Source organism: Petroclostridium xylanilyticum (assembly GCF_002252565.1).
Classification (GTDB): domain Bacteria; phylum Bacillota; class Clostridia; order SK-Y3; family SK-Y3; genus Petroclostridium; species Petroclostridium xylanilyticum.
In genome coordinates, this window is record NZ_NPML01000031.1 from 1 (window position 1) to 57,671 (window position 57,671).

At 37.5% G+C, this 57,671-nt stretch carries 48 protein-coding genes and 1 other annotated feature (1 of these 49 running past the window's edge); of the genes, 44 read left to right on the top strand and 4 right to left on the bottom strand.

The window, feature by feature from the left end; genetic code table 11:
• The 25 genes from CIB29_RS18000 to CIB29_RS18125 form a co-directional block, all read left to right on the top strand.
• The coding region (locus CIB29_RS18000; protein WP_278335893.1) for a carboxyl transferase domain-containing protein at positions 1-238 on the top strand (238 nt) is incomplete at its 5' end.
• Positions 239-353: 115 nt separating this feature from the next.
• Positions 354-722, top strand: coding sequence for an OadG family protein (locus tag CIB29_RS18005; protein ID WP_094546641.1), 369 nt, complete (start codon positions 354-356; stop codon positions 720-722).
• Positions 723-759: 37 nt separating this feature from the next.
• Positions 760-1,158: a biotin/lipoyl-containing protein gene (locus tag CIB29_RS18010; protein WP_094546643.1), complete on the top strand. Its 399-nt coding sequence runs from the start codon at positions 760-762 to the stop codon at positions 1,156-1,158.
• A gap of 117 nt (positions 1,159-1,275) precedes the next feature.
• Positions 1,276-2,370 (top strand): sodium ion-translocating decarboxylase subunit beta, encoded by a 1,095-nt coding sequence (locus tag CIB29_RS18015; RefSeq protein WP_094546717.1) that lies wholly within the window; start codon positions 1,276-1,278, stop codon positions 2,368-2,370.
• Between the two features lie 408 nt (positions 2,371-2,778).
• Positions 2,779-4,104, top strand: coding sequence for an electron transport complex subunit RsxC (gene rsxC / locus CIB29_RS18025; RefSeq protein ID WP_198543979.1), 1,326 nt, complete (start codon positions 2,779-2,781; stop codon positions 4,102-4,104).
• A gap of 27 nt (positions 4,105-4,131) precedes the next feature.
• Positions 4,132-5,115 (top strand): RnfABCDGE type electron transport complex subunit D, encoded by a 984-nt coding sequence (locus tag CIB29_RS18030; RefSeq protein WP_094552140.1) that lies wholly within the window; start codon positions 4,132-4,134, stop codon positions 5,113-5,115.
• The gene (locus tag CIB29_RS18035; protein WP_094552143.1) at positions 5,108-5,686 is read left to right on the top strand and encodes an RnfABCDGE type electron transport complex subunit G; all 579 of its coding nucleotides are present in this window, start codon (positions 5,108-5,110) and stop codon (positions 5,684-5,686) included. The genes CIB29_RS18030 and CIB29_RS18035 overlap by 8 nt, the downstream gene beginning before the upstream one ends.
• 16 nt (positions 5,687-5,702) lie before the next feature.
• Positions 5,703-6,308 (top strand): electron transport complex subunit RsxE, encoded by a 606-nt coding sequence (gene rsxE, locus CIB29_RS18040; protein ID WP_094552145.1) that lies wholly within the window; start codon positions 5,703-5,705, stop codon positions 6,306-6,308.
• Positions 6,308-6,889, top strand: a complete 582-nt coding sequence (gene rsxA, locus CIB29_RS18045) for an electron transport complex subunit RsxA (protein ID WP_341444448.1) — start codon at positions 6,308-6,310, stop codon at positions 6,887-6,889. Before rsxE ends, rsxA begins: the two co-directional genes overlap by 1 nt.
• Positions 6,890-6,958: 69 nt before the next feature.
• A complete protein-coding gene (gene rnfB / locus CIB29_RS18050) occupies positions 6,959-7,933 on the top strand; it encodes an RnfABCDGE type electron transport complex subunit B (protein ID WP_094552148.1) in 975 nt (324 codons plus the stop codon).
• A 154-nt stretch (positions 7,934-8,087) separates the two neighbouring features.
• The gene (locus CIB29_RS18055; RefSeq protein WP_094552151.1) at positions 8,088-9,722 is read left to right on the top strand and encodes a putative manganese-dependent inorganic diphosphatase; all 1,635 of its coding nucleotides are present in this window, start codon (positions 8,088-8,090) and stop codon (positions 9,720-9,722) included.
• A 290-nt stretch (positions 9,723-10,012) separates the two neighbouring features.
• Positions 10,013-11,335: a putative glycoside hydrolase gene (locus CIB29_RS18060; protein WP_094552154.1), complete on the top strand. Its 1,323-nt coding sequence runs from the start codon at positions 10,013-10,015 to the stop codon at positions 11,333-11,335.
• Positions 11,336-11,592: 257 nt separating this feature from the next.
• Complete coding sequence (locus CIB29_RS18065) at positions 11,593-12,963, top strand: oxidoreductase (protein ID WP_242965338.1); 1,371 nt, start codon at positions 11,593-11,595, stop codon at positions 12,961-12,963.
• 112 nt (positions 12,964-13,075) lie between these two features.
• Positions 13,076-15,082 carry an FAD-dependent oxidoreductase gene (locus CIB29_RS18070; protein WP_094552159.1) on the top strand — a complete coding sequence of 669 codons (2,007 nt, stop codon included), beginning with the start codon at positions 13,076-13,078 and terminating at the stop codon, positions 15,080-15,082.
• 312 nt (positions 15,083-15,394) lie between these two features.
• Positions 15,395-16,393, top strand: coding sequence for a LacI family DNA-binding transcriptional regulator (locus CIB29_RS18075; RefSeq protein ID WP_242965340.1), 999 nt, complete (start codon positions 15,395-15,397; stop codon positions 16,391-16,393).
• A gap of 200 nt (positions 16,394-16,593) precedes the next feature.
• A complete protein-coding gene (locus tag CIB29_RS18080) occupies positions 16,594-17,682 on the top strand; it encodes a zinc-binding dehydrogenase (RefSeq protein WP_198543980.1) in 1,089 nt (362 codons plus the stop codon).
• Positions 17,683-17,957: 275 nt separating this feature from the next.
• Positions 17,958-18,803, top strand: coding sequence for a sulfide/dihydroorotate dehydrogenase-like FAD/NAD-binding protein (locus tag CIB29_RS18085; RefSeq protein ID WP_094552164.1), 846 nt, complete (start codon positions 17,958-17,960; stop codon positions 18,801-18,803).
• A complete protein-coding gene (gltA, locus tag CIB29_RS18090) occupies positions 18,796-20,190 on the top strand; it encodes an NADPH-dependent glutamate synthase (protein ID WP_094552166.1) in 1,395 nt (464 codons plus the stop codon). Before CIB29_RS18085 ends, gltA begins: the two co-directional genes overlap by 8 nt.
• Before the next feature lie 473 nt (positions 20,191-20,663).
• Complete coding sequence (gene gdhA / locus CIB29_RS18095; protein WP_094552168.1) at positions 20,664-22,013, top strand: NADP-specific glutamate dehydrogenase; 1,350 nt, start codon at positions 20,664-20,666, stop codon at positions 22,011-22,013.
• A gap of 243 nt (positions 22,014-22,256) precedes the next feature.
• A complete protein-coding gene (locus CIB29_RS18100) occupies positions 22,257-23,891 on the top strand; it encodes a response regulator transcription factor (protein WP_094552170.1) in 1,635 nt (544 codons plus the stop codon).
• The gene (locus CIB29_RS18105; RefSeq protein WP_094552172.1) at positions 23,888-25,744 is read left to right on the top strand and encodes a sensor histidine kinase; all 1,857 of its coding nucleotides are present in this window, start codon (positions 23,888-23,890) and stop codon (positions 25,742-25,744) included. The genes CIB29_RS18100 and CIB29_RS18105 overlap by 4 nt, the downstream gene beginning before the upstream one ends.
• Before the next feature lie 186 nt (positions 25,745-25,930).
• Complete coding sequence (locus CIB29_RS18110) at positions 25,931-27,274, top strand: ABC transporter substrate-binding protein (protein ID WP_094552174.1); 1,344 nt, start codon at positions 25,931-25,933, stop codon at positions 27,272-27,274.
• A 153-nt stretch (positions 27,275-27,427) separates the two neighbouring features.
• Positions 27,428-28,348, top strand: coding sequence for a carbohydrate ABC transporter permease (locus CIB29_RS18115; RefSeq protein WP_341444449.1), 921 nt, complete (start codon positions 27,428-27,430; stop codon positions 28,346-28,348).
• A gap of 24 nt (positions 28,349-28,372) precedes the next feature.
• Entirely contained in the window at positions 28,373-29,215 is an 843-nt protein-coding gene (locus CIB29_RS18120; protein WP_094552176.1) for a carbohydrate ABC transporter permease, read from the top strand.
• Positions 29,216-29,293: 78 nt separating this feature from the next.
• Positions 29,294-30,676 (top strand): glycoside hydrolase family 32 protein, encoded by a 1,383-nt coding sequence (locus CIB29_RS18125; RefSeq protein WP_094552178.1) that lies wholly within the window; start codon positions 29,294-29,296, stop codon positions 30,674-30,676.
• Between the two features lie 68 nt (positions 30,677-30,744).
• Here the strand turns inward: CIB29_RS18125 and CIB29_RS18130 are convergent, their stop codons facing one another.
• Positions 30,745-31,029, bottom strand: a complete 285-nt coding sequence (locus CIB29_RS18130) for a hypothetical protein (RefSeq protein WP_094552180.1) — start codon at positions 31,027-31,029, stop codon at positions 30,745-30,747.
• A 321-nt stretch (positions 31,030-31,350) separates the two neighbouring features.
• Here CIB29_RS18130 and CIB29_RS18135 point away from each other — a divergent pair, with 321 nt between their 5' ends.
• From CIB29_RS18135 to CIB29_RS18160, 6 genes are all read left to right on the top strand, one after another.
• A complete protein-coding gene (locus CIB29_RS18135; RefSeq protein ID WP_094552182.1) occupies positions 31,351-33,660 on the top strand; it encodes a vitamin B12-dependent ribonucleotide reductase in 2,310 nt (769 codons plus the stop codon).
• A 235-nt stretch (positions 33,661-33,895) separates the two neighbouring features.
• Complete coding sequence (locus CIB29_RS18140) at positions 33,896-34,231, top strand: antibiotic biosynthesis monooxygenase (protein ID WP_242965341.1); 336 nt, start codon at positions 33,896-33,898, stop codon at positions 34,229-34,231.
• A complete protein-coding gene (locus CIB29_RS18145) occupies positions 34,225-35,409 on the top strand; it encodes an iron-containing alcohol dehydrogenase (protein ID WP_094552186.1) in 1,185 nt (394 codons plus the stop codon). The genes CIB29_RS18140 and CIB29_RS18145 overlap by 7 nt, the downstream gene beginning before the upstream one ends.
• Positions 35,410-35,674: 265 nt before the next feature.
• Entirely contained in the window at positions 35,675-36,613 is a 939-nt protein-coding gene (locus CIB29_RS18150) for a M15 family metallopeptidase (RefSeq protein ID WP_094552188.1), read from the top strand.
• A gap of 108 nt (positions 36,614-36,721) precedes the next feature.
• Positions 36,722-36,964, top strand: a binding site (T-box leader).
• A 67-nt stretch (positions 36,965-37,031) separates the two neighbouring features.
• Positions 37,032-40,151: an isoleucine--tRNA ligase gene (gene ileS, locus CIB29_RS18155; protein ID WP_094552190.1), complete on the top strand. Its 3,120-nt coding sequence runs from the start codon at positions 37,032-37,034 to the stop codon at positions 40,149-40,151.
• 80 nt (positions 40,152-40,231) lie between these two features.
• A complete protein-coding gene (locus tag CIB29_RS18160; protein WP_094552192.1) occupies positions 40,232-41,152 on the top strand; it encodes an AEC family transporter in 921 nt (306 codons plus the stop codon).
• A gap of 12 nt (positions 41,153-41,164) precedes the next feature.
• Here the strand turns inward: CIB29_RS18160 and CIB29_RS18165 are convergent, their stop codons facing one another.
• Positions 41,165-41,392, bottom strand: coding sequence for a type II toxin-antitoxin system Phd/YefM family antitoxin (locus CIB29_RS18165; RefSeq protein WP_094552194.1), 228 nt, complete (start codon positions 41,390-41,392; stop codon positions 41,165-41,167).
• 822 nt (positions 41,393-42,214) lie between these two features.
• On the opposite strand from CIB29_RS18165, the gene CIB29_RS18170 reads away from it, so the two are divergent.
• The 5 genes from CIB29_RS18170 (at position 42,215) to CIB29_RS18190 (ending at position 47,315) form a co-directional block, all read left to right on the top strand.
• Positions 42,215-43,234 carry a glycoside hydrolase family 130 protein gene (locus tag CIB29_RS18170; RefSeq protein ID WP_094552196.1) on the top strand — a complete coding sequence of 340 codons (1,020 nt, stop codon included), beginning with the start codon at positions 42,215-42,217 and terminating at the stop codon, positions 43,232-43,234.
• 87 nt (positions 43,235-43,321) lie between these two features.
• Entirely contained in the window at positions 43,322-44,380 is a 1,059-nt protein-coding gene (locus tag CIB29_RS18175) for a nucleotidyltransferase family protein (RefSeq protein ID WP_094552198.1), read from the top strand.
• 36 nt (positions 44,381-44,416) lie between these two features.
• A complete protein-coding gene (locus tag CIB29_RS18180; RefSeq protein WP_094552200.1) occupies positions 44,417-45,595 on the top strand; it encodes a glycosyltransferase family 4 protein in 1,179 nt (392 codons plus the stop codon).
• Positions 45,595-46,758, top strand: a complete 1,164-nt coding sequence (locus tag CIB29_RS18185) for a glycosyltransferase (RefSeq protein WP_094552202.1) — start codon at positions 45,595-45,597, stop codon at positions 46,756-46,758. Before CIB29_RS18180 ends, CIB29_RS18185 begins: the two co-directional genes overlap by 1 nt.
• The gene (locus tag CIB29_RS18190) at positions 46,755-47,315 is read left to right on the top strand and encodes a 50S ribosomal protein L25 (RefSeq protein WP_094552204.1); all 561 of its coding nucleotides are present in this window, start codon (positions 46,755-46,757) and stop codon (positions 47,313-47,315) included. The genes CIB29_RS18185 and CIB29_RS18190 overlap by 4 nt, the downstream gene beginning before the upstream one ends.
• A gap of 246 nt (positions 47,316-47,561) precedes the next feature.
• Here CIB29_RS18190 and CIB29_RS18195 read toward each other — a convergent pair whose 3' ends face one another.
• Positions 47,562-47,828 (bottom strand): type II toxin-antitoxin system Phd/YefM family antitoxin, encoded by a 267-nt coding sequence (locus tag CIB29_RS18195; protein WP_094552206.1) that lies wholly within the window; start codon positions 47,826-47,828, stop codon positions 47,562-47,564.
• A 168-nt stretch (positions 47,829-47,996) separates the two neighbouring features.
• On the opposite strand from CIB29_RS18195, the gene CIB29_RS18200 reads away from it, so the two are divergent.
• The 6 genes from CIB29_RS18200 (at position 47,997) to CIB29_RS18225 (ending at position 54,694) form a co-directional block, all read left to right on the top strand.
• Positions 47,997-48,590 (top strand): HD domain-containing protein, encoded by a 594-nt coding sequence (locus CIB29_RS18200; protein ID WP_094552208.1) that lies wholly within the window; start codon positions 47,997-47,999, stop codon positions 48,588-48,590.
• Positions 48,591-48,770: 180 nt separating this feature from the next.
• Positions 48,771-49,484: a S24 family peptidase gene (locus CIB29_RS18205; protein ID WP_094552210.1), complete on the top strand. Its 714-nt coding sequence runs from the start codon at positions 48,771-48,773 to the stop codon at positions 49,482-49,484.
• Positions 49,485-49,600: 116 nt separating this feature from the next.
• Entirely contained in the window at positions 49,601-50,734 is a 1,134-nt protein-coding gene (locus CIB29_RS18210) for an amidase domain-containing protein (protein WP_094552212.1), read from the top strand.
• A 375-nt stretch (positions 50,735-51,109) separates the two neighbouring features.
• Positions 51,110-53,035: a peptidase U32 family protein gene (locus tag CIB29_RS18215; RefSeq protein ID WP_094552214.1), complete on the top strand. Its 1,926-nt coding sequence runs from the start codon at positions 51,110-51,112 to the stop codon at positions 53,033-53,035.
• Positions 53,036-53,118: 83 nt separating this feature from the next.
• Positions 53,119-54,414, top strand: a complete 1,296-nt coding sequence (locus CIB29_RS18220; RefSeq protein ID WP_094552216.1) for an aspartate aminotransferase family protein — start codon at positions 53,119-53,121, stop codon at positions 54,412-54,414.
• A gap of 124 nt (positions 54,415-54,538) precedes the next feature.
• On the top strand, positions 54,539-54,694 hold the full coding sequence (locus tag CIB29_RS18225; protein WP_117434620.1) for an aspartyl-phosphate phosphatase Spo0E family protein: 156 nt from the start codon (positions 54,539-54,541) through the stop codon (positions 54,692-54,694).
• Positions 54,695-55,129: 435 nt separating this feature from the next.
• Here CIB29_RS18225 and CIB29_RS18230 read toward each other — a convergent pair whose 3' ends face one another.
• Positions 55,130-55,786, bottom strand: coding sequence for a BON domain-containing protein (locus tag CIB29_RS18230; protein ID WP_094552220.1), 657 nt, complete (start codon positions 55,784-55,786; stop codon positions 55,130-55,132).
• 351 nt (positions 55,787-56,137) lie between these two features.
• Here CIB29_RS18230 and cdaA point away from each other — a divergent pair, with 351 nt between their 5' ends.
• Both cdaA and CIB29_RS18240 read left to right on the top strand, forming a co-directional pair.
• Positions 56,138-56,986 carry a diadenylate cyclase CdaA gene (cdaA, locus tag CIB29_RS18235; RefSeq protein WP_278335894.1) on the top strand — a complete coding sequence of 283 codons (849 nt, stop codon included), beginning with the start codon at positions 56,138-56,140 and terminating at the stop codon, positions 56,984-56,986.
• Positions 56,983-57,671 carry the 5' portion of a CdaR family protein gene (locus CIB29_RS18240; RefSeq protein ID WP_198543981.1) on the top strand. The gene runs 607 nt beyond the window's last position, so 689 of the gene's 1,296 nt are visible here — the first part of the coding sequence; it begins with the start codon at positions 56,983-56,985; its stop codon lies off the right edge, out of view. The genes cdaA and CIB29_RS18240 overlap by 4 nt, the downstream gene beginning before the upstream one ends.

Below are 57,671 nucleotides of genomic sequence, written 5' to 3' on the forward strand. Positions count from 1 at the left end.
CAACATCATCTTCAGAAAAGAGATTGCAAATGCAGCTGATCCTGTTGCTACCAGAAATGAAAAAATTGAGGAATATAGAAATAAATTCGCCAACCCATATGTAGCTGCTGCAAGAGGCTATATCGATGACGTCATTGAACCCGATTCCACAAGGCCAAGAATTATCAGTGCGTTGGAAATGCTGGCAAGCAAAAGGGAAAACAGGCCGGCTAAAAAGCATGGAAATATCCCTGTATAAAAGTAGGGAGTGGACAGTGGGGAGTAAAACCACTGCACAGGTTCTTTTGTCAATATCTACAGCCTTTTAAAGGCAGGTCAGGGTGGTTAAATAAAATCAGAGCGGGGTGATTTAGTTGGAACATTTAAACGAAGGCCTGGCGGTCACTGTAATTGGTATGGGTACGGTGTTTTCGGTGCTGATTCTCCTCTGGATACTATTAGAAGGTATGAGAATTGTCTTTTACAAGCCAGAGGTAAAAGCTCCGGTTACAGTGGAAAAGCCGGAAGTAAAACAAGAAGTCATACAGCAACCAGCTGTATCTACGGAAGAGCTTGATGAGTTAGATGAAGACGAATTAATTGCAGTCCTAACTGCTGCAGTAGCGTCAAGTCTTAATCAATCTACTTACAACCTAAATATTAAATCCTTCAGGAGAATAGAACAAACTTCTCCCATATGGAATACGGTAAGCAGAAAAGAACAATTAGAAAGCAGACTATAAATTTTAAAAAATTCAATAAGTCAGGAGGATGTTAAACATGAGGAAATTTATAATAAACGTAAATGGAAAATCTTACGAGGTAGAAGTTGAAGAAATAAGAGATGGTGCACCTGTTGCTGCACCGGTCAGCAGGCCTGCAGCTGTCCCGGCAACTGCTCCAAAGGCTGCTCCCGCTCCGGCTGCGCCGGCTCCTAAAGCTGCTCCGGCTGCCGTACCGGCATCTGCCACCAGCATCACCGCTCCAATGCCGGGGACCATTATGGCCGTAAATGTAAAAGAAGGGGATACTGTAAAAGAAGGCGATGTAGTATGTATCCTTGAAGCAATGAAGATGGAAAATGAAATTATGGCACCTAAATCTGGAAAAGTTTTAGCTGTAAACGTTGCTAAGGGGGCTTCAGTAAATAGCGGGGATGTTCTTGTTGCAATTGGTTAAAGCACAGGAATATTACCTGCTGAAATGGAGGGATAAGACTTGGATCTGTTTTCACAAGCAATTGTAAAATTTTTAGATAAAACTGCTCTAAATGAAGTAACTCTTCCTACTTTAATCATGCTCTGTATATCGGGAATATTGATATATCTGGCGATTGGCAAAAAATTCGAGCCGCTGCTGCTTTTACCAATTGCTTTCGGTATGCTGCTTGCAAACTTACCTAATGCAGGCCTCATCCATATGGAGCTTTTTCAGGGAAAGCAGCTGGATATACAAAGAATTGCAAATGAGGGCGGCTTGTTAGACCTGCTCTATTTGGGAGTTAAACTGGGAATTTATCCACCGTTGATATTTTTAGGTGTTGGAGCCATGACCGACTTCGGTCCGTTGATTGCAAATCCTAAGAGCTTGCTTTTAGGTGCAGCTGCCCAGCTAGGGATATTTACTACATTTATAGGTGCAATATTACTGGGATTCAACGTAGCAGAAGCTTCATCCATCGGAATCATCGGCGGTGCCGACGGCCCGACAGCTATCTTTGTAACAAAGACCCTAGCCCCTCATCTGCTTGGAGCAATTGCCGTAGCAGCCTATTCCTACATGGCGCTTGTGCCAATCATACAACCGCCAATCATGAAAGCGTTGACTACGAAAAAAGAACGAATGATTGTCATGGAACAATTACGTCCTGTTAGCAAAATCGAAAAGATAGTATTTCCAATCGTTGTAACAGTTGTTGTTTCACTCATATTGCCCGATGCGGCAGCACTTGTAGGAATGTTGATGCTGGGTAACTTATTTAAAGAATGCGGCGTAGTGGATAGACTCAATAAAACAGCACAAAATGAGTTAATCAACATCATTACCATTTTCCTCGGCACCACGGTAGGAGCCACTGCAAACGCAGAAACCTTTTTAAAGCCACAAACACTGGGAATAATAGTGTTAGGCCTGCTGGCGTTCTCGATGAGTACCGCGGGCGGAGTAATTTTGGGGAAAATCATGTGCAAAGTTACCGGAGGAAAAGTGAATCCTCTCATTGGTTCTGCCGGTGTATCAGCAGTGCCGATGGCTGCCAGGGTTTCACAGGTTGTCGGACAAAAGGAGAATCCTGCAAACTTCCTGCTGATGCATGCAATGGGCCCGAATGTTGCAGGGGTTATCGGTTCTGCTGTTGCAGCAGGCGTATTTTTGGCATTGTATGCAAAATAGCTTGGAGTTCGGAGCTCGGAGTATGCGAGACACAATAGGACCGATTCGGATGGGTATCATCCTATATGGAATGTTGCAGCCGGAAAATCGCCATGGAGGGTGATTTTAGGCTTATCCCGGCACGGACGCCGGTATAAGCCGACGGCAAAACATGGAATATATGATGGTACCCATCCGAGAGATGTATTTTCATCATTATTTGTGCCGGGTGCGCCCGGCGTGGCAGTTAATATGATATTTCCATTGAAATCGTACGTCCTTTTATATATAATAAAAAGAGTTGCTAAACTAGTTTAGCAACTTTCTTTCTATCATAAAACTTTGTTAATAATTTAATTAATTTGTATTTTGTATACATTCATTGTATAATAATTTTTGTCATACATTATGAAAGAGGTGAGGTTAATAGTGAAGGCTTTGACATTTAAAGGCGGTATTCACCCTCATGATAATAAACATCATACAGAGAGAATACCAATTATGGAATTAAAAGCACCTGGTAAACTGATTTTCCCTGTACAGCAGCACATTGGAGCGCCCTGCGAACCTCTGGTTGCCGTAGGGGATGAAGTGAAGGTAGGGCAGAAAATAGCCGATTCTAAAGCTTTTGTAAGTGCGCCTATTCACTCAAGTGTATCAGGAAAAGTAGTTGCAATTGAACCTGTGCTTCATCCGAACGGGTCAAAAGTGATGGCGATTGTCATTGAAAATGACGGTAAGGATATTGTACATGAAAGTGTAATTCCGAAGGGGGACCTTTCTACTCTTGAACCAAAGCAAATTATAGAAATTGTACGAGAAGCCGGTATCGTAGGTATGGGTGGCGCAGGATTTCCAACCCATGTAAAGTTATCACCGCCGCCGGATAAGAAAATTGACTATGTTATTGTTAACGGTGCCGAATGTGAGCCTTATTTGACTTCAGACCACAGGGTAATGCTTGAGACTCCGGAAGAAGTTATTTATGGGTTAAAAGCGATCATGAAGGTTTTTGGACTAAACAAAGGTTATATTGGCATTGAAGAAAACAAGATGGATGCAATCAAAGTCATGAAAGAACATGCAGCAAAAGAGAGCGGAATAGAAGTTGTAGTTCTTAAGACTAAATACCCTCAAGGGGCAGAAAAGCAGCTGATTAAGGTTATTACAGGCAGGGAAGTTCCTTCAGGGGGTCTTCCGGCTGATGTTGGAGCAATCGTAAATAATATCGATACATGTACTGCTATTGCCCGGGCAATAAAAACCGGTATGCCTCTGATCAGGCGCATTGTTACTGTATCAGGGTCTGCAGTTAAGGAACCTAGGAACTATGCTGTACGATTAGGTACAGCTTTCAAGGTATTATTTGAACAGTCTGGAGGCTTTGTAGAGGATCCTGCAAAGATTGTAATGGGTGGTCCAATGATGGGAATCGCCCAGTTTTCGATAGATGTTCCGGTAGTAAAAGGTACATCGGGACTGTTAGCATTTACCAAGAAAGATGTAGCCTTTAAACCTGAGAGCCCATGTATAAGATGTGGTAAATGTGTAGATGCATGTCCTATGAACCTGCTGCCTATCTATTTAAGTGCCTATGCAATTAAGAATAATTTGGAAAAAGCGGAAGAATATAATGCGCTGGACTGTATAGAATGTGGAAGTTGCTCTTATGTCTGTCCATCCAAGAGACATTTGGTACAGTCTATAAGAGGGGCAAAGCAGGCGATTATTGCACAAAAAAGAGCAAGCAAGTAAGAAAGTAAGAAATAAGGGGGTTTGTAAATGATAAACAATAGACTAATTGTTTCTTCATCTCCTCATGTGAGATCAGGAGAAACGGTAAGCAGCATCATGTTTGATGTGGTACTTGCGCTCTGTCCGGCTCTTATTGCAGGAGCGTACTATTTTGGATTTAGAGCACTATTGGTTACTGCAATAACCGTACTCAGTTGTATAGCTGCCGAATATTTATGGCAGAAGCTATGCAAAAAGCCTATTACAATCAATGACTGGAGTGCAGTAGTAACAGGGATATTACTGGCGTTTAACCTTCCTGTTACAGTACCGTTATGGATGCCTGTAGTAGGCGGATTTTTTGCAATTATTGTTGTAAAACAATTGTTTGGTGGCTTAGGGCAGAATTTTATGAATCCCGCGCTGGCAGCAAGAGCATTCCTTCTTGCTTCGTGGCCGGTATCAATGACCAAATGGGTCCAGCCTTTTACTCAGCTTCCCATTGCCGGTGCTGCGGATGTAGTGAGTTCAGCTACTCCTTTAGCGATTTTAAAAGGAACTGAAGCTGTAGGACAGGCAATGCCAGGTTATTTGGATTTATTCATGGGGAATGTAGGAGGAAGTATAGGAGAAACGTCCGTTCTTATGCTTCTTTTAGGCGGTGGATACCTAATCTATAAAAAAGTAATCAGTTGGAGAATACCGGTAAGCTTTATTGCCACAGTGGCAGTATTTACTTTCATTTTCGGCAAAGACGGCTTTTTTACAGGAAATGCTATCTACCATGTACTTTCCGGTGGTCTAATCCTAGGGGCGTTTTTTATGGCAACCGATTATGCATCTTCTCCGGTCACACCAAAAGGACAGATTATTATGGGGATCGGCTGTGGACTAATTACCTCTGTTATAAGGTTATACGGCGGATATCCTGAGGGGGTATCCTATTCCATACTGCTTATGAATGTGGTAACTCCTTTAATAGATAGGTATACAGCTCCTGTAAAATTCGGGGAGGTGAAGGCCCGTGCGTAATAATGAAATAGTAAGATTAGGCTTAATATTATTTTCTATTACATTTGTTGTAGCACTGGTACTGGCATTAGGTAATATGGCAACAGCCGGAAAGATAGAGGCGTTAAACCAGCAACTGCAGGATGAGGCAAGAAAATCTGTACTTCCTTCCGCTACGGAATTTGAAGAGGTAAAAGTTGAAGGCTTAGGTGAAGGCGATTATAAAATCGTTAAAAATATCTATGCAGGAAAAAGTGACGGAAAGGTTGTTGGTTATACTGTTGGTGTAGCACCAAATGGTTTTGGCGGACCTATTGACATGATCGTGGGCATCGATAGTTCTAAAAAGATTACCGGAATAAATATAGTGAACTTCCAGGAAACACCCGGACTTGGCACAAAAGCAACTGAGCCAAAGTTCAAGGACCAATACAACGGAAAGTCTGTTGCGAGTCCGCTGGCTGTAATTAAGAATGGAACACCAAAAGACAATGAAATTGTAGCGATTAGCGGTGCTACCATAACATCTAATGCTGTAACGCAAGGTGTTAATACTGCAACAAAAATAGTAAAAGAGAAATTAAATAAGTAACAGGGGGGAATGGATTGTGAGTTTAAATAAAGAGATTTTCAAGGGTATCGTTAAGGAAAATCCTACATTTGTACAACTGATCGGAATGTGTCCCACCCTTGCTGTTACTACTTCAGTGGTAAATGGTATTGGTATGGGACTCTCAGCCACAGCAGTATTGATAGGTTCTAACGTTGTAATTTCTTTGCTGAGAAAGTTTATACCGTCTAAAGTTAGAATCCCGGCGTTTATTGTCATTATAGCCGGCTTCGTGACATTAATTGATATGCTTATCAAAGCATACTTTCCTGCTCTGTCAAAGTCTCTTGGCATATTTATACCTTTGATAGTGGTTAACTGTATTATACTTGCCAGAGCAGAAGCATTTGCTTATAAGTTCGATGTTGGAAAATCGGCAGCCGATGGATTGGGAATGGGTTTGGGATTTACACTTGCTCTTATTATTTTAGCAAGTGTGAGAGAAATATTGGGTAATGGAACATTTCTGGGAATGAAATTGTTTGGAGAGACTTTCCAACCGGCCCTTATTATGATTCTTCCTCCTGGTGGTTTCTTAACACTTGGAATTGTTTTAGGAATCATGAATTGGTGGTCAGAAAGAAAAAAGAGAGGTGAAGCTTAATGATTAAAGAACTTATTGTAATAGCTTTAGGTGCGATCCTAATTGAAAACTTTGTACTAGTTAAGTTCTTGGGTATCTGTCCTTTCCTTGGGGTATCCAAGAAGGTAGAAACTGCCTTGGGAATGGGTATGGCAGTTACTTTCGTTATGGCATTGGCTTCACTGATTACCTGGCTCATACAGGCATTTATATTGGTTCCATTTAATATTCAATATTTGCAGACTATTGCATTTATATTAGTTATTGCCGCACTGGTACAGTTTGTAGAAATGGTAATACAGAAGATGAGTCCTACCCTTTACCAGGCATTGGGGATTTACCTTCCTCTGATTACAACCAACTGTGCAGTACTAGGGGTAGCACTGTTAAACATTCAAAAAGAATTTAATTTTATTAAGTCACTGGTATACGGAACAACAGCTGCGCTCGGATTTACACTTGCAATTGTCCTATTTGCAGGAGTAAGGGAAAGACTGGAGCTTTCGGATATTCCCAAGCCGTTGCAAGGATTTCCTATTGCATTAATTACAGCAGCACTGCTGTCAATAGCCTTCCTTGGATTCCAGGGACTGAAATTTTAATTGAGAGTGTAGAATTGGGAATAGAGAGATATCAATTCTCAATTATTTTAGAATGGGGTGAATTGATGTATGATAGATAAAATACTTGCTCCTGTGTTGAGCCTGGGCGGAATGGGTTTAGCTTTCGGTGCTCTGCTTGCTTATGCTTCACAGAAGTTTGCAGTAGAAGTTGATGAGAGGGTTCCAATGGTCCTTGAAGCTTTGCCTGGTGCAAACTGTGGAGGTTGTGGATACCCAGGATGCGGAGGATTAGCAGCTGCAATTGTAGAGGGTAAAGCACCTGTAAACGGCTGTCCTGTTGGAGGCGCGGCTTGTGCTGCTGCTATAGCCAAGATCATGGGTGTAACTGTTGAAGACACAGAGAGAATGGTTGCAAAAGTCCTCTGCCATGGTACTAAAGATAAAGCTAAAGAAAAATATGAATATTACGGGATTGATGATTGTGTAGCTGCTTCCAAGCTGGGTGGAGGTCCAAAAAGCTGTCCATACGGCTGTACCGGCTTGGGAACGTGCGTGAAGGTATGCCAGTTTGGGGCGATTAAGATAGAAAATGGTATCGCTGTAATAGATCCGGAAAAATGTACTGCCTGTGGAAAATGTGTAAAGGCATGTCCAAAGAATATAATAGAGCTTATACCTGCAAGTCAAGAGACTTGGGTAAGATGTAAATCAAAAGACAAAGGCGGCGAAGTGAAGAATTATTGTGACGTAGGCTGTATTGGATGTAAGATTTGCGAGAAGGCATGTAAGTTTGATGCAGTACACGTAGTAGACAATATTGCAATCATTGATTACAGCAAATGTGTAAACTGTTCACAGTGTGTTGTAAAATGTCCAAAGAAGATCATTCGGGGAAAAGCTGAAATTAAGAAAGCTTATATTAATGAGGACGCTTGTATAGGCTGTACAATATGCAAGAAGCAGTGTAAATTTGATGCGGTTGAAGGTGAACTCAAAAACAAGCATAGAATTATCGAAGATAAATGTGTAGGCTGTGAACAATGTGCAATCAAGTGTCCGAAGAAATGTATCGAAATGAGATGATTCGTTGCAGAAGAGTGTTAATTGAAGACACTCTTCTTTTTAATTTATAGTATAATGTTGGGGAATACTATTTTTATGATTAAAGATATAAGTAGAGAATAAATTAATTTAAATTCTTTATCTTTATCTCTATAAAAGAAAAAGAGGTGATAGCATGGATAAAGTATTCGTAATAGGCCATAAAAATCCGGACAGTGATTCGATATGTGCCGCTATTGGCTATGCAGCATTCAAAAAAAAGCTGGGGAAAGAAAATTATGTTCCCTGCAGAATCGGGGAAATAAATGATGAGACAAAATACATACTGGACTACTTTAAAGTAGACCCTCCACTATTTATTGAAAACGTCAAACCACAGGTATCGGATATGGACTATTATACTGTTGATATTATCCCCCAGGATATGACCATCAAGGGAGCATGGGAAATCATCAGGGATAAAGGGCATACACTGCTGCCGGTAAGGGATCAAAATAATCTATTTAAAGGTATTGTATCAGTAAGTGATATTACTCAGACCTATATCGCATTAAAGGATAATGACTTTCTGGAAAGATATAATGTAGAAATCAGTTCTATTATCGAAGTACTGGAGGCGCATGTTTTATGGGGGGAAGAATTAATAAAAAAAACGGCGGGAAGGCTGTTCATCTATCATAATATTACATGGAATGATGCTATTGCCATTAAGAATAATGATCTTATTCTGGTAGCAGGCAATATAAGTAATGTGATAGAGAGTATGGAATACGATTCCAATTATATATTTGTAGTAGGAAATCTCAAAGAAAAAGATGAGGAAGTGCTTGCCCAGTATGCCAGTATTAAGAATAAAGCGATTATAAAGGTAGAGCATGACTTGTTATCTGTAATCCGTCTGATAAGCCAGTGTATCTCTGTAAAAGAGATCATGAAGACAGAAAAAATTATATACTTTTATGATAATGAATACATTGACCAGATAAAAGATATTATGCTTGAATCGAGACATAGATATTTCCCTGTTATAGATTATAACAGGAATGTTGTTGGGGTTATTTCAAGAAAACAGCTTTTGACTTATAGGAAGAAAAAGGTGGTCTTAATAGACCACAATGAGACCAGTCAGACGGTTAAAGGGATTGACCAGGCAGAGATACTGGAGATTATAGATCACCATCGTCTGGGGGACATCCAGACAGGAAATCCTATTTTTGTCCGGAATGTACCTGTTGGAAGTTCATCCACTATTGTGGCAAACATGTATTTTGAGAACAATTTAAAGCCTGATAGAGAAATAGCAGGCTTATTATGTGCTGCAATTATTTCAGATACCCTGCTATTTAAATCTCCCACCTGTACAACGGTTGATATAGAAACCGCAAATCTGCTTGCTGAGATAGCAGATATTGACATTAATACTTTTGGTTATGAAATGCTTAAAGCAGGAGCTTCCATAGTAAAGAAAACCCCGGTGGAAATATTGATGAATGATATTAAGGAATATAATCTAGGAAAATATAGGTTTAGTGTATCTCAAATTAATACAATGGACCTGGGTGAACTGGACGATAAGAGAGAACAACTAAAAGAATTAATGAAAGAAAAAGCAGAAAATGGGAAATATGATGCAGTTTTGCTGATGGTTACCGACCTATTAAGACAGGGTTCTGAATTGATTTTTGAGGGACCGGAAGTTGACCGGATAAGAACGGCCTTTGGTATTGAAGATGAGAAAAAATCCGTCTTTTTAGAAGGTGTGGTATCGAGGAAAAAACAGATCATTCCACGTCTTGCGATGAATATTTAAAAGTTTTTTCCGGCTTCAATTGGAAGGATATTTATCAACCGCTGAGTAGTTACTATATTTAAAAAGAATAGTAAATAATTAGTAAATAAAAAATGGAGGAATTTAAGGTTTTATGTCGAATAATAATACAAGTAAGCAACAGGTGAAACTTTTAAATGCTTGACTCTTAAAGTTAGTTGGGAGTGGTGAGATAATATTAAGAAAATATTTGTAGTATTTAATATATGCCGGTATTGATCAAAGTTCAATTATCATTAAAAAGGATTTGAATGAGAAATGTAGGGTGAATTATGGGTGAATTTGTAAAAAGGTACAAAATTGTTTTTGTTTTAGTTGGGTTAGCAATTGCAATTATTTTATTGTCTTATTTGAGCATTGGAGGATTGAATAATAGACTCTTTGCAAAAGAACAGGCTCCTAAAAGTGAGACTGATATAAAAGAGCCGGAAAAGAATAATGAGAATGTTCCGGCGGAACCGAAACAGCAGACGGAACAGCCGCAGACCGATTCAAATACAAATCAGGAACCAGCAAAACAGGAACCTGTAAACCAAGAACCTGTTAAGCAGGAACCTGTAAAAAAAGAACCGGTAAAGGTCAAAGGGATATATGTTACAGGATGGATTGCAGGAACAAAAACTCGTTTTAACCAACTGGTAGATCTGGTTAATAGAACTGAACTTAATGCCATGGTAATAGACGTAAAAGAAGATAGGGGAAAAATGACTTATATATCCAACGTACTGTTAGCGAAAGAGCTTGGTGCAGCGGTAAATATGGTTGGGGATATACAGCAGTTAATGGCTACATTAAAAGAAAATAACATATATCCTATAGCAAGGGTTGTAAGTTTTAAGGACCCTATAGCAAGTGAAAAGCGTCCTGAATTGGCTATAAAGACAAAGGACGGAACCATATGGAGAGATAAAAAAGGAAATGCATGGTTGAATCCATATAACAAGGAAACATGGAAATATTTAATAGATATTTCCAAAGAAGCCGTTCAGTTAGGATTTAAAGAAATCCAGTATGATTATGTGCGCTTTCCTACTGATGGGAATGTAAAAATAATAGACTACGGTGAAATTGGAAAAACCAAGACTAAAGCCGAAGCAATATCCGAGTTTCTAGCTTATGCTAAAAAGGAACTGGAACCTTTAGGGATAGACGTATCTGCCGATATTTTCGGCATTGTTCCTGTAGTAGAAGGGGACTATGAACAAATAGGCCAAGACCTTGAGATGGTCTCAAAGGATATTGATTATATATGCCCGATGGTATATCCATCCCATTATGCAAATGTTGCTCAAAACGGGGTAGGACAAAAGGTTAACGGTGTGTTATTTAAGTATCCGGACCTGGAGCCTTATGGGGTTGTGTATAATACTTTAGTGCTTGCGAAAGAAAGGCTGGAAAAAAGTCAGGCCAAGGCAAAAATAAGGCCATGGCTGCAAGACTTTACCGCATCTTATCTTGGTAAAGGAAATTATCAAATTTACGGTGGACAACAGGTAAGACAGCAAATCAAAGCGACTTATGATGCGGGATTGGAAGAATGGATTTTATGGGATCCAGATACCAAGTATTCAGAAGATGGATTGTTAAAGGAATAATGCGTTTCAAAAAAGGCTTCACTATTTTAAAGTTTATTTGAAGCCTTTTTTATAATTAACCAACTTTAATACTAAAGATTTAAATATTAAAGTTGGTTAATTTCATCGATAACTATATTAATTTATTTTTAACTTTAATATTGGTTATCGATATTTTAAAAAATTTTTTTAAAAAAGAAGGATTTTTTGAATAGATGACGAATAAATATAATTATACACAAACGATTGCACAAACCATTGCATAGTTGGAGGGAAAAATGATGTCAGAACATAAGCGATTTCAATATGAAGCAATTGGAGATATGAAAGCTGATATAGCAGCTTTAGGCCTTGACATCCCTTTGGATAAAAACCTTGAACTGTTAAAAAGACCTGTTCAAGTTGGCAACAAGGTCATCCCAAATGCTCTTGCTATCCATCCAATGGAAGGCTGTGATGGGACACTGGATGGTAAGCCGGATGAACTTACCTTTAGGCGGTATGAGCGGTTTGCCAGGGGAGGAGCAGGCCTCCTGTGGGTAGAAGCAGCTGCCGTTGTCCATGAGGGCAGGGCTAATCCGCGGCAATTATACATCTGTGCTCAAAATAAGGAATCATTTCAAAAATTATTGGATGATATGATAAAATCAGCAAAAAAAGAATTCGGCTCGGGTTATAAACCCTATACCGTGTTGCAATTAACACACTCAGGAAGGTACAGCAAACCGGAAGGAAAACCGGAACCAGTTATTGCAGCAAAAAATCCTTATCTGGATGGCAATTTACCTAATGATTATCCTATTATTTCTGATGAAGAACTGGAGAAGCTGGAAGACCGTTTTGTAGAAGCCGCAGAACTTGCCAGGGAAATAGGATTTGATGCAGTAGATATTAAAAGCTGCCACCGCTATTTGAGTTCAGAGCTTTTATCAGCTTTTACGCGGGAAGGAAAATATGGGGGAAGCTTTGAAAACAGGACCAGATTTTTATTAAATATCGTTGATAAAATTAAAGCCAGATTAGGTAATTCTATTGATATTACACTCAGAATGAATGCCTATGATGCCATTCCCTATCCTTATGGCTGGGGGGTGAGCAAAGAGGATTCTCATAAACCTGACTTGTCTGAACCAATTCAATTAATAAAAATTCTTCATGATAAGGGAATTAAGTTGATTAATATAAGCTGTGGGAACCCTTATTATAATCCACATGTAGGCCGGCCCTATGATGTTGGTCCGTATACTCCTCCTCAACATCCATTAGAAGGAATCGCAAAGATGCTGAGGATTATAAGGGAGATTCAACAGAGTATACCGGATATGGCTGTGGTATCTACCGGTTTTAGCTGGCTCAGGGAATTTGCACCCTATGTTGCTGCTGGAGGAATCAAAGAAGGATGGTTCAAACTTGCAGGTTTTGGCCGCCAGGCCTTTGCCTACCCTGATTTTGCACGGGATATTATAGAAAAGGGTGCTATGGAAAGGGATAAATGCTGTATTGCTTGCAGCAATTGTACAGTAATTATGCGGGATGGCGGAAAAAGTGGTTGTGTACCTAAGGATGCAAAAGTGTATGGGCCTATTTATAAAGAAGGTAGGCAGGGAAAACCACCAATAAAGGGGGAACATGTTGCGGAACACATATAGGGAATTGAGCATTGAAAATTGAGAATTAAGAATTAGCAAGTTCATAGTTCACTGTTCACAGCAAAATATACATTTAATACTGGGAATTGTAAACTGAGAGAGGAGAATAACGTTGAAAAAAGATTGTATTGAGTTGCAAGGAATAAAAATTGACGTTTATTCTTTAAATACCGTTATTGTCGGTTCGGGGGCGGCGGGGTTGAATGCTGCAGATCGTTTGTATACTTTTGGACAAAAGGATATTGCGCTTGTGACCGAAGGGCTGAACATGGGTACGTCCAGGAATACCGGTTCGGATAAACAGACCTATTATAAGTTAACTCTAGCCGGAGAAACAAAGGATTCAGTCATGGATATGGCAAAAACCCTGTACGATGGAGGCAGCATGGATGGTGACATTGCCCTGGTTGAGGCAGCTTTATCGCCACAAGCTTTCTATCGTCTTGTAGATATTGGAGTTCCTTTTCCACATAATCGCTACGGTGAGTATGTAGGTTATAAAACAGACCATGATCCCCGTCAAAGAGCTACTTCCGCAGGACCTTTGACGTCAAAATACATGACTGAAAAGCTTCAGGAACAGGTTATGCAAAAGGGTATTACGATTTTTGACGGATACCAGGTTATCGGAATTCTGACAGATAGAGATAAAGATAGAGATTCAGATTCAGTTAAAGCGATTGGGCTTATAGCTTTAAACCTAAATGGATTAGAAGACCCGGATAGAAGGTATGTTCTTTTCAATTGTACGAACATTGTCTATGCAACCGGAGGGCCGGCGGGAATTTACGCTACTTCTGTATATCCCGAAAGTCAAACCGGGGCTAGTGGAATTGCCTTTGAGGCAGGGGTTAAAGGAAAGAATTTAACTGAATCCCAGTATGGAATTGCTTCTGTTAAATTCCGGTGGAATTTATCCGGGACCTTCCAGCAGGTACTTCCACGGTACATTTCAACAAACCGGGATGGTAGTGATGAAAGGGAATTTTTAGAAGAATATTTTGATAGTCCTGGCAGGATGCTTGATGCAATCTTTCTAAAAGGATATCAGTGGCCTTTTGATCCAAGAAAAGTAATGAATTATGGTTCATCATTGATTGATATTCTTGTATATCATGAATCAGTTGTTAAAGGAAGGCGTGTATTTTTAGACTATACCAAAAATCCTGCCTGGGGAAGTCAGGATGGTAAACTGGATTTCTCATTGCTGGGGAAGGAGAGTTATGAATATCTTAAAAATTCTAATGCACTATTTGGTACTCCCATTGAGCGGTTAGCGCATATGAATCAACCGGCAATCAACCTGTATAAAGATCATGGCATTGACTTGTATAAGGAATATTTGGAAATTGCGGTTTGTGCACAACACAACAATGGAGGTTTGTGCGGCAATATCTGGTGGGAGAGCAACATAAAACACTTTTTTCCGGTTGGAGAAGTAAATGGGAGCCATGGTGTATACCGGCCCGGGGGAAGTGCTTTGAACTCAGGGCAGGTAGGAAGTATTCGGGCAGCCCAGTTTATTGCAGCCCGTTACAAAGATGAACCCCTAAGTTTGTACGAGTTTTTAAAAGCCGCCCGGGATAAGATAGAGGAAAAACTTGATTTAGGCAGGAAATTTTTAACCTATTTAAGCAGTAAAAGCAATATCATTCAAATTCGTAAGGAAATCGGAGAACGGATGACGAAGATGGGGGCGCATATCCGTTCGCTTGACTCAGCACAAAGTGGAGCGGAACAAGCCAGGAAGACGCTGGCTGCGCTGCCGGACATGTCGACGCTTTCTAGTGTGCAGGATTTACCTTACGCTTACCAAAATTGGGATTTGCTTGTTGCCCAGTATGTGTATTTTTGTGCTATAGCTGACTATATCCAAAAGGGTGGCGGAAGCCGAGGCTCCTATTTAATACATAATAGTACCGGACAAATACCGGTAGAAGGCTTGGGTGATAATTTTCGTTTTGTATTGGACAGTGGGGTGCTGGGCAATGTAATTCAAGAAGTTGCATACGTTGGCGGACAATGCATATTTGAATGGAGACACGCCCGGCCTATACCGGATGAGGAACACTGGTTTGAAAATACCTGGAATGCTTTTATGAGGGATGAGATCATATAAAATTCACATTAAAAAATTTTTTAAAGATTTTATTATAATGAATCAACTTTAAAGCTAAATATTTAATTTTAAAGTTGATTCATTTCATCGATAACTACATTAATTTATTTATAATTTTGATATTGGTTATCGATATAATGTATAGGAAAGCATAAATTTTTCCTTATATATTACTTTCCGTCATGTGTTTCAAAAAAGGCTTCATTATTTTAAAATTTATTTTAAACCTTTTTTTATAAAAAGCAGGAATTTTTAAAGCCATATCGAATATATCATTTATAACACACAAACGATTGTATTAACCGAAAGGAAATGAATATGGTTACTATTAAAGATGTAGCTCAAAGGGCTGGCGTGTCACCCAGCACCGTTTCACGGGCTCTAAGCGGGAAAATCCCTGTAGATAAAGAAACAAAAGAAAAAGTAATGGAGGCAGTTCGGGCTCTTAATTACCAACCCAATGTACTGGCAAAGGGTTTAAAAGAGGGACGGACCAATACTATTGGACTAATAATCCCTAATATTCGCAATCCGGTATTTCCAGCAGTTGCAAGAGGTGTAGAGGATGTAGCAAGAAGAAATGGGTTTACCGTTATATTATGCAATACTGATGAGGACTTGCGGGTAGAACTGGATTATGTAGATAAATTACAAAAACGATGGGTAGACGGACTAATTTTTGCTACAGCTCAAAAAGATAGTCATCATATTCTGGAACTTAAGGAAAAGGACTTTCCGGTGGTGCTGCTGGTAAGGCACATGGAAGACAAAGTGGATGCAGTAATTAGCAATAATTTCAAGGGTGCGTATGAAGCTGTTTCTTACTTGATTAAAACCGGACATAAGAAGATTGCTATTGTTAACGGCAGCCTAGGGTTAACCCTATATCGTGAACGCTTTGAAGGATATAAAAAAGCGCTTCAGGATGCGGGGTTGCCGGTTATTGATGAATTTATTATTGACGGGGTTTCAGACAATGGAAACGGATACTATTCTATGCTTGGACTTTTAGAGCAGGGAAGTGTACCGGATGCCGTGTTTGCAACCAGTGACCCTAAGGCCATAGGTATTATCCGGGCAATAAAGGACTACGGCTTGAGGGTACCGGAAGACGTTTCGGTAATAGGTTTTGATAATTTGGAAATTAGTGCATTGCTTGATCCTCCGCTTACAACGGTAGCACAACCGCTGTATGAGATGGGGGCAAATGCAGCAAACAAACTTATTCGCTTAATTAATAGCAAACGGGCTAAAAAACCAACGGTAGATGTCATGGAAGTTGAGCTAATTATACGCAAATCAACTCGATAAGACGACAAAACAGAATTATATATTTACTGATAATGATTTTACATGGCAGATAAAGTCAATAAGTTCACGGTTCACAGTAAAAGCTATTAAATCGTTTGCTACTGTGAACTGAAAACTGTTAACTGTGAACTATATAGTATATATTTTTTAAGTTTACACAAACGATTGCATAAGTATCAATTTCAAAGAAGGTGAAAAAGTTGAAGAGCAGAGCAATGGTATTAACCGGTTTTAAAAAGCCTTTGGAAGTATCAGAAATAGAAATTCCTCTTCTGGATGAAGGACAAGTGCTTGTAAAAATAAATGCAGCCGGAGTTTGCGGCTCGGATGTGCATATGTGGAAAGGAGAAGACCCCCGCACACCGCTGCCAATCATATTGGGCCATGAGGGAATTGGGACCATAGCAGATATCAAAGGAAAACGTGAATGCGTCGGAGGGGGAAGTCTTAAAATTGGTGATCTGGTGTTGTGGAACCGTGGAATTACTTGCGGCAGGTGTTTTGCCTGTAAAGTTTTAAACGATCCATCATTGTGCCAGAACCGGAAGGTCTATGGGATAAATCGCTCTTGCAATATAGCTCCTTATTTAAATGGATGCTATGAAGAGTATGTAATTTTGACGGCTGATACAGATATTTTCAAAGTAAAGGAAAAAGTGGATCCTGCTATCCTGGTTTCAGCTTCTTGCTCGGGGGCTACCATTGCGCATGCCTTTGATATAGTTAAATCCTCAGTAGGAGACACTGTCCTGATACAGGGACCCGGACCGTTAGGAGTATATGCAGTAGCTTTTGCCAGGAGTTTGGGCGCTTCAGAAATAATTGTTATTGGTGGTTCAACAGGGCGGCTAGAACTTTGTAAAGAGTTTGGAGCAACTGTTACTTTAAATCGTAAGGAAACAACTGCTGAGGAAAGAAAAGAGCAGGTTATGAATCTAACTCATGGACGTGGAGTGGATTTGGTGATAGAAGCTGTGGGTTCCAAGGGTGTGGTTGAGGAAGGGATTAAACTTTTAAGGACCGGGGGGACATACTTATCTACCGGTTATGCTCAACCGGCAGGAGTAGAACAAGTTGACTTTTACCTGGACATAGTGCGTAAAAATGTTAAAATCCAGGGAGTTTGGGTAAGTGATACACGTCATACCTACCAGGCTATGCATTTAGTACTTAATAATAAAGAGTTATTCAGCAAAATGATTACCCATCGTTTTCCATTAGAACAGGCTAACGAGGCACTTGCTGTAATGGACAGTAGAGATGCTTTAAAAGCTGTATTATTGCCTTAAAAACTGTTAAAATCACCTTTTATACTAAAAACCATATCTAAAACAATATCTTATCAAAAATATACTTTTATAAACAAATATGTTAATTATTTCACAGATAACATCTATACTTGCAAAAGCATCAAATTTAATGTATATTATATATAATTGTAAAACACTGCATAAGTGGCTGTAATCATATAAATTTTAGAAACTGTTATGTAAAATTCATAGCAAATATTTTGCAGGAGCTTTGGGGGAGTCCTTGCAATTTTAAAGATTTAGGGAGGGTCAAGATGTATAAGATAGTAAGAAAGAAGGTGTTAAATCCTCAGGTAAAGCTGATGGAGATCGAAGCACCGGCTATAGCAAGAAAAGCAGAACCGGGGCAGTTCATCATCCTGAGGGTTTATGACGGTGGAGAAAGAATTCCACTTACCATAGCAGACTATGATAGGGAAAAAGGTACAGTAACCATCATCTTTCAAGAAGTTGGAAAGACTACCAAGCTTCTTGGGACTTTAAGTGAAGGTGATAGTATCCTGGATTTTGTCGGACCATTAGGGGTAGCATCCCACTTAGATGGTTTAAAAAAGGTGGCAGTCATCGGTGGAGGTCTGGGGACGGCCATTGCTTATCCGCAGGCTAAGAAACTTCACAGTATGGGTACAGAAGTTCATTCCATTATTGGATTTAGAAATAAAGACCTTATTATCCTGGAAGATGAAGTACGAGCAGTAAGTGACAAAGTATATATCACTACAGACGATGGTTCCAATGGAAATAAAGGTTTTGTTACCGACGTACTGAAACAGCTTATAGAAGAAGGAAATCAATATGATATGGTTATTGCCATCGGGCCATTAATCATGATGAAGGTTGTTTGTGAGCTTACTAAACAATATGGTATAAAAACAGTGGTAAGCATGAATCCTGTTATGATTGACGGGACAGGAATGTGCGGTGGCTGCCGTGTAACCGTTGGAGGACAAACAAAATTTGCTTGTGTAGACGGTCCTGATTTTGATGGACATCTAATAGATTTTGATGAGGCCATGAGAAGACAGAGAATGTACAAAGAGCACGAAAAACTATCCGATGATGCTCATGAATGCAAGATAGGGGGTATTGTAAATGGCTAATATGTCACTAAAAAAAGTAGCAATGCCTGAACAAGACCCTAATGTAAGAAATAAAAACTTCCTGGAAGTAGCTTTAGGATATACCGAAGAGATGGCAAAGGAAGAAGCACAAAGATGCCTGCAGTGTAAGCACAGACCCTGTGTAAACGGGTGTCCTGTAAATGTGCAGATACCCGACTTTATAAAACTGGTAGCAGAAGGGGACTTTGAAGGAGCCTACCAGAAGGTAAAGGAAACCAATGCCCTTCCGGCCGTATGCGGCAGGGTATGTCCGCAGGAAACCCAGTGTGAGCAATTATGTGTAAGGGCTAAAAAGGGAGAATCGGTAGGTATAGGAAGACTGGAAAGGTTCGTAGCCGACTGGCATATGAAAAACGGTAAAGAAGAAATCAAAAAGGCAGAACCAAACGGCAAGAAAGTAGCTGTCATCGGTGCCGGGCCAGCAGGACTTACCTGTGCAGGAGACCTGGCTAAACTGGGATATGACGTAACCATCTTTGAAGCTTTCCATACACCCGGTGGCGTATTGATGTATGGTATTCCTGAGTTCAGATTGCCAAAAGAAATTGTACAAAAAGAAATAGATACCCTAAAGGAAATGGGTGTAGATATAAAAACCAATATGGTAATAGGTAAGGTATACTCCATCGATGAACTGATGGAAGAGGGATTTGAAGCAGTATTTATAGGTTCAGGAGCTGGACTTCCAAGCTTTTTAAACATTCCTGGAGAAAACCTAAACGGTGTATACTCAGCCAATGAGTTTTTAACCAGAATAAACCTCATGAAAGCATACAAATTTCCTGAATGCGATACTCCGGTTAGGGTAGGAAAGAGAGTGGCGGTAGTAGGTGGAGGAAACGTTGCAATGGATGCTGCAAGAAGTGCAAAACGGCTGGGAGCGGAAGAAGTATACATCATCTACAGACGTTCTGAAGCAGAAATGCCTGCAAGGTTAGAAGAAGTACACCATGCAAAAGAAGAGGGCATTCAATTTAAGCTGCTTACCAATCCCACAAGAATCATAGGTACAGAAGACGGATGGGTAAAAGCTATAGAATGTATAGAAATGGAACTGGGAGAACCGGACGCGTCAGGAAGAAGAAGACCAGTTGCAAAAAAAGGGTCAGAACACGAGATAGCAGTTGAAACTGTAATCATTGCAATAGGGCAGACCCCTAATCCACTCATTAAGTCTACAACAGAAGGATTGGAAACCCATAAATGGGGTGGTATCATTGTAGATGAAGAAACCGGTGCAACCAGTAAGAAAGGTGTATATGCCGGAGGAGATACCGTAACAGGAGCGGCAACCGTAATCTTGGCTATGGGGGCAGGAAAAACAGCTGCTAAAGCTATTCATAAGTATATAATGTCTAAAGAATAAGTTTATAGTTCACAGTTAACAGTTCACAGAATTTTTGTAAAGTAAAAACAGGTGAATTGTTAACTGTGAATTTTTTATCGGCAAATAAGAAAAAATACATAAAGAAGAAGTAAGATTTGGAATATTTTATGTCACATGAATTTTGCAATTTTTATTGCATTTATTGCAAGTTTTTTATAAAAAAAAGCAAAAAACATGTGTATGTATACAATGAAATATATTTAAACACGTGATAGATAGCAAATGGAGACACAGAACACCTCTTGCATTGTTGTTTTTTGCTGGTCTTAATTTTGAAATTTTTATGAAAACCTATTGCAAAATTTGATCGAGTGCAATATAATTATACTAAGTTTTTGGCAAACTTGTGCTGTCGGCTATACAGCATGAGTTTTGATGAATTCGTTTGGGGAAGCGAAGGAAATCTGCAGCCAAAAAACTGAGTTCAATTAATTTACAAGGGGGTAAATTAAATGTCTTTTAAAAGTGCTTATTTAGCAGAAGTAATGGAAAAAGTTATTCAAAGAAACCCGGCCGAACCTGAATTTCATCAGGCTGTAAGAGAAGTACTGGAATCTTTGGAACCGGTAGTGGAAAAACATCCTGAGTTTGTTGCGGCTGGTATTATCGACAGAATTGTTGAGCCTGAAAGAGTAATCTATTTCCGAGTACCATGGGTAGATGACAATGGTAAGGTTCAGGTTAACAGAGGTTTCAGAGTTCAATTCAACAGTGCAATCGGACCATATAAAGGTGGTCTGAGATTCCATCCATCTGTTTATGCTGGTATTATTAAATTCTTAGGATTTGAACAAATTTTCAAAAACTCCTTAACCGGTTTGCCAATTGGTGGCGGTAAAGGTGGTTCCGATTTCGATCCCAAAGGCAAATCCGATATGGAAGTTATGAGATTCTGCCAGAGCTTTATGACTGAGCTTCAGAGGCATATTGGTGCTGACACTGACGTTCCAGCAGGAGACATTGGTGTGGGCGCTCGTGAAATCGGATATATGTATGGACAATATAAGAGAATTAGAAATGAATTTACAGGTGTTCTAACCGGTAAGGGCTTAACTTATGGCGGAAGCCTTGTAAGAACAGAAGCAACTGGTTATGGTCTTTGCTATTTTACCGAAGAAATGATGAATGCACAGGGTAAATCCTTCAATGGTTCGACTGTTGTAGTTTCCGGTTCCGGTAATGTTGCAATCTATGCCACTGAAAAAGTTCATCAATTAGGTGGTAAGGTTGTTGCTTTAAGTGACTCCAACGGTTACATATATGATCCGGACGGAATCAAACTGGATACAGTTAAGCAGATCAAAGAAGTAGAAAGAAAGAGAATTAAGGAATATGTAAATTATCATCCATCTGCAGAATATCATGAAGGATGCTCCGGTATTTGGAATATTAAGTGTGATATTGCTCTTCCATGTGCTACACAAAACGAGCTTGACGAACAAGCTGCCAAGACACTTGTTGCAAACGGCTGCTTTGCAGTTGCAGAAGGTGCTAACATGCCTTCAACTCCGGAAGCTGTTGAAGTATTCTTAAATAACGGGGTTCTTTTTGGCCCGGCTAAAGCTGCTAATGCCGGTGGTGTTGCAACTTCAGCCCTTGAAATGAGCCAGAACAGCATGAGATATTCCTGGACTTTCGAAGAAGTAGACGCAAAGCTTAAAGATATTATGGTGAATATTTATAGAAACGCTAGCGCTGCTGCAAAGGAATACGGTTATGAAGGCAACCTTGTTGTAGGTGCTAACATCGCAGGATTCATGAAAGTTGCAAAAGCTATGTATGCTCACGGAATCGCATACTAAAAATGGTTTCAAGTCAGTTATGAAAAGCGATAAGGATATATCCTTATCGCTTTTTTGGTAAAATACCATTAACTTCATAATAGTCCTTTACAATTAGTATATCTTGCATAAGTAAATTATGATATAATATATATACCAACTCCCTTATTTCATATAATCATACAGGTAACAACATTAGATTATAGTATCTTATAGTTATAATTACTAGGGATTTTCATTTTTGCTTGATGGGGGATATAGTCTATGTATAAACTGCTAGTTGTTGATGATGAATTGATGCACCGAAAAGGGTTGGCCAATATGATTAGAAAACTTAGACCCACTTATGAAGTATTTGAGGCTAAAAATGGTAAAGAAGCCTTAGAATTGATTACATCAAATACTATGGATATTGTTGTTACAGACGTAAAAATGCCTATTATGGATGGATTAGAACTAATTGAAAAACTTGGTGATAGGGCAAATAAAATGAAAGTTATTATACTAAGCGGTTACAGGTATTTTGAATATGCTCAAAAGGCTATTGGTTTAGGAGCATTTGATTATTTAATCAAACCGGTCCGTGAAGAGAAAATCGTCGAGATGTTAAAGAAAGTAGAGACAAGCATTGAACAAGACTTAATAAAAATTCGTGAGAGAGAAGACCTAATGAAACAGTTAAATAGCACCCTGCCAATTTATTTTGAGCATCAAATGAATAAATGGGTAAACGGACATCTAAGTGAAACTGAATTGAATGAAATAGGACAAATATTTCCGTACAGGGGAAGAGGAGCGGTTATTGCTGTATCCATCAGTAAATACGAGACTTTAATTAGAAATTATACCAGTGAAGCCCTAGATGAGATTAAACTGAATATGAAATATTATATGAAAGAAATTTTGGATGCTTTAGGACATTCAATTTCTTTTTTTCTAGAGGATAAGAAAAATATTATGATATCAATACTTACCACAGATAATCGATTAGATTTATTGTCCGGGGCAAGTATAGAAAAGCTTAATAAATATATAAATCACTTAAAAATCAAATATGGGTTTGATGCTACTATTGGAATTAGCTGTGAATGTGAAAATATATTTAGTGAAGTTAAGACTTCGTTTCAACAGGCGTTAACCGCTTTATCTTATAAATTCTTTTATGGAATTGGAAGTATTATTTCGTATTCCAATATTTACCGTAATATTAATAATCAATTTTTTGATATTTCCAAGGAAGAGGAGTCTTTAAAAGAAGCTATCCGGCAGATGAAAAGTAATATAGTGACCTCTACTATCAGCGGTATTTTTGAAAGGATTACGGAGAATAAATACTCTCTACCGCACCAATTTATTAAAAATATTATTCATATGACTTTAAATTTGGCAACAACTATCCGAAATTACGTAGATAACGAGTATTATAACCAGTTTATTGTAGATATTGAAAAACGGTTAAATGAGTGTGAAGAATACAACGAACTAAAAACAAAAGTGAATGATTTCTTATTGCGAATGATTAGTATACTTGAGAATACAAAAAACCATAAGCATGAGTTTATTGTGCAAAAATGCATGCAATATATTGAGCAGCATTTTATGGAAGAGATCTCACTGGAAACGGTTGCTGAAGCAATTTATTTTAGTCCATGTTATTTTAGCAGCATTTTTAAACACCATACAGGCATGACATTCAGCCAATATCTTTCACAGTTAAGGATTAAAAAAGCTCTGGAATTATTGGAGAATACAGATTATAAAGTATATGAAATCGCATCTAAAGTAGGTTACAAAGATGATAAATATTTTTATAGGGTGTTTAAGAAAGAATTTGGAGTTACGCCTGATGAATATCGACGACGTATTATAAATAACACTAATTTAGAGGGGATCTTATGAAGTTATTTAAGCGTATAATAGATCGCTATTTAAATTTACAGTTTAAAACAAAATTAACTATTTCTTATATTATATTAATCGTTGTACCGCTATCTATTTTAGGAATAGGATACTATAATAAAAGCTCTGATATCATTCTGCAGAATGCTAGGGAAAATATTTTAAATATTATAAAGAGAAGTAATGAAACTCTCAATGCAAGATTTATCTTAGCTGAAAATAGTGCTATATTTATGCATATTGATGAGGACCTTTTTGAAATTTTTAGTAATTTTGATGGACTCGACCTCAATAATCACAATAAATATATGGAAGCGGACAGGAGAATCACCAAGACTATATTAAAGTATTTTCCCTTCTCCGAAGATATTTACTCTGTTAACATTGTTACCAGGCAGTTTACCTTTGGACAAGACCTGCCCTTCTGGATCCCCAAAAATGGTTTTTCCAATTCAAATGTTTATTCTGTAGGATTGGAATCAAAGGACAGGCTTAAATGGATACCTACCTACGACCTTTTAGAAGAGTTTGATATACGAGAAAAAGAACAGTTGAGCCTGAAAAGGCATTCGCAATATGTTTTTTCTGCTGTACGACTGCTTAACAGTGCTATTATTAGAAACAATCTACTGGTAACTATGAATAAAGAGATAGAACGTCCCGTTCTAATTATTAATTTTAAAGAAGAAATGTTAAAGAAAACTTTTAAAGAAAGCACTTATATAGAAGGATCTTATTATTATGTTTTAACAAAAAACGGTGATGTTGTATCCCATTCTGATTCTGCTGAACCGGTTTCTTTCAATAATACACAGTGGTGGAACGATATAATTACCAAAGGAAGTGGGACAAATTTTATTTATATTAACGGCAAAAAAATGTTGGTATGTTTTGATACTATGAATATAACCGGCTGGATTTCTGTTGTATTCGTTCCATATGATAAATTATTAAAAACCTTACCTACCATGCACCTTTATACCTTTTATATGACTATGGTGATCATATTAATATCTGCTGTGCTTGCTTCTTTCATATCAGGAAGGGTTACACTGCCTATAAAAAAGTTACTCTTAGCTATTAAAAGTATGGGAGAAGGAAATTTTAATTCTAAAGTTGAAGAAATGGGAAATGGTGAATTGTCATATCTAATCTATAAATTTAATGAAATGAACGATAAAATTCAAAGGTTGATTGAAGAGAATTACCAGGTAAAAATTAAAGAAAAAGAAGCAGAGATAAAGGCTCTCAACTTTCAATTTAATCCCCATTTTATGTATAATACACTAAACATTATCAATTGGATGGCTATAGAAAATAATCAGGAAGAAATTAGCAAAATGCTTGTCAATTTATCGGAAATGCTTGAATATACAGCAAAAGATCATAAGGGTATGATTAATTTCATGGAAGATATGGAATATTTAAAGAGTTATGTTTATATTATGATGAAAAGGTTTGTAGGAAGATTTGCTGTACAATATGATATTGACCCTCAATTGTATAACTATGATGTGCCCAAATTTTTTCTCCAGCCGTTTATAGAAAATGCATTAATTCATGGATTTGAAGAGATAGAAGAGGGTGGATTGATAAAAATATCCGGATGGATTGAGGATAATAAAAGATATTTCTGTGTAGAAGATAATGGAAAGGGAATGAGTGCTGAAAAAATTAAGGAAATTATGGAAATAGAAGAGGAGTCAGCAGGATCAGATAAGTCCATTGGAATAGATAATGTAAATAAAAGAGTCCAATTATTATACGGTAAACAGTATGGTGTGCATATAGAGTCTGAACTCTATAAGGGCACAAAGATAACCATTATTATACCACTTGAATCTACAACTTAAAATAAAATTCCACTAATATAAAAATATTAGAGTGTAAATTTCACTTATTATTTATTATAATCAAAGTAAATAGAGAAAGACTCATGAGTCCATCGAACTATGTAAAAAGGGGTGAAAATAACAATTCCTATATAAATTCCTTATAAACCTGTAAAACTATTTTTAAATAAAGAAGGAGGATTTTTCGTGAAGCGTATTATTTCCATATTAATAGTTATGATAATGGTTATGGCATTATTTGCTGGATGCGGGTCAAATAACCAGAAAAAAGCTGAAGATAATGCTGCAAGTAGCAACAATACAGCTAACAATTCCAGTTCAACCAGTAATTCCGACAAAGGTAAAGTAGTAGAAATTACTTTTTGGCGTCCTCAAGCTAATGAAAATGAAGATAATTGGTATAAACAGAGAGTGGAAGATTTTAATAAAGCAAATGAAGGTAAAATACATCTTACTATGGAAACCATTACAAGAGGTAACTCCTTTGCTTATGAAGACAAGGTTAATGCAGCTATTGCATCTCACACATTGCCTGATTTGATTTCTTTGGATGGTCCTAATGTTTCTAACTATGCAGCGTCAAACATTATTATTCCTTTAGACGAATATTATACAAAAGAAGAAATGGAAGATTTCGTACCTTCACTTATCCAACAAGGTACATACAACGGTAAGTTCTATGCAGTAGGTTTATGTGAATCTTCAGTTGTATTATTTTACAACAAGAAGATGTTCAAGGAAGCAGGCATTGAACCTCCTACAAAGCTTGAAGATGCCTGGACCTGGGATCAATGGTATGATGTAATGAAAAAAGTTGCCAAAGATGGTATCTATGGTACAAACATGATCAATGACAAGGGCGAATGGATGACTTATGCTTTTGAGCAGCTCTGGATTTCTAATGGAACAGATATCATCAATAAAGAAGGAACACAGGCTGAAGGTTGGGTAAATAGTCCTCAAGGTATCGAAGCTGCAGAGTTTCTACAAAAGCTTGCAAAAGAAAAGCTCTTTAATATCGATCCTACTCCTACCGAATTTGAAGAAGGAAAAGCAGCAACAAAACTTGGGGGGCCCTGGAATATTCCTGGATTCAAGAACTTCCCAGACTTAGAATGGGGAATTACATATTTTCCTTACAAAGCAGGAGGCAAGAAAACATCACCGTCCGGAAGCTGGGCGCTTGGTGTAACTTCTGACAGCAAGAATGCTAAAGAAGCAGTTGAAGCACTGAAGTTTTTAACGAATAAGGAAAGTTCAGTTGGTTTGGCAAAGGCAATCAGTATGCCTGCCAGCAGGAAGTCTGCATACGACAGTTTGCCTGAATACAATGATTTACCAATGAGAGTTATAAAGGATCAAGTAACCCAAATCTCAAATGCAAGACCTCGAACACCTGTATATCCTGTATTGACTCAAAAGTTTGCAGAAGCACTTAATGATATTATGATGGGGGCAGATGTGAAGAAAGCACTTGATAATGTAGCCAAGACTGTTGATGAAGAATACAAGAAAAATTACGCAAAATAAATTGAAATTATTCTGAATTGGTGAATAAAATATGCTGCGGCATTACAATGTTATTTAAAATATGTGTACTGCCGCACATATTTTATTAAATTACCAACTATGACTTTAATATTAAAAGGGAGTAAGAAATTTTTGAATTAAGGGTGGACTTTTATGGCAATGGAAAATTTAAGTTTGGCAAAGAAGTCTAAAGTGTCGTCGGTGAGCCTTTACAGAAAACAGGAGACTGTAATGGGTTATGCTTTTATCATACCTGCAGTTGTACTAATAATAGTTTTTTTACTCTTACCGGCTGCTTTGGCATTTATATATAGTTTGACTGATTTCTATCTTTTGAAGCCTGATAAAATGAAATTTATAGGCATTGAAAACTATGCAAAACTGATAAAAGACGAGCTTTTTTATAAATCTTTATATAATACTTTTTATTTTACGTTGGTTGTAGTACCTTATCAATGCGGACTGGCGCTGTTTTTGGCAATATTAATCAATAAAAAACTTAAGTTTACAAATTTATTCAGAATAGCTTACTTCAGCCCGCTGATTACCTCCATGACGGTTGTAGCTATTCTATGGATATTCCTTTATAATCCTAATCAAGGTCTTATTAATTCTGCATTAAATCATTTAGGTATACCCAATCAGCCATTTTTAAGAAGTGCTAAACAGGCTATGAACTCTATCATCTTTATGTCGGCATGGCAGGCGGCAGGCTATCAAATGATGATATTTTTGGCAGGGTTACAAAATATACCAAAAGATTTATATGAAGCTGCTTCCATTGATGGTGCAAACGCATTCCAGCAGTTTAGGTATGTTACGTTACCTGGATTATACAATGTGACGGTATTTGTATTAATGATAACCACTATTCAGGCTATGAAGCTATTCACCCAACCTTATATAATGACGCAGGGCGGTCCAGAAAACACCACAAGAACTCTCGCCTACTACATCTATCAACATGGATTTCAGTTTAGAAGCGTAGGTTATGCTTCAGCATTGTCAGTTGTATTTTTCTTGGTGGTTGTATGCATTTCTATGTTTATGAGAAGATTTATTAAAGAAGATTAGTACGCAAAATGGAGGTGCTGTCTTATGTCATTTAAGTTAAACAAAACATTGGGTAAATCCTTATATTATTTATTTAATATTATCATGTCATTTTTATTTATAGCTCCCCTTTTATGGATGGTGGTGTCATCCTTAAAACCGGAAAACCGCATATTTGCAGATTTAAGTTCTTTTAATGCGTTTTTGCCCCTGGATTTTACATTTGAAAATTACTTCAAAGCGTTTAAGAGAATACCTATGATGAAATACTTATTTAACAGCATCTTTTATGTTACAGTAATTGTTATAAGCGGTCTGGTTGTAAACTCAATTTGCGGATATGCCTTGGCGAAGCTGCATTTTAAAGGAAGAGATTTTATTCTCACGGTTATTATCGTTTTAATAATCGTCCCTTTTGAAAGTATAATTTTACCTCTTTATTTAATTGTAAACAGCTTCAGATGGGTTAATACATGGTATGCACTTATTGTACCGTTTATTGCAAATTGCTTTAGTATTTTTATGTTTAGACAATTCTTTGTTGATATACCAAACGAATTATTAGAGGCTGCTGCGATTGACGGCGCATCACCTATGAAAACTTTTATTACAATTGTAATACCTGCGTCTTACCCCGTTTTCGCAACAGTGTTTATATTAGACTACGTTTCTCACTGGGGAGATTTTATGTGGCCTATATTGGTTTCTACAGGAGAATCAATGCGAAACATTCAGTTAGGTATTCAAACGTTTTTTACGTTGCCTCCAATTTATTATGGTCAGATCATGGCAACCTTAACGGTAACAACTTTACCAATGGCTTTATTATTCCTGTTCTTCCAAAAATACTATGTCCAGGGTATTACAAGTACAGGTATAAAAGGTTAAAGAAATGTATACTTATTATAGATGATTGATTATAGAACTGAGTATAAATAGAGCACGAAAAAGTAAGGAGAGTTTAAAATGGACCTTCATAGACCAATTTATCATTTTTTACCTGAAAAAAACTGGATGAATGACCCCAACGGTACTATTTTTTATAAAGGAGAACATCATTTGTTTTATCAATATAATCCGTACGGCTATAAATGGGATCATATGCATTGGGGGCATGCAAAAAGCAAGGATTTAATTCATTGGGAAAGGCTGCCTATCGCTTTGTATCCATCCAATGAGTTGGGAGAACTGCATTGTTTTTCGGGCTGCTGTGTTTTAAATGAGGGAGAGCCTACTATCTTTTATACAAGCATTGGAGAAAATGAAAGAAATCCTGCTATAGGAGCACAGCAATGGATGGCAACCAGTAATGATGACATGCTTACATGGCAAAAACATCCCGGTAATCCTATTTTGGACATTAAATGCCATGGTGATATGGAAATTAAGGAGTGGAGAGACCCTTTTATATGGAAAGAAAATAATACGTGGTTTATGGTACTGGCCGGCACACATGGAAAAGAAGGCTGTATACTCATTTATAGTTCAGAGGATTTGATGAACTGGAAATATCTGAATAAATTCTATAAGGAAGATGATGTTATTCTGGAATGTCCAAATGTAGTTGTTTTTGGAAAGAAATATCTATTAGTTTATTCAGTAATTGAAGAGCAGCAAGTAAAATACTGTTTAGGGACAATGCAGGATGATTACACATTGCATGTTGAGCAAAAAGGCTGTATAGATTATGGAAAGAAATGCTATTATGCCACAAATATTTCTTTCGACGATAAGGACAGGATACTCCTATGGGGTTGGCTCAATGAATCTGCGAGGGGTGAACTTCCATCTGCAGGGGAGTGGTCAGGTATCCAGAGCTTGCCGCGTATTTTGGAATTAAAAGGAGATAACGCACTGGGCATAAAACCTATCCCGGAAATCAAGGCTATTAGAGGTCAACATTTTAATATAAGCAATATCACATTACAAAAAGAAACAAGAGATATCAGCTTGAGTGGAAAAGCAATAGAGATTCAGGCTGAATTTGAAAACAGTGAAAACGTAAAGGATTTTGGAATAAAGCTGCTGTGTTCTCCCGATGGCCGGGAAGAGACGGTAATTAATTTTAATGTACCGGAAAAAGTTTTTAGTATAGATAGAAGTAAATCAAGTTTATCCCAGCAAGTAAGTAAAGACACCCAAAGGGGAAGTTATAAGGAGAAAAACGGTATTATAAAAGTACATATTTTGGTAGACTATTCTTGTATAGAGGTTTTTGTAAATGACGAGGCTTGCATGTCGGCAAGGGTCTATCCGCTGCTTGAAGAAAGTAATTTAGTTAAAATTTATTCGGATGGTAAAATAAAAGTAAATCAATTTGACATATGGGAACTGAAATCAATTTGGTAAGAATGGCTTGACTAACAGCCTGGGAGTTTAAACAATGACAGGAGTAACAAAAAGCGAAGAGAAAAAACTCATCGCTTTTTCTTTTTTTCTTCTTTAATCAACTCAATTTCAAAAGCGTCAAACTCTATCTCCTCAATAAAAGCATCGGCCCTGAAAGTAACTCTGCCATATCCGGCAAAATCTCTTTCATGCAAAGAAAACCACATAGGTTGTTGGATATCAAACTCTCTACAAATTTCTTCTATACATAATTCAAGCATTTCTTTTTGAGATAGGTTATTTCTGTCGCATTGAGCAATGTACTGTTTAATAATTCGATTATTCTTTATAATTTTCCCCCATAATCTAAACATAATATCATCCTATCTATTTAATAATATACTATTTTGCTTATAATGAGCGAAGTTTAAAATTCAATATTTCCTTAATACAAACTTCGCGAATTTCATCGATAACTACCTTAATTTATTTATAATTTTAAAGTGAGTTATCGATATAAAACAGTATAACAAAATTTAATTTCAATCTCAATCTTAAGCACCACCCACGCAATTCTAGGCACAAAGTCCTATAGAAAATATTGCTAAAAATATTGACAGGATTTTCTTGTGTGATACAATATATAGCGTAGCAACTTAGATTATATACCAAATATAGGAATGGGAGTGGTTGGATTGAATTTAACCGAAAATGCTGTCAAAGTACTGGAAAAAAGATATCTTGCAAAAGATGAGCACGGCAATCTTTTAGAAACCCCTGAAGGGATGTTTAGAAGGGTTGCTAAAGCGATAGCCCAGTCTGATAGATTATATGATAAAAATGCTGACATGGAAAAAACTGAACAAGAGTTTTTTGATATGATGTCCAATCTTGAGTTTTTGCCTAATTCTCCAACCCTTATGAATGCAGGGAGACCCTTAGGGCAATTAAGTGCCTGCTTTGTACTTCCTGTAGAAGATAGTATGGAAGGGATTTTTGAAGCGATTAAGCAAGCGGCGATGATACATAAAAGTGGAGGCGGAACCGGCTTCAGCTTTTCACGCTTAAGACCAAAAGGTTCCACAGTGAACTCTACCGGAGGAGTAGCCAGTGGCCCTATAAGTTTTATGAAGGTTTTTAATGCTGCTACTGAAGCCGTCAAACAGGGCGGTACCCGAAGGGGAGCCAACATGGGGATATTAAGGGTAGATCACCCTGATATATTAGAGTTTATTTCCTGTAAACAGGACAACGCTGAGATCAATAACTTTAATATAAGTGTGGGTATCACTGAAGAATTCATGCAGGCAGTTGAGGAAAATAGAACATATGACCTGATTGATCCGCATCTCAAAAGAATGGTAGGTAAACTTAATGCGCGGGAAGTATTCAACAAGATTGTAGATGCAGCCTGGCGAAACGGTGAACCAGGTATTATCTTTTTAGATCGTTTGAATAAAGATAATGTGGTTCCTGAGTTAGGGGAGATAGAAAGTACTAATCCCTGTGGGGAACAGCCTCTATTGCCTTTTGAATCGTGTAATCTAGGCTCTATTAATTTATCAATTATGACTAAGGAGTCTAATGGCAAAGTTGAGATAGACTTTGAAAAACTAGGAGATACAGTAAGGAAGGCTGTACATTTTCTCGATAATGTTATCGATGTAAATCAATACCCTCTGGATAAAATTGACCAGATGACCAAGTTCACAAGAAAAATAGGACTGGGAGTTATGGGTTTTGCAGACCTGTTGTTCAAGTTAGGAATACCTTATAATTCCTCCAGAGGAGTAGATCTTGCTGAAAAAATTATGCACTTTATAAGTGAGCGTGGCAGGAATGCAAGTATTGAACTGGCAGAGCAGAGAGGTGCTTTCCCTCTATATGAGAAAAGCATATATAAAGCGTCAGGAGTTAAGGTGAGGAATGCAACAGTAACAACTATAGCACCAACAGGGACACTAAGTATTATAGCCGGCGTTTCCAGTGGCGTTGAACCTATATTTGCATTATCATATATTAGAAATGTAATGGATAATGATGAATTAATAGAAGTAAATCCTATATTTAAAGAAGTAGCACAAAAAGAAGGGTTTTACTCTAATGAGTTAATGAGAAAAATTGCACAGGTGGGACATATTTATGATTTCAAAGAAATTCCTCAGCATGTTAAGGAAGTATTTGTTACTGCCCATGAAATTTCACCGGAGTGGCATATAAAGATGCAGGCAGCATTTCAAAAATACACGGATAATGCTGTGTCCAAAACAGTTAATTTTAAAAATGAGGCAACCCGAGAAGAAGTTGCCAGGGTATTTGAATTAGCCTATAAATTAGGATGTAAAGGTGTCACCATCTATCGTGATGGCAGCCGTGACTTGCAGGTACTTAATATAGGCAAAGTAAAGGGTAAGGAAAACAGTGGACAGACAAGCAAAGAAGTTGTACAGCATCATATTGTACCGCGTCCAAGACCGGATATTACAACAGGTTTTACCGAAAAGGTAAGGATAGGCTGCGGAAACCTGTACATAACAGTAAACTATGATGACCAGGGAATTTGTGAAGTATTTACCAATACCGGCAGGGCCGGAGGATGCCCATCTCAGTCAGAAGCAACAAGTAGGCTGGTATCTATAGCATTAAGAGCCGGAATGGATGTTAAAGCAATTATTGAACAACTAAAAGGAATAAGATGCCCATCTACTATCAGACAACGGGATTTAAAAGTAATGTCCTGTCCGGACGCGATTGCCAGGGTAATAGAAAAGGTAATAGCGTTGCAAAATGGAAGTGGCTATAAAGATATAAAATTGACAGAAGAAGAAAAAGAAAAGATCACCTGCGTATCCGATTGTGCAGTATGTACTATGAGAGATTTCTGTAATAATCCTGATAGGAAGGAAGTAGGGATAGGAAAGTACTGTCCCGATTGCGGTAAACTAGTTGAACATGAAGGTGGGTGTGTGGTTTGCAGGAATTGCGGGTATTCAAAATGTGGATGATTCCGCAATTCTGTGTTACCAAATCATAATATTCTATGCGACATTGCGACATGGGGACGGTTCCTCAGTCGCATGAAAAGCGCATTCGACAGACGAACCGTCCCCAAGTTGCAGCCCTTCTTTCTGCTAAACCGGACTTTTTCAGTGGTTTCGTACCTGTCCCCTTGTCTTTTTGTTTCTTGACACTGAGGGTAAGTTATAATAGAATAAACATTAATTAGAAAATTATTACATATTGGCTGGAGGAAAGGAAGGGGAAGCCATGATTGTTACAGTAGTAGAAGTTTATGTTCAGGAAGCCCATATTGAAGATTTTAAGAAGGCAACCATTGAAAACCATCAGGCATCAATACAGGAGCCGGGTAATCTACGTTTTGATATCCTGCAAAGTATAGATGATCCTACACGCTTTACCTTATATGAAGCCTATGAATCGGAAGAGGCAGCAGCAGAACATAAAAAAACAGCTCATTATTTAAAATGGCGTGAAATGGTAGAAGACTGGATGGCAAAACCAAGAAAAGGTATCCCACATAAAGTTATTGTGCCGGAGGAACGAAATAAATGGTAATCAAATCCTTTGCGTTTGCAAGCACGCCTAAAATTTTATTTGGAGCTGGGATGTTTGAAAAATTAGACGAAATCACTTTAAAATATGGGAATAAAGTCCTTATTGTTACCGGCGGCTCTTCACTTCGTAGGACAGGCAAATTTGACGAACTGCTTAATCGCTTAAAGGAGCGTTCAATCCAAACGTTTAGTATTTCGGTTAAAGGAGAACCTTCACCGGAGTTGGTAGATGAGGCAGTTGATAAATATAGAAAAGAGCATGTTGATGTGGTAGTAGCCATTGGTGGAGGAAGTGTGCTGGATGCTGGAAAAGCGATTTCCGCCATGTTGCCTCAAAGTGATTCAGTAATGGAATATCTTGAAGGTGTAGGAAGTGAAAAAAAACATAACGGCATAAAAGTGCCTTTTGTTGCTGTACCAACAACTGCGGGAACTGGCAGTGAAGCAACAAAAAATGCAGTACTCAGTAAAATTGGTGAAAACGGATTTAAAAGTTCGTTGCGGCACGACAATTTTGTACCTGATGTTGCAATGCTGGACCCGGCACTTGCAATATCCTGTCCGCCAAGTGTAACAGCTGCAAGTGGGTTAGATGCGTTTACTCAGTTGCTTGAAGCTTATGTATCTACGGAAGCGTCTCCAATGACTGATGCACTCGCTTTTAACGGGTTGGAATATGTGAAAGAAAACTTAGTTCCTGCATGTACAACGGATATGGAAAATGTCAGTGTGCGGGGCGGGATGGCGTATGCATCCCTGATGTCCGGTATTGTACTTGCAAATGCCGGCTTAGGTGTTGTGCATGGATTGGCAGGTCCAATAGGCGGTTATTTTGATATACCGCATGGAGTGGTTTGCGGCACATTAATAGGAGAGGCCGTTAAGATGAATATTCATCTTTTGCGTCAAGCAGGGGAAGTGGGAAACAAGTATCTGGAAAAATACGCAAAAGTAGGAGCTATGCTGTCGGACTTGGATGAAAAGGATGTTGACAGGTGCTGCAACCAACTGGTGCAAAAAATTGAAGAATGGATTAAATTACTTAAAATTCCACGATTAAGTGAGTATGGCATATCCAAGAATGATTTAGATAAAATTGTTGAAAAGTCAGGAAATAAAAATAATCCTGTTAAGTTGGGAAAAGAACATATCAAGCAATTGCTATTGAATAGATTGTAGATTTAGGAAATAATTAGGACCATCATTTTTAAATAAATACATGGAAAGAGATAGGTTACGGGACAACCTATCTCTTTTTCTTTTGTGGGTATTCCGCATACATCATCTCGTTTCAAGAGGCGACTCTGCTAACGATTGGTTTATTATGCCATAATATAAAATAAAAATTAAGGAAAATATGGAATTTTAATTTAATAAAATAGTAAGGGATAAAAGGATATTGTGAAGTTGGCGAATTAACATTATATGAAGGGGTGGAAAGGTTATGAAAAAGATAACTATTTTTGTAATGTTGCTGTGTTTGTTTGCTGTTGCAGGCTGTGAGGAAAAAGAAACGATGCAGAATATTGCTTCGATGGATTCTCGTACCGCGAGTTATGATGTGACCATGAAGCGGGACCTTTTGTGCTTGATGATGGCTTACCCCGAGTATATTACCGATGTGAAAAGAGAGATAAACGGCAGTGTATATGTGATAATGAAATCAGGAAAACGCATCCTTTACGACGATAAAAAGGAGAAGAACCATAATGAAAAACTGGCCAATGCGGATTTGCAAGACATGATGGAGCAGATTTATCCCCTCTCGGATATTACAAACCTGATGGCTGAAGATTTTGATCCCGGACGTGCCAGGGTATATGCCTTGTTGAAAGAGGTCTATGGTGGTTCCAAAGGACAGGTAGAGAAGAATCTTATACCTGTAAAGGTCGGTTATAAAAACTATTCCTTTAACCGTAACAATAAAGCAGCCGAAGCTTTGCAGTCAGTTATGAAAGAGCTTGTGCTGCTGACCGAAAAGCGGCAGGACATCCGTTCTTGTGTATTTCCGGCGAGCGGTACTTTTAACTACCGTGTTATTGCAGGAACCAATCAATTAAGTGCTCACTCCTTTGGGATTGCGATTGACCTTGCAAGTGATAAAAGGGATTACTGGAAGTGGACTTCACGGAAGGAAGGAGAAAGAAGGTTAAATTCCTATCCGCGGGAAATTGTGCAGATTTTTGAAAAGAACAATTTTATTTGGGGTGGCAAATGGGGGCATTTTGATATCCTGCATTTCGAATACCGGCCGGAGTTGACCCTGAAATCCCGGTACTTTGCGGATGAACCTGCCGCTGGGAAGCCATGGTATGACGGATTGCCTTCTGAAGATGCTGTCATAAAAAACTATATTTGGCTGATTGAAAAAGCGTTGGAATAAAAATGCCATAAAGAGTGCTTTTTTAAAAAATTTTTTACAAAAATCTTTACAAATGAAATATTTTGTCTTAAAATATATTACAATGAGTTTAAAATATAATATTGGTTTATAAATGCAAAGAAAGAGAAGAGTAGATATTTGTTGAAGGTTCAGCGAGTTGGGGATGGTGGAAGCCCAATCCGAGGTAGCAAATATTGAAGATCACTCTGGAGCAGCAGGCCGAACCATAGTAGGTTTTGTCGTAATCCCGACGTTATATGGGAAGCATATAGATTGAGGCTGTATGTGGTGAGATGGATACGCTATGTATCAAATCAGGTGGTACCGCGGAAATACCCTTTCGTCCTGTTATGGATGAAAGGTTTTTTTATTGCTTGAAAGTTAATGATTAGTTATGTAAAGGAATGGAGGTATTTACATGTATGAAAAAGTATCGACCAACCTTAATTTTGGCGATAGGGAATTAGAAGTATTAAAATACTGGAAAGAAAATAATATTTTTGAAAAAAGCATAAAAATGAGGGAGAATGCGCCTACTTTTACTTTCTATGACGGTCCGCCTACCGCTAATGGAAAGCCTCATATCGGCCACATTTTAACCCGTGTAATGAAAGATATTATCCCAAGATACAAAACCATGAAGGGATATAAGGTGCTCCGTAAAGCAGGATGGGATACCCATGGTCTCCCTGTAGAATTGGAAGTAGAAAAGCAGTTGGGGATTGACGGTAAACCCGAAATCGAAAAATACGGGGTAGAACCTTTTATCAAGGAATGTAAGAAAAGTGTATGGAAGTACCAAAAAGAATGGGAAAAGATGAGTGACCGTGTAGGGTTCTGGGTAGATATGGATAATCCCTATATCACCTATGACAATAACTATATTGAATCTGTGTGGTGGGCATTGAAACAAATATGGGATAAAGGTTTATTATATAAGGGACATAAAATTGTGCCCTATTGTCCTCGCTGTGGGACTGCTCTTTCCAGCCATGAAGTTGCACAGGGCTATAAAGATGTAAAAGACCCATCCATATATGTTAAATTCCAGGTAAAAGGACAAAAGCAGGTATACCTGATGGCGTGGACGACTACACCATGGACATTGCCTTCCAACGTTGCCCTTACAGTAAATCCGGGTGAGACTTATATAAAAGCAAAGTGTGCAGATGAAGTGTATATTCTGGCAGAGGCACTGGCACCAACAGTATTAAATGAGGAATTTGAAGTGCAGGAAAAAATGCTGGGTAAAGATTTGGTAGGTATGGAATATGAACCGCTGTTTGATTTTGTAAAGCCGGAGAAAAAAGCCTACTATGTGGTAGCAGACAATTTCGTAACATTGACTGACGGTACAGGGATTGTACACACTGCCCCGGCTTTTGGTGAAGACGACGCGAAAGTAGGAAGAGCATACGACCTTCCTTTTGTTCAGCTTGTTAATGAGCAGGGAGAATTTGTAGACAGCGTAGAACCATGGAAGGGTGTTTTCGTTAAAGACGCAGACCCGCTTATCATAAAAAATTTAGATGGAAGAAATCTTTTATATAAGGCGGTAGATTACGAACACGCCTATCCGTTCTGCTGGAGATGTGACACACCGTTATTGTATTATGCCCGCGATACATGGTTTATCAAAATGACCGCTGTAAAAGAAAATCTGTTAAAGAATAATAATAAGATTAACTGGCTGCCTGACAACATTAAAGATGGACGTTTTGGAAACTTCCTTGAAAATGTAATTGACTGGGGCTTAAGCCGTGAAAGATACTGGGGAACTCCGCTGCCTATCTGGGAGTGTGAATGCGGACACCGTCATGTTGTAGGAAGTATTGACGAGTTAAAGGAAATGGGCCAAAATGTTCCTGAAAACATTGAACTGCACAAGCCATATATTGACAATGTATATTTGAATTGCCCCGAGTGTAAAACCGGAACCATGAAAAGAGTAAGTGAGGTAATTGATTGCTGGTTTGATTCCGGATCTATGCCTTTTGCACAATGGCATTATCCCTTTGAGAATAAGGAAATCTTTGAACAGAATTTCCCGGCAGATTTTATCAGTGAAGCAGTAGACCAGACGAGGGGGTGGTTCTACACCTTGCTTGCCATTTCAACCCTCATATTTGACGAGCCGTCATATAAGAACGTTATCGTCTTAGGCCATGTGCAGGATAAGGATGGGCAGAAAATGAGCAAGCACAAGGGAAATGTGGTAGACCCATGGACAATACTTGACAAGCAGGGGGCGGATGCAGTCCGCTGGTATTTCTACACAAGCAGTGCACCATGGCTGCCCAGCCGTTTCTATGAAGAAGCGGTAAGCGAAGGACAAAGAAAATTTATGGGGACCTTGTGGAATACCTATGCCTTCTTTGTACTGTATGCAAATATTGATAAGTTTAATCCAAATAATTATAAATTAGAATATGACAAATTACAGGTAATTGATAAATGGATTTTATCCAGGCTGCATTCACTGGTTGCAATGGTAGAAAAAAATCTGGATAATTACCGCATTACAGAACCGGCAAGAGCCATCCAGGAATTTGTAGATGAATTGAGTAACTGGTATGTAAGAAGAAGCAGGGAACGTTTCTGGCAGGAAGAAATGACACAGGATAAAATTAATGCATATATGACACTTTATACTGTGCTTGAAACGCTGTCCAAGCTTATTGCACCCTTTGTGCCATTTATGGCAGAGGAAATTTACAAAAACCTGGTACTGAATGTGGACAGTTCTGCTCCGGAGAGTGTACATCTTTGCGACTATCCGCAGGCAGATGAGAAATTTATCGACAAGGAACTGGAAGAAAACATGGATTTTGTACTCAAGCTGGTAGTACAGGGCCGTGCTTGCAGAAATAAAGCAAGTATTAAGAATCGTCAGCCTATAGGAACAATGTATGTAAAAGCTAAAACAAAGCTTCCTGATATGTTCAGAGACCTGGTTGCTGACGAATTAAATGTAAAAGAAATTGTTTTCACCGATAATGTAAGTGCTTTTACAACTTATAAGTTCAAACCACAGCTTAGGACCCTTGGTCCGAAATATGGGAAACTGGTCCCTAAGATTGCCGAAGCGCTTAATAATGTAGATGGTAACGAAGTTATGGCATTGTTCAAGAAAGGTGAGACGGTAACTTTAGAAGTAGAAGGAACTAAAGTAGAGCTTGCAGAACAGGATGTGCTCAGTGAGTCGGTTGACAAAGCAGGGATGGTGGCAGAAACAGACTACGGTGTCACTGTTGTACTGGATACGAATCTCACTCCTGAACTTATCGAAGAGGGATTTGTACGTGAAATTATCAGCAAAATTCAGACCATGAGGAAAGAAGCCGGTTTTGAAATTCAGGATAATATTCATGTATATTATAGCAATAATGCTAGAATTGCAGAGATCATGAAGAAGAATGAAAAAGAAATTGCTAAAGAAGTATTGGCACTGGCAATGACTGAAGGCAGTGCAGAGGGTTATACAAAAGAATGGAATGTAAACGGAGAAAAAGTAAAGATTACAGTTGCTAAGATATGATATAAATAATGGGAGGAGCTTATTGCTTCTTCCATTATTTTTGAAAATAACAGTTTGTTTTAAAAAAGGAGCTTTTGAACATGGATTTTTTTGTTACTTTTAATCAAATACTTATACTTTTTATTATGTTGGTAGTTGGATTTGTTGTAAAAAAGCTGAACATAGTAGATGCATCATTTAGTAAAAATCTTTCTAATTTATTGTTTAATATTGTGTTACCGGCTATGATTATTCGTGGTATGAGCTATCCCTTTTCGCCCCAAGTTTTAATGGAAGGTTTTTGGCTGATTGTGATATCTGTAGGCACCATAATATTTTCTTTTATAGTTGCTATTATAACCGTTAAACTGTTAAAAGTAGATCCATTATCTCGAAATATATATCAATTTGGTATTATGTTTTCCAATTTTGCTTTTATGGGTTATCCGGTTGTAGAAGCATTGTTTGGAGAGCAAGGAATCCTTTATGCATCTTTATTTAGTATTCCAATTTATTTTTTATTTAACTCTTTAGGTATCATGATAATAAAGAGAGGAAAAGCGAAATATATAAATATGGATTTAAAAAATATTGTTAATCCACCTTTTATGGCAGTCATAATAGGTTTTTGTATTTTTATTTTTTCTCTAAAAATTCCTAAGCCGGTAGCCATGTCTATCAATATGCTTGCTTCTACAACTACGCCGCTTTCAATGATTCTTGCAGGATTAATCTTGGCAAATGCAAAATTTTCAGAATTATTTAACAATTATCAAGTATATGTGGTGACCTCTATTCGTTTGATTCTTTTACCTGTAAGCTTGCTCTTTTTTCTAAAAGCTTTTGATTTGAATTTGATGATGACAGGCATACCTGTTGTTATTACTGCTATGCCTATTGCTGCCAATGCATCTATATTGGCAGAAAAATATGACGGAAACTCGTATTTGGGTGCCCAATGTGTATTTATTTCCACACTGCTGTCGGTATTAACTATTCCTATTATTGCTTATTTTCTATGATGATAAAAGGGTTTACAATCTACAAATTGACATAATAGTAAATCTATAATCAAATTGTACAAATGCAAGTTTTTTATATACGTCAACCAGCGCAAGCTGACGTTCATAAGTTTCTATACTCATTATAACTAAATTACCATACCCATTTTTTGTAATATAAATAGGTTCCCTATATTTATGGCATATTTCTGATATTTCATTTGTATTTCTTAAATCTGTTATAGGTCTTATTTGTGGCATAGTATTATCATCTCTAGTTTATTATGTCATTATTATAGCATAATAATGTATAAATTATAATTAGTATCGTTCTAATTATATTATTTTATGGACGTATATTTTTTAGTATCTTTATTCTTTTAAAATTGGCTAACTTAAAAAAAGAATATTAAAAATGTGAACAAATTTTTAAAATTATAAAATTATCTCTTGACAACGTAAAATATATTTAATAAAATTTTAATTGTTAGCACTCATGAATATTGAGTGCTAACAAAACAAATTATTTTTCTAATAATGCCGGGTTGAAAACACATTTCTAGATTTAGTAGCTTATTTCTTTATTAACAATATTGGATATGTTTAATGGTACTATATAGTTCACAGTTAACAGTTCTCAGTTCATAGTAGTAAACGATTTAATAGCTTTTACTGTGAACTGTGAACCGTGAACTGTGAACTTATTGACTTTATCTGCCATGTAAAATCATTATCAGTAAATATATAGTACTTAAAGTTGTAATATAAAACATTAAAATATTGTTAAGGAGGAATACATATATGAAAAGCATATTTTTTATTTCTGAAAAAAATAACTGAGTCAATATCCATTTCTAAAATTATTTCACAATAACAAATTTATATCGATAACCAAAATCAATTTAATAAAGTCTTAATATTTATAGATAATGTTACTGCAAATGCTTGCACATACAAAATACAAAGTTATTGTAAAATCTTTAGTGTGTTCAATATAGTTTTAAAGTCAGTTAATTATTTATAATAAAAATTAAAAATGCATTTTGACAGCTTTGAGCTTATGTTGAATAGGAGGGGCGCTTTATGTCGCATAAAGGGTTTCAGACAAGATTAAAAAGCAGCGATAATACATATAAAGAGCTGTTTAAAAGGCATTCAAATAATCCCATATTGACATCCAAAGATTGGCCTTATGCAGCCAATACGGTTTTCAATCCGGCAGTAACCCTTTACAATGACAAGGTATTATTACTTGCCCGGGTAGAAGACAGGAGAGGTTTTTCACACTTAACCAAAGCTATCAGTGAAGACGGAGTAAGCAACTGGCAGATTGATCCTTCGCCCACCTTGGAACCGGACCCTGAGCATTATCCAGAAGAAGCATGGGGAATTGAAGATCCAAGAATTACATGGATAGAAGAACTGGGAAAATGGGCAATCACTTATACTGCCTATTCTCATGGAGGACCGCTGGTAGCACTGGCATTAACAAAGGATTTTGTCACTTTTGAGAGATTAGGACCTATTATGCCGCCGGAAGATAAAGATGCCGCACTATTTCCAAGGCGGTTTGACGGTAAATGGGTGTTAATACATCGGCCGATTCCTGCTTTTAAAGGTGCAGGTGCCCATATATGGGTTTCAAGCTCTAATGACTTAAAATACTGGGGGGATCATCAGATATTAATAAATGCACGCCAGGGAGGGTGGTGGGATGCTAATAAAGTTGGCCTTTCTCCACAACCTCTTGAAACACCGGAAGGGTGGCTGATCCTTTACCACGGGGTAAGGCAAACTGTTGCTGGAGCAATCTATAGACTCGGACTTGCCCTGCTCGACTTAGAAAATCCTTTTAAGGTCTTGAGAAGAAGTGACGAGTGGGTGTTTGGGCCATCAGAGCCATATGAGAGGGAGGGGGATGTTGATGATGTGGTATTTCCCTGTGGATGGATTCTAGATAAGGAAAGCGGAATTGTCAGAATGTATTATGGCGGGGCAGATACTTGCATAGCCTTGGCTACGGCAAACTTGAGTGATCTGCTTGAATATATCAAAAGATGCCCACAACCCAAAGAAAACGAACAATTAAGCACAGCAGATTAGGTTATCTTAACATGTAAAATCAATAAAAGTTTTCATCTTAGTACAATAGTACAATAAACTAACCCATTGATTCAAGGAGGGATACATATGAAAGCACTTCTTCTTGCCGGCGGCAGAGGGACAAGACTGCAGCCGCTCACAAACAACATTCCAAAACCTATGGTTCCCATTGTAGGTAAGCCTCTTTTGGAAAGAACCATAGCAAATCTCAAAAAAAACGGGATTAATGAAATTATCCTTAGTACCTGCTATCAGTCCCAGTATATTAAAAATTATTTTGGTGATGGAAAACAATTTGGAGTAAAGATTCATTATATCAGCGAAGACATACCTCTCGGTACGGGAGGTGCAGTTAAGCAGGCAGAAAAATATTTTGATGATACTTTTGTCGTATTGAATTCGGATATTTTAAGCGATATAGATGTTGGACAATTGATTGAACACCATAGGAATAAATCCTGTATAGCGACGATTGCTGTAACCGAAGTTAAAAATCCATCCCAGTATGGAGTAATTGAATATGACAGCCATCACTATATCACTTCATTCAAGGAAAAGCCGCAGGCACATGAAATCGCATCTAATTTCATCAACGCAGGCATTTATGTATTCGAGCCTCAAATATTTAACGAAATTCCATCAAATAGGGTGGTTTCAATAGAAAAAGAAACATATCCTATGCTGCTAAATAAAGGCTATAAGATGGCTGCATATGAGATGCGTTGCTACTGGATGGACATTGGTACACCTGAAAAATATATTCAGGCACATAAAGATATTTTAAATGCCGAGTGTAAGATATTTAGCGATTGTTTAATGGGTTGCAGTCACGTAGGTGACCTCATTTTAAAAGGAAAAAATACAAGAATCCATCCTGAAGCAAAAATTGTGGGGCCTGTATATGTGGGTGAGAATGTTAACATAGAAGCTTATGCTTTTGTAGGACCTCATGCAGTAATAGGAGATGGATCAAGTATTGCGATGGGAAGCAGGGTTGTAGGAAGCGTCTTATGGGACCATGTGAGAGTTGGCAGGGGAGCCAGACTGGTTAACACCGTCATAGCTTCCAACTGCAGAATAGATGGTAGTGAAGAAGTTTATAACACGGTATATACAGAAGATGTTCTTCAGCCTGTAGCAATATAAATAATTTATAGTATAAAAGATTGAAGGAGGTATATGATGGTTACGACAAACAGAAAAAGAAATGTAGCTTTTCTAAGTACCTATCCGCCCAGGGAATGTGGGCTGGCTACCTTTACTCAGGATTTAATAAATGAACTGGATAATGTAAAATTGTTAAATACACCTAAAATAGTTGCAGTAAGCAATGATAAATATCACTATGATGAAAAGGTTATTGTTGAACTGGATCAATTTGACCGTCAAAATTATATTGATTTAGCAGAAAAACTTAATCAGTCGGATATTGATCTATTAGTAATTGAACATGAATACGGAATTTTTGGTGGAGAATGCGGTGAATATCTGATTGACCTTGTTGAGAATTTAAAAATACCATTTGTAACAACTTTACACACTGTGTTGCCTCACCCCAATGACAAACAAAGAACCATATTAAAGATTTTGGGAGAAAAAAGCTTAAAGGTTATCACCATGGCGAGAAATACAGTTGATATTTTAAAAAGCGTATATGAAATAGATATAGGAAACATTGAGGTAATCCACCACGGTGTACCATTCCGTATTATGGATTCCAGGGATAGGCTTAAAGAAAGATATGGGTATAAAAACAGGCAGATTATAAGCACCTTTGGGTTGATAAGTCCGGGCAAGGGACTTGAGTACGGGATTGAAGCGATTGCAAAAGTAGTGCAAGATCATGAAGATATCTTGTACCTCATTCTGGGTCAAACACATCCGTGCGTGAAAAAAGAACATGGTGAATCGTACAGGGAAAAACTTATACATTTAGTATCGGAGCTGGGTTTGCAGGGACATGTACAGTTTATTGACAAATACCTGACGAGAGAAGAAATTATACAGTATCTTCAACTATCGGATATCTATATGACGCCATACCTGGGTAAAGACCAGGCTGTAAGCGGTACCCTGGCCTATGCAGTAGGCTATGGGAGGGTTATTGTTTCAACTCCTTACAGCTATGCAAGAGAAATGCTGGAGGATGGAAGAGGACTTTTAGCTGAATTTAGAAATTCAGACTCACTTGCAAAATGTATCCGATATATACTTGAAAATCCTGACAAGAAAAAAGAGATGGAAACCAAGACAACTGCCTTAGGTAAGTCTATGATGTGGAATAATGTTGCAAAGCAGTATACAAAACTGTTTTTAGATATCATTGAAAATAATCAATCCTGCAAAGAGCAGGTAGTTTGATGACTGCAATAAAAAAAATTCAATTTAATTGCGACCACATATTTAGACTTACCGATGATACCGGCATATTCCAGCATGCCAAATATGGAGTGCCTGATCCTACCAAAGGGTATACCACCGATGACAATGCAAGGGCCTTGATAGCAGCTGCAGCTTTATATGGACGGTTCCGGGATAAGAAATACCTTGAATTGACGTACAGATACCTATCTTTTATCCTTAACGCCCAGAACCCAAAGGGCAAGTTTAAAAACTTTATGAATTATAACAGGGAATTCATAGAAGAGGAAGGTTCTGAAGATTGCTTTGGCAGGTGTTTATGGGCTCTAGGCTATGCCCTGTCCAGGAATTCTGTTCCACAGGATATAAAAAAAACCTGCAGGTATATTATTGGCAAAGCCCTGCCCAATGTAAATCATTTAAATTTCCCGAGGGCAAAAGCTTATTCCATCCTGGGAATGGGATATATGGCTTCGCAGCCGCATCGTAAATTTTGTGTCAAGTGCTGCGGTTCGGTATTCCATAAATACAGCTTCTTCTGTAGTGATAATAGCCGGATACAGGATATTTACAGCTGTATTAACAAATTATCGGAAGAACTGGTAGAGCGATATGAACAATTTTGTACGGATGATTGGCATTGGTTTGAAGATATTATCACATACAGCAATGCTGTTTTACCCTGGTCCTTGCTCGTAGCCTATAAAATATTAAAAAGTAAAAAATATCTGGAAATAGCTTTGGAAAGTTTGAACTTTCTTGAGAAAATAACATTTGCAAATGGGTACTTTAAACCTGTAGGCTGCAAGGGATGGATGTCTAGAGGGAAAGAACCGGCTGCATTTGATGAACAACCCTTGGAGGCATGTGAGACAACACTTATGTATTTACAGGCTTATGAAATTTTAAAGGAGAAAAAATATCTGGAAAAAGCCAGAGAATGTTTTGAATGGTATCATGGGAAAAATTCAAAGAATATAAAACTCATAGACCGGCAATCCGGGGGATGTTATGATGGTATCACAGACAATGGCGTTAACCTGAACCAGGGTGCTGAAAGTATCATTTCCTACTGCATCGCTCATATGGCTCTATTAGATTACATTCCTTTTATTAAGAGAAAGGTCTTAAGAAAAGGACAGCATGAGGAGGAATTAAAATGAGTGAAACATTTATAAGAGCGATTGAAAGGACAGAAAAACCCAAGAAAGCCAGAAGGGACGGATTTGCCCCGGGCGTCATTTATGGAGAGGGGTATGAAAATGGTCTGCCTGTTAAATTTGAGATGCTAAAGCTCAAGAGAATCTTAAAAAAACAGGGACAGAATACGAAAATCTGGATTAAGATAGGCGAGCAAACTAAATACGGAGTTATTAAAGATATTCAGAGAGACCCTATAACTGGGGATATTGTTCATATAGACATACAAACTATTTCACAAAATGATGATGTAAAATTAAAGCTTCCTATTGTATTTACCGGAAGAAATAAATTGGAAGAAAGAAAGCTTTTACTGCAAGTTCTTATTCCTGAAATAGAAGTTTTAGGAAAAGCCAGTGAATTGCCTGAGTTTATTACTATAGATGTGAGCGGCAAAAAGTCAGGTGAAAAAATCACTGTCAATGATATACGGATGACTGAGCAAATTAGAGTTCTTAGTGATACAAAAGATGTTCTAGCCATTGTAATTGAACCAAAAGAATTGAGTATTGCAAGTTAATAAAAATCAAGGGGACAGGTATACCGATTATTAAAGTTATAATCAACCAACCTGTCCTTTTGACTTTTTGTGTAAAAATTTGTAGGAAAATTTCGGAAAATAATTACATTGTTGGTATTGACATCCTTGTATGAAATTTTTTATAATAAATGCAGACTTGTATAAGTTTTTGAATTAATATTGACTTTGCAGGTGTTTGGTACATTTAAATTTTCGCCTGCTTTTTGAGTAAATTTTAAACTATAACTACTTTGTTGCATATTTATCCCTCAGGTTTTTGAAAACCTCTTCTCCATCTAACAGTGGAACACCTTTTGTAATTTGTGCTTCTGCCTCTGCAAGTTTTTTATATACGTCAACCAGCGCAAGCTGACGCTCATAAGTTTCTATACTCATTATAACTAAATCACCATACCCATTTTTTGTAATATAAATAGGTTCTCTATATTTATGGCATATTTCTGATATTTCATTTGTATTTCTTAAATCTGTTATAGGTCTTATTTGTGGCATAGTATTATCACCTCTAATTTATTATGTCATTATTATAACATAATAATGTACAAATTACAATTAGTATCTTTATTCTGGGATAATTAAATCCAAAGAGTTGCAAAAAACACAAGATAAGATATAATTAGGAGACAGAGGAAAATTAAATTACAAAGGAGATTTTAAGTAATGGACAGTGAAAGATTGAAAAGGCAAATTGATTTTATCGTAGAAATTGATAAGTTAAAGCATATTTACCGTCAGACAATCTTAATGGACGGTTCGAGAAATGAAAATGATGCAGAGCATTCATGGCACCTGGCTGTAATGGCTGTATTGCTTTCCGAATATGCAGCAGAAAAGAACATTGATGTCCTGCGTGTTATAAAAATGGTTTTAATTCATGACCTTGTAGAAATTGATGCAGGAGATACCTTCTGCTATGATGAAAAGGGGAATGAAGATAAAGCATGCAGGGAACAGAAAGCAGCAGACAGGATATTTAATATTTTGCCTCCGGACCAGGCCAAAGAGATCCATGATTTATGGGAAGAGTTTGAAAAAAGGGAGACCTCTGAGGCACGCTTTGCAGCTTCCCTGGATAGACTGCAGCCTTTACTGCATAATTATAATACGAAAGGACATACATGGGTAAAGCATAACGTAAAAAGTGATAAAGTTTTAAAGCGAAACCAGCCTATAGAAGAAGGTGCTCCTGTACTTTGGGAGTATGTAAAGGAGATTATTGAGGATTCAATTAGTAAAGGATATTTGCAACGGTAGTTTATAATTTTTGAGCATTTTTTAAGATTAAGATAAAGTCAATTTTTGTTGTCCCTGATTACAGAGGCACTTTTTCAGTAATTTCGATTCGAAAGGTTCCCAAATTTCTATTGAGAAATATAATAGTTGGCATTATAATATAAAAAATGAATAACCTAAGATTCAAGAAGGCGGGATAAAATGAGCAGAATAGGATCAAAAATTAGCAGTATTAGAATACAAAGAGGGATGGCTCAGAAGGAACTGGCAAAAAAACTGGGTGTATCAGAGAAGTTTATTATTGAAGTAGAAGAAGGTAGAAGAATTTTAAATGATGCTCTAATTGAAAGAATTTCTAAAATTTTTGGGCAAAATATAGATGATGAGATGTTGTATGAAATAGAAGAAAAAGGTGAAAAGCTACAGGGAAAGAAAGACATAGAGGAGATCAGGAAAGCAGCAGAGCAAAAGTTGCGCGAAGCACAAAAGGCCCAGGAGCCTCCAAAGGTGCAGGAGGTTTGGAATGATGCACTTGAATCAGTATTAAAGAATGTTCCTGTTTATTCCTATGACCTAAGTACAATTGTAGATGTCAGGCCTTTACCTGTTATATCAAATAAAATAGAAGGATATTCTAAAGATAAAGTATTGTTTTTGAGGATAGAAGATGATGATATGATAGGTTTTAGAATAGCAAAAGGAGATATAGCCTTTGGGCATATAATGCACGAGATAGAAAACAATGCAATATGCCTTGTTGAATATGGCGGTCAAAGGCTAATAAGACAGATAAAAAGATTGGATAGCAACAATATATTGCTTGTGAGCAATAAAAGAAGTTTAACAACTGAAACTGTTCAGGTAAAAAGCATAAAAGTATTGGTTAAATTGGATAAAGTTGAGATAAAATTATAATAAAAAACCCACCGGCCGGTGGGTTTTTTATTAAATCTTTTGAAAAATGATTTTATAATAATTTCTTTCATTTTCCATACATATAATCTTATCAGTGGTATAATTGGAGGGATGATATGTTTGTCTTTATTACAATAAAAAAATGGACTTTGATTTGTTTTACATGTTTAATGGTAGTTTGCATTTTTTTTATATTATGCCTATATAAGTTCATGCCTGGTCCACCCGATAAACCTGAAGCATCTACTACATTTGTCAACGAAGAAATTTCACAGGTGATACAGAAAATTTTTGAAATTAGAAATAGGGCAATACTAGAGGGAGATTTAGATGCAGTAAAACCCCTCTATAATCTAAGCACGAAATATGGGACATGGGCATACGAGCATGAAGTAAAGAAAACGAAATATCTTCATAAATGGTCTGATAAGCAGGGGGTAAAATTTAAAGACATTCATTCTACGCTGGTAATCAGGTATGGCAAAGAAAAAGGTTCAGTTTTTTCTGTTAATTTTATTGCTTCAACAGAGTATAAATACGCATATGAAAATGAACCGGACACTGTTAACTCTTTTAGAATTGGTACGTATCATATAGTAGATCTTATTCAAAAGGACGGGCAATGGCTAATAGCAAAAGAGTGGTATACAGACCCTTTTGCAGATTCACTGAGTCTGGATGATATAAAAAGCCAGGAAATTAAGACGTATATTTTATCCGGAAAGCCCAGGGATTTTTCCGGTCTGAGTGAAAGAAGGATACAGGCTGTTGAATACGCAGACCGGTATTGCGGTGCTGCCAGCGAAGAAAAATATGGTTTTAAATATAATGAGAAGTACAGGGATTATAACCCTCAAGGGGGAGACTGTGCAAATTTTGCTTCCCAAATTTTATATGAGGGCGGCAAATTTAAAAAAACACATACGTGGAATTATGATAGCGGTGGAGCAAGCAAAGCATGGGTAAATGCGCATGCATTTAATAGTTATATGCTAAATAGCGGAAGGGCATCCCGGATAGCCTATGGCTCATATAACCAGGTCTATAAGGCATCATATAAGCTGCAGCCCGGAGATTATATTGCATATGAAAAGAAGGGAAAAATTACACATATATCTGTTGTAACGGGAGCGGATTCCAAAGGCTATACACTGGTAAGCTGTCATAATACGGACAGAAATAGAGTACCATGGGACCTTGGGTGGAGTGACAAAGGAATAAAATTCTGGTTGGTACACGTTAATTATTAAAAAAATAAATTCACGGTCCACAGTTAACAGTTTACAGTAATTGATTTAAACTCTAAAAAATTAGAGATATATGAGAAGGTTGCGTAACATTAGTGAATTTTAAGTTGAGAAGAGGCATCATTACATTTATTATGCCTAAATGTGTTTTACAATTTGATTTTTGAAAGGTATAATAAGGTTATTGGAGATAGCATATATATTTCATAAAAGATTTTACATGAAAATTAATGTAGTAGTGGGGAGTGGACAGTGGAGAGAGAAACAGGAAAACTCCCCACTAGCCACTCCCCACTGCATCATTGATGCATTTGAAATGTTTTAATGTAACTTATATAGATTAGAAAACGTATTATAAGCTAAGAAAAGGTGTGGGATATGAGCAGGTTTTTGAATGGAAAAGAGGTTGAACTTCTGGCACCGGCAGGGAATTTTGAAATTTTTAACCAGGTAATTGACAGCGGTGCCGATGCGGTATATTTGGGCGGAAAACAGTTTAATATGCGCATGCACCGAAAAGATTATAACCTGACAAATGATGAAATTCGTGAAGCGGTATCTATTGCTCATTCAAAGGGAAAGAAGATATACATTACTTTTAATAATATGATGAGTGATACTGAAATAGATGAAGCCAAAGATTATCTTTTGTTTTTGCAGCAGGTCCATCCAGATGCCCTTATTATCCAGGATATGGGCGCATTGGAAGCAATCAAGGAGCTGGGGATTAATATTCCTTTGCATGCAAGTGTTATGATGAATGTCCATAATAAGCAAATGATTGATAGATTATGGGAGTTAGGAATCTCAAGAGTAGTAATGTCAAGAGAAGTAAGTCTTGAAACCATTAAATGCTTGTCAGGAGCAACATCAATGGAATTTGAGTATTTTGTTCATGGTGACATGTGTGCTGTCCACGGGGCACAGTGTTTGTACAGCGGAGTACTCTTTGGTAAAAGCAGCAACCGTGGTTTGTGTATGAAACCCTGCCGCTGGCCTTTCCGAATTAAAGGAAAAGATGATGAAACACAAATGCCAAAACATTATCTGGCTGTAAAAGATATGTGCATGTATAGACATATTCCTGAATTAATTCATGCGGGTGTAAATTCTTTTAAAGTTGAGGGCAGAATGCGTGACAGCCAGTATCTCACAGCGTTAATTAATATATACCGCAAAGCCATAGATAGATATATAGATGACCCTGCAGGGTATTATGTAGATGAAGAAGATTTTAAAAAATTATATGACGGCAGGGTTAGAGACCTCTCTACCTGTTATGCTTTTAAAATTCCGGGGAAGGCAAATATTGAACTAAGTGGAAAAAGAGAGCCCAGAATATTTAGTAATGCAGTCGAGGAGTTTGAAATAAATATGGGTAGAATCCAAGAGATAAAAGATAGAATACATATCAAAAAATTGGGCCGGCCCCTGCTAACTGTAAAAGTAAATAATATTGATGCTTTAAAACAGGCTGTTGACAGCGGTGCAGATGAGGTATACATAGCCGGGGAAGTGTTTAGAAGAGACAGGCCGTTTACCAGGAGCCAGATAAGGGAAGCCGTCTGTTATGCGAGGGATAAAAAAGTGTATCTGTCTCTGCCAAGGATGATGTTTGACCGACAGTTTAATGATTATCAAGCGTTGATAAATAAATACAATGAATTGGGAATAACAGGTGTTATTATTTCTAACCTTGGGGCAGTACAAGCTTTTAGAAACAGCGGATTAAAGCTTATAGGTGATTATTCTCTTAATTGCTATAATAGCAAGACGGCAGAGTTTTATAGCCGTGAGGGATTGAGCAGAATAACAGCATCCGTTGAAACTTCTGTAAATGTATTAAAAAATATTTTGCAGCGCAGCAGTATACCGATTGAAATTGTGGTGCAGGGTGCGCCGGTAGTAATGTATATGGAGCACTGCGTATATGCGGCAAGTGAATCGAATTTAACTGCCCAGGACTGCTGCCAGGATTTCTGTGAAAGCCAGACTATTTGTCTTATTGATGAACGGGGATGTGAGCATTCCGTATACGCCGACCAATACTGCAGAAACCATATGATTACTTCCAAAGATATATGTTTACTGCCGCTTGTAGGGAAATTATGCAGCTTAGGGACTGCGGCTGTAAGAGTGGAAGGACAGCACTATCGTCCTGATGTGTTAGGAAAAGTGATTTCAATATACAGGCATGCCATCGATTGCATCTGTGAAAAAAGAGAAGCTGATGCTGATTTAATCAATCAGCTAAAGCAGATCACCGGAAGAGGGCAAAGTTTGGGGGCATTAAACTTTGATTAAATTTTATCTATTTCTAAAATCTGAATCTTAAAAAAGGTTTTAAGTTTTTCAAATTATCAATTTTAATAAAGGGTGAACGTCAGATGAACAAAGACTATATAGGTCCGGATAAAATTATTGAGAAAAAGAAAGAATACTTAATCCCTTGTTCCTATCATTTTTATTCTCGCCCCGTACAGGTGGTAAGGGGAAATATGCAGTATCTTTACGATAGTGATGGGAAACGGTATATTGATTTTTTTGCCGGTGTATCGGTAATGAACTGCGGGCATTGCAACCCGGATATACTGGAAAAAACAATTGAACAGATGAGAACACTGCAGCATACTACTACAATATATCTTACCCAGCCCATTGTAGATCTGGCTGAAAAACTGGCTCAAATTACACCGGGCAATTTGAAGAAAACTTTTTTTTGCGGCACGGGTTCGGAAGCGAATGAAGGGGCGCTGCTTCTAGCCAGGCTGCACACCGGAAAAAGTGAATTCATATCCATGTATAATGGCCTTCATGGAAGGACGCATCTTACCATGAGCGTAACAGGGCTGGGGATGTGGAGGACTGATCCAAACCCTGCAGGAGGTATCAGTTTTGTACCCAATCCATATTGTTACCGGTGTCCATATAAATCAAGCAGTGAGGAATGTAGTCTGGAATGTGTCAGCCAGGTAGAAAATGTTATAAAAAAGACTTCTTCAGGCAGGATAGCTGCTATGATTGCCGAACCTATTCAAGGTAATGGAGGTATTATTACACCACCGCAGGGTTATTTTAAAGCGCTCAAAGAAGTTCTGGAGAAATATGAAATATTGCTTATAATAGATGAAGTGCAGACCGGCTTTGCAAGAACGGGGAAAATGTTCGCCATAGAACATTATGGCATACAACCTGATATCATGACTATGGCAAAAGCCTTGGGCAACGGCGTGCCAATTGCAGCTTATACTGCAACCGATGAGATTGCATCCTCTTTTACACGTCCGTCAGCATCTACATTGGGAGGAAATCCGGTATCTGCCGCTGCAGGCCTTGCCGTACTTGAGTATATTCATAAAAATGATTTATGTCAGAGGGCTGAAGCGTTGGGTAAAAAAATTAAGTACGGTTTATTGAAACTGAAAGAAAAATATGATATTATTGGAGATGTAAGAGGTATTGGTTTAATGCTTGGAGCAGAGTTGGTTAAAGATGGAAAAGAACCTGCGCCTAAAGAAACTGATATGATTCTTGAAATTCTAAAAGATAAAGGTATTCTAATCGGTAAAAACGGTGAATACAGGAATGTTTTAGCATTTCAGCCTCCACTGGTTGTTACCGGGGAGGATGTAGAAGTACTGTTATATGAACTGGATAAGGCTTTTCAGGCGGTAAAGATATAAAAAAAGATATAAAAAATGTTAGGCTATATAGCCTATTTTTTTACTCTATGTAAAGTTGTATAATATAAGTAAAGAGCAACAGTAGTTTTGCAGCATTGCAAACTGACTGAAGGAGATGGATTGCATGAGTAGCAAAAAAGAAGAAATAAAAAAGGAAATTGTAGTAATGCAAGACCAGCTTAATAAACTAATTGAGAATGAAGACCCTTCTTCGGAAGAAATTTTAGAATTAAGCCAACGGTTGGACGAATTAATTTTTAAGTATATGAAGAGTGCCTAGTATAAAAATATAAAAATATATTCAATTTATGGTAAAGGGATAATAAATATAAAAGAGTAATAAAAGAGCCACTAATATGCTACCTTATAAAGTGTAAAATATTTCACAAATTTATAAGATAAGATGATATTAGTGTCTTTTTTTATTATTTTTACTTAGTAATTTTTTATATTGAAAATTTGCGTTGAAGTGATGTTTAAATCTACAAGTTCAGCAGTGTAAACAATCCGTCGTATATACTGCTAACTACAGGGTTAGTAATATATGATGCAATAGGGGTTGCAATAATAGCTATTAAAATAAATCGGCTAAATTGTTGCAGCCGATAGAGCTTTTGGCGGTTGCTGTAAGGGACGAAATTAGAGAGAACGTGGTAACCGTCCAGGGGATGAATCGGGAGCAGACCTGTGTGTCTGCCCTCCACAACCCTCGATATCACAATCTCCTAATTTTCAATTGATTACTTACATGCATAACTCCTTCAACATCTGCAGCCAGTTCGATAGCCAGTTCCATGTCACCCATATTGGAGACATAACCCTTTAAAGTAACTTTTCCGTTGTTTACTTCAGTTTGGATGTCAGGGGTGCTTAAGCGCGTGCCTGAGAAGACCTGGCTTATTTTGTTTTTTATAGTAGCATCATCGTAATTATGAGTGGATACAATATCAAGATTACTCGCAACGCTTTTGACACCTCTTACACTTTTTGCTAGTTCAATAGCATGCATTTCATCTGCCAGAGTATTCACATAACCTGTTAAAACAGCACTGCCTCCCGAGACTTTGGAACTGACTCTTTTGAGGCTTTTGGCATATTTGCTGTGTTTAATAGTTCTATCTATTTCAGCATTAATATGGCTATCACTGATTTCGCCATCCAGAGCGATTGTAAGGTTATTTTCAATGTTATGAACTCCGTCCATTCCCTTTACAATTTCTTCTGCGAAAGTTTTTTCGGCCAGCACATCTACAAAACCGGATAAATGAACGAACCCATTTTGGTATTCAACATTTATATCCATAGCACTGGCACCCATTTTTTCTTCCAGTTTATCTTTAATTATTTTTGTCATCTTAGCATCTTTATCCATATTCTACCTCCATATTATATAAAAATAAGCTCACGGCTTACAGTTCACAACAATAAATCCGAAAATTGAATAAACAGGCTCTTGAATGTAAATAATTTACATAACCGTCCCCATGTCGCATTCCTGACCAGTTATGCAAAATCGTTCATGCAATTTTTATATTTTTAATTGATAGTTTACTGTGGATTATGAACAGTGAACTGTTAACTACAATTATCATTTGTACAAGTTAACCAATTTATGCGACTAAATTACTATGCTTTTTATTTGAAAAAAAATAAAAAAATGCTGACAACTTCCTAATAAAAACGGTATAATTTAATTAAAAGATAGTTTAAGAGGTGCACGGCTTTGTTACAGAATGTTTATGAATTCATAATTCATTTTATAAAATTTGTGAAACTAAGCGATATTGTTGATGTTATGATAGTCGGCTATGTAATTTATAAGGCGATCAAGCTCATCCGGGAGACCAGGGCGGAACAGCTTATAAAAGGTATTGTTATTTTACTTGTGGTAACCCAGCTTAGTGATTGGTTGAAATTAAATACAATTAATTTCATATTGAGAAACACCATGCAGGTTGGCGTTCTTGCACTTTTGGTTGTATTCCAGCCGGAGTTAAGGCGCGCGTTGGAGCAAATGGGACGAAGCCGGTTTGGTAATATGTTCAACTTTGAAGAATACAATACCGAGGGTAATATTGCGATGGCAATTGAGGAAATTGCAAAAGCTGTACACACTCTTTCACAAAACCGCATTGGAGCACTAATGGTCATAGAGAGAGATACGAAAATTGGCGACATTATCAGGACCGGTATCACCATGGATTCATTAATTAGTGCCGAACTATTGGTAAACATATTTATTCCCAACACGCCCTTGCACGATGGGGCTGTAATTATACGGGAAAATAAAATAAAGGCAGCTGCATGCTTTTTGCCACTAACCCAAAACCAAAATCTTAGCAAAGAATTGGGAACAAGGCATAGAGCGGCTTTAGGCATTTCAGAAAATTCAGACGCTGTTGTTATAGTAGTTTCAGAAGAGACGGGGAAAATATCTGTTGCACTGGACGGGGACCTTACCAGGAATCTTACTATTGAGACGTTGAAGAAAGCACTCAATAAGACACTTCAGACCAATAGAGATAAAAAGAGCAAGAAAAAGCTATTGTCATGGAAGGGGAAAGGCAAGTGAAAGGAATTTTAAATAAAGATATTACCCTGAAAATTATTTCTGGTCTTATTGCTGTTATTTTGTGGCTTTATGTGGTAGACATCCAGAATCCTGAGACTGAAACAACTTTAAAAGATATTCCTGTAAATATTATTGGGACTGAAGCAATCGCAGAGTCCGGTTTATTTATTCTCAGCGATTCCAACCAGACAGTTAGTCTAAAGGTCAAGGGACGAAGGAAGACGCTCGCAGGTCTAAGTGAACAGAGTTTTAAAGCTGTAGCTGATTTGAGAGGGCTTAGCCGGACGGGTGAACATTCTGTTCCGATACAGGTGGAACCTTCTATTGAAGGGGTTACAATTCTGGAGAAAAAGCCGTACTACGCTACAGTTAAGCTGGATAAAATGATGGAGATACAGAAAACGATTAATGTAATAACGAAAGGGGAAGTTAAAGAACCATATGTTGCACTTGATCCTCAAATTACGCCTAATGTTGTTACATTAAGAGGCCCTTCATCTATTATTAGTACAATAGGAAGTTTGCGTGTTTCGGTTGACATATCAGGGCAAAATAAAGATATAGTAACGAAACAAAAGTATGAAATATACAATAAGAATGAAGAAAAGATTAACAGCAGCTATATCACTAAAGATGTTGAAACGGTCCAAATTGTATATCCTATTTTGAAATCAAAACAGGTTCC

Bases quoted from the DNA above. Each gene is read 5' to 3' on its own strand.
- CIB29_RS18010 (WP_094546643.1), top strand. From the start codon at position 760: ATGAGGAAATTTATAATAAACGTAAATGGAAAATCTTACGAGGTAGAA.
- CIB29_RS18015 (WP_094546717.1), top strand. From the start codon at position 1,276: ATGCTCTGTATATCGGGAATATTGATATATCTGGCGATTGGCAAAAAA.
- CIB29_RS18030 (WP_094552140.1), top strand. From the start codon at position 4,132: ATGATAAACAATAGACTAATTGTTTCTTCATCTCCTCATGTGAGATCA.
- rsxA (WP_341444448.1), top strand. From the start codon at position 6,308: ATGATTAAAGAACTTATTGTAATAGCTTTAGGTGCGATCCTAATTGAA.
- rnfB (WP_094552148.1), top strand. From the start codon at position 6,959: ATGATAGATAAAATACTTGCTCCTGTGTTGAGCCTGGGCGGAATGGGT.
- CIB29_RS18055 (WP_094552151.1), top strand. From the start codon at position 8,088: ATGGATAAAGTATTCGTAATAGGCCATAAAAATCCGGACAGTGATTCG.
- CIB29_RS18060 (WP_094552154.1), top strand. From the start codon at position 10,013: ATGGGTGAATTTGTAAAAAGGTACAAAATTGTTTTTGTTTTAGTTGGG.
- CIB29_RS18065 (WP_242965338.1), top strand. From the start codon at position 11,593: ATGATGTCAGAACATAAGCGATTTCAATATGAAGCAATTGGAGATATG.
- CIB29_RS18075 (WP_242965340.1), top strand. From the start codon at position 15,395: ATGAATATGGTTACTATTAAAGATGTAGCTCAAAGGGCTGGCGTGTCA.
- CIB29_RS18085 (WP_094552164.1), top strand. From the start codon at position 17,958: ATGTATAAGATAGTAAGAAAGAAGGTGTTAAATCCTCAGGTAAAGCTG.
- gltA (WP_094552166.1), top strand. From the start codon at position 18,796: ATGGCTAATATGTCACTAAAAAAAGTAGCAATGCCTGAACAAGACCCT.
- gdhA (WP_094552168.1), top strand. From the start codon at position 20,664: ATGTCTTTTAAAAGTGCTTATTTAGCAGAAGTAATGGAAAAAGTTATT.
- CIB29_RS18100 (WP_094552170.1), top strand. From the start codon at position 22,257: ATGTATAAACTGCTAGTTGTTGATGATGAATTGATGCACCGAAAAGGG.
- CIB29_RS18105 (WP_094552172.1), top strand. From the start codon at position 23,888: ATGAAGTTATTTAAGCGTATAATAGATCGCTATTTAAATTTACAGTTT.
- CIB29_RS18115 (WP_341444449.1), top strand. From the start codon at position 27,428: ATGGCAATGGAAAATTTAAGTTTGGCAAAGAAGTCTAAAGTGTCGTCG.
- CIB29_RS18120 (WP_094552176.1), top strand. From the start codon at position 28,373: ATGTCATTTAAGTTAAACAAAACATTGGGTAAATCCTTATATTATTTA.
- CIB29_RS18125 (WP_094552178.1), top strand. From the start codon at position 29,294: ATGGACCTTCATAGACCAATTTATCATTTTTTACCTGAAAAAAACTGG.
- CIB29_RS18130 (WP_094552180.1), bottom strand. From the start codon at position 31,029: ATGTTTAGATTATGGGGGAAAATTATAAAGAATAATCGAATTATTAAA.
- CIB29_RS18145 (WP_094552186.1), top strand. From the start codon at position 34,225: ATGGTAATCAAATCCTTTGCGTTTGCAAGCACGCCTAAAATTTTATTT.
- CIB29_RS18150 (WP_094552188.1), top strand. From the start codon at position 35,675: ATGAAAAAGATAACTATTTTTGTAATGTTGCTGTGTTTGTTTGCTGTT.
- ileS (WP_094552190.1), top strand. From the start codon at position 37,032: ATGTATGAAAAAGTATCGACCAACCTTAATTTTGGCGATAGGGAATTA.
- CIB29_RS18160 (WP_094552192.1), top strand. From the start codon at position 40,232: ATGGATTTTTTTGTTACTTTTAATCAAATACTTATACTTTTTATTATG.
- CIB29_RS18165 (WP_094552194.1), bottom strand. From the start codon at position 41,392: ATGCCACAAATAAGACCTATAACAGATTTAAGAAATACAAATGAAATA.
- CIB29_RS18170 (WP_094552196.1), top strand. From the start codon at position 42,215: ATGTCGCATAAAGGGTTTCAGACAAGATTAAAAAGCAGCGATAATACA.
- CIB29_RS18175 (WP_094552198.1), top strand. From the start codon at position 43,322: ATGAAAGCACTTCTTCTTGCCGGCGGCAGAGGGACAAGACTGCAGCCG.
- CIB29_RS18180 (WP_094552200.1), top strand. From the start codon at position 44,417: ATGGTTACGACAAACAGAAAAAGAAATGTAGCTTTTCTAAGTACCTAT.
- CIB29_RS18185 (WP_094552202.1), top strand. From the start codon at position 45,595: ATGACTGCAATAAAAAAAATTCAATTTAATTGCGACCACATATTTAGA.
- CIB29_RS18190 (WP_094552204.1), top strand. From the start codon at position 46,755: ATGAGTGAAACATTTATAAGAGCGATTGAAAGGACAGAAAAACCCAAG.
- CIB29_RS18195 (WP_094552206.1), bottom strand. From the start codon at position 47,828: ATGCCACAAATAAGACCTATAACAGATTTAAGAAATACAAATGAAATA.
- CIB29_RS18200 (WP_094552208.1), top strand. From the start codon at position 47,997: ATGGACAGTGAAAGATTGAAAAGGCAAATTGATTTTATCGTAGAAATT.
- CIB29_RS18205 (WP_094552210.1), top strand. From the start codon at position 48,771: ATGAGCAGAATAGGATCAAAAATTAGCAGTATTAGAATACAAAGAGGG.
- CIB29_RS18210 (WP_094552212.1), top strand. From the start codon at position 49,601: ATGTTTGTCTTTATTACAATAAAAAAATGGACTTTGATTTGTTTTACA.
- CIB29_RS18215 (WP_094552214.1), top strand. From the start codon at position 51,110: ATGAGCAGGTTTTTGAATGGAAAAGAGGTTGAACTTCTGGCACCGGCA.
- CIB29_RS18220 (WP_094552216.1), top strand. From the start codon at position 53,119: ATGAACAAAGACTATATAGGTCCGGATAAAATTATTGAGAAAAAGAAA.
- CIB29_RS18225 (WP_117434620.1), top strand. From the start codon at position 54,539: ATGAGTAGCAAAAAAGAAGAAATAAAAAAGGAAATTGTAGTAATGCAA.
- CIB29_RS18230 (WP_094552220.1), bottom strand. From the start codon at position 55,786: ATGGATAAAGATGCTAAGATGACAAAAATAATTAAAGATAAACTGGAA.